Source organism: Dyadobacter ginsengisoli DSM 21015, from assembly GCF_059568735.1.
This window is the reverse complement of sequence record NZ_JCANTY010000012.1, coordinates 1-57,671: the sequence shown is the minus strand read 5'-3', so window position 1 is coordinate 57,671 and position 57,671 is coordinate 1. Positions and strand designations below refer to the sequence as shown.

Here is a 57,671-nt window from a genome sequence, read left to right as displayed (position 1 = left end):
ATCATGCTAAAAATGTCGGCACGGGAGGCCGAAGCAAAAGTTCTGCGTTCGCAACTCAATCCGCATTTTACATTCAATGCATTGAACAGCATACGGGCGCTGGTGTATGAAGACCCCAAGCGTGCACAACTCAGCATTACCCAGTTGTCGAACATACTCCGGAATTCGCTCCTGGCCGATCGGCGGAAGACCGTCGATTTGCAGGAAGAGTTAAGGACAGTAGAAGACTATCTTGAACTGGAAAAGGTACGGTACGAGGAGCGTCTCTGTTATAGCATAACCACCAATCCACAGGCCATCTACTGGCAGGTACCTCCCATGATGTTACAGACATTGGTCGAAAATGGTATCAAACATGGGGTAGCTAAACAAATGGGAGGTGGATTTATTGGGGTAAAATCAGAAATTGCCAATGAGTTGCTGGTCATTACGATCCACAACTCAGGCAACCTGGGTAGTACGGATGTTAATGTCAATAACCTGGGCAATACCGAGTCGGGCGGGGTAGGTTTGAAGAATACGGCAGAGCGACTGTCGATTTTATATGGAAAAGCGGCGACATTCCGGATCTTTCAGGAAAAGGAAAATGTGGTCTGCTCAGAGATAAAAATCCCGATGTTGTCGGAAGGGGTGATGATGGTAGGCGAGGGGGCCGAAAAAGCGAACTAAAAACCAAGATTAATATACTTTTATTATTTATTCCTAACTGATCCATCCGCCATGAGGACCTTAATTGTAGATGATGAGCGACTAGCACGCAACGAGTTGAAAAGACTGCTGGAACCATACACCAAGATAGAAATAGTAGGGGAGGCTGCCAATGCGGAAGAGGCTTTGAAACTTATTGAAGAGCAACAGCCCGAACTGCTTTTCCTGGATATCCAGATGCCAGGGAAAAATGGTTTTGAGTTGCTGTCTTCCATTGAAGGCAAGAGCCCGGAGGTGATTTTTACGACGGCCTACGACGAATACGCCATCAAAGCATTTGAATTCAATGCGCTGGATTATCTGCTGAAACCGATCGATACAGAGCGGCTGAAAGAGACGATCCATCGTATAGAAGAAAATCAGGCCCAACCCGAAACCCCCTCACAAAGCAACGAACGTGCTGAGAAAGTACTGGGCGAAAACGATCAGGTTTTTGTGAAGGATGGGGAAAAATGCTGGTTTGTGAAATTGGGAAAGATCAGGTTGTTCGAGTCGATGGGAAATTATGTCCGCCTGCATTTCGATGATCAGAAACCTTTGGTGTTAAAATCGCTTAATAATCTGGAAGAAAGACTCGATCCCAATACTTACTTCCGCGCCAACCGGAAACACATCATCAACCTCCATTGGATCGAGAAGATCGAGCCATGGTTTAGCGGGGGGCTTTTAGTGACATTACAGGGTGGGGACAAGATCGAAATCTCGCGCCGCCAGGCGATCCGTTTCAAAGAGCTGATGAGTTTGTAATAGTTTGTACCAACGTTATTAACAGAATTTGTATGTGGTGGAAACGTATTGCGGCATTGTTACTCGGAGTCTTGATGTTCTGGTCATGCAGTCAGACCGCAAAAGATACGGCCGGGAAAAGCGGGCTTTGGGAGGGTGAGGTAAAGAAAACCGAGTTTGGAAATTGCGATACGGTGACGAACAAGGGCGTAGCGGTATCGTTGAGCATTTGGGAACCCTCGGATTCCGGAGCGGCGGCGAAAAAAATGCGCGAGATCCTGACCGGGAAGACAATCAACAGGCTGAATTCGTACGCCGATTCGGCAAGTATCGCTGCACATCCCGAAGCGACCAGGAGTGTAAAGGCTGCCTTTGAAGTTTTTGAGAAAAATTACAACGATTTCAGAAAGGACTTCCCGGAAGCGCCGGGCTGCTGGCAGATAGAACTCAGCGGAGACACCGTGATGACAACCGCAAAAATACTATTTTATGAACTCGGGCATTATGCTTTTACCGGCGGTGCGCATCCCAATAGTTTTACTTCGTTTCATGCATTTGATGGTAAAACGGGCGAGGAAGTGGAAATGAAGGATTTTGTGGCCGATTCAGTTGCATTGCTGAAGGTAGTTGAAAAGAAATTCCGTGAAGTTGAGAAGCTGGCTCCGGAAGCTAATCTGGAAGAAGCCGGTTATTTTCTCTTGAACCACCGTTTTTTTGTTCCGGCAAATTACGTGTTTACACCACGGGGCGTACTCTTCTATTACAATCCTTATGAAATAGCAGCGTATGTGCGGGGCGCAATCGAATTTACCGTTCCCTACGAGGAGCTGAAAGATATAGTGAAAAAAGACGCGGTGTTTTGATTATAGTTCACCGGAGTCGAGAAAGCTGTAATATCCGTCGTCAGTGAAGATCATATGATCCAGAATGGGCAGGTCGAGCATTCGGCCTGCCTCTTTTATTTGTTCGGTGAGAAGCCGGTCTGCTAAGCTGGGTATGAGTTGACCCGAGGGATGATTGTGGACCAGTATCAATGAACTGGCCATATGATCGAGTGCCAGTTTGAAGATCATTTTAATATCGGTTGCCGTGCCCGATATGCCGCCCACACTTACCTGTATAGCACGCAAGAAGTAGTTGCCGCGGTTGAGTAGCAAAATCCAGAATTCTTCATGGGTTTTGTCCATCAGGTAAGGACGCATGGTCTCATACACCAGTGAGGATTGATTGATTTTCTGCTTTCGATAGGGGATGATTTCGCTTCGGCGCCGACCGAGTTCCAGCGCCGCAAGAATGGTAATAGCCTTGGCTTGTCCCATTCCCTTCATTTTAGTAAGATCCTTTACATTCAGCTTGGCGAGCTCATTGATGTTATTACCGACAGACGCCATGAGCATTTTGGCCAGGTCCACGGCCGTCATCTGCGGAGTACCTGCCCGGATCAGAATGGCCATAAGTTCGGAGTCCGAGCAGGATGATCTCCCTTTGTTTACAAATTTTTCACGGGGTTTATCGTCATCGTTCCAATTGATGATCACTTTCGGATTGTCACTCTTTTTTCTGGACATGCACAGGATTCATATGGCTCTGCATTCATATACGCCGAAAGTCCGTATTGGTAACGGTTATCACTGTCCCAGTTCTGTCAGTGCGGCGCGGGCTTTATTGTCAATGCTGTTTTTGTATTCGTGCTTTTTGAAAGACATGGCTTTTTTGAAATAATCGACAGCCTTCTGATTATCAGGTTTTTCCCTGCAAATGTATCCCATCTGCAGGGCCGAGGAGGCAGCGAAGGACGTCGCTCCGGGGGCACTCTGGCCTAGCTGAATGGCGCGTTCGAAAAATGCGACAGACTCATTGATACGGCTCAATTTTTGCTGGATTCTTGCCATTCGATAATTGAATTCTGCTTTTTCGTAAATAGTAGTAAATTTTTTTTCAGAAACGGTCTTCATTATATCCAGGGCCTTTTGCTGATAGCCGCCGTCAGCTGCATATCTGGCTTTGTACAGTACCTTCTGCTGAGGTCCGATCTTCCCCGCCAAGAATTCCCGGGCCATTCTTTGAGCGAATTGATCGGCCTCAATGATCGTGCTGCCCGATTGGGTAACCTTTTTGGCAAAACCGACGCAGTCCTCGTCGCGACCTGCCAGCCAGCGGCTCATGAACAATTTGAAATGGCTATCCTTGATGTAATTGAAACCGGAATACTGTCTTAGGAAGAGGGCGTAGTATTCAAACGATTCATCGTAAGAACCGTTTTGTAATGCGATCTCGCCACGCAGGTAGTTGAGAAACGGGAACGGCATATAGGAAGGACCGCTGGGTGCATCGGCGAGATAAGATGAAGCCTCGTCACTTTGGTTTTCCTTCATGAGTACAGTTGTGGCGAAGAAATGCAGGAGGAGGTTATCGGGTTGCTCCCGCGGCCATTGCCGAATATGACGCTGCTGTTCCGGACTGAGGCGCAATGTGTAAGCGTGCAGAAGCAGATCGATTAACTCGGCCTCCTGTCTGAAAAACGGCTCTTCGCGCTCCACTTTCCTAAGCTCCTGGATACCTTGGGCAATATTTCCGCGTAATCCGAGGAACTTGGCGATCCAGGTGTAATTTTCCGGAATCGAACCGATCAGCACGTGCAAAAGCCCGAGTGATTTGAGGGTCGGGACAAATGCCGGGAATTTTTTTCGGTTTTCTTCCAGCAGTTTATACGCTTTGATAATGTCCCAGGAACCACTCACTTCGTTCCCGAATTTCAATTTTGCAAATGCGGAATGCAGACGGATATCTGCCTGAAACAACCTTTTATAAGGCGATTTTTCAGATAGCTCACCTACCGCGGCCAGTCGTTTATCCTGCTGTTGGGAGAATAACTTGTAGCGGCTGCGGTCTTCTGAAATCAGCAGGTAGTGCAGGTCTGCATAGCTATCGAGATAGGATATGAATGGATTTTCGGGTTTTACGGCTCTTTCGTCGTTAATCAGATTGCGCGCTGCTGGTAACCGCAACTTTTGAATTTCAAAGTAGGCCTTTTGCAGTTTAGGGGAAAAAATAATGTCGTTTTGATTTTCCTCAGCCTGGACAGAAGAGCACGAAAAGAGTAGTATAAGAATGCTGGTAAACTGTCGAACTGCGCGCCACTTAAATTCCGGATTACTTCTTCCCATTATTAACCACATAAAAAAAGGTTGTCCGGATAAGACAACCTTTCAATTTACTACTAAATAATCTTAGCGACGCTGGTGAACAGGTTGTACGCTTTCCACGTCGGCGAGGATACGTCCGCAGTGCTCACAAACGATCAATTTCTTCCGCTCGCGAATATCCGCCTGGCGTTGGGGCGGAACGATGCTGAAACATCCTCCGCAAGCACCACGCGACACATGCACAACGGCAAGCCCGTTCAGGGAGTTATCGCGGATTTTCTGATATGATTTCAGTAAACGATCTTCAATTTTTTTGATATGCTTTTCTCTTTCGGCAATCAGAGCTTTTTCTTCCGACTCGCTTTCGCCGGTAATTACGGAAAGCTCGTTTTTCTTTGCTTTCAGGTCTTCATTTCTTTCGTTCAGAACGGATTCCGCACGATTAGCGTCTTCTTCGATGAGGCGGATACGGGCTTTGGCTTCGTTGATCTTCTTGTCAGCCAGTTGCATATCAAGTTCCTGCAATTCTATTTCTTTGGTGATGGCGTCATATTCGCGGTTATTGCGGACGTTCATCTGCTGATCTTTGTATTTCTTGATCAGTTTTTCACCTTCTTTCTGCGCATTTTTGAAATTGTCGATCTCCGAGTTCAGATTGGCAATTTCACTTTTGAATTTTCCTAAACGCGTTTCGAAGCCAATAATCTCGTCTTCCAGGTCCCTTACTTCTTCCGGAAGGTCCCCGCGGGTTTTTAGTATTTCGTCAAGGCTTGAATCGATTTCCTGAAGTTTCAGGAGAGCATCTAGTTTTTGTGCGATTGTGTTTTCCATGTATGTCTTTTATGGACTTGTTTCAATGCTTGAAATGTGAAGGTAGTCAGCCCCAGTTTGAACAGATGATCAGACAAACAACTTGGTAAAATCGCTTTTTAAACAAAGTACCGAACCGGATTGGTACTGACTTCTGACAAACAGAGTGCGAAATTACTAAATTTTCGTGATATATAGTTAAATAATAAATTTTTCGTAAAGACTTCACTTTCGTAATGCCCTATGTCACAGATCATAATGCGTCCTTCTGCGTCAAAAAATTCATGATACTTATAATCTGCTGTAATGTAAGCATCTGCACCTGCGCTGATGGCATTATGGAGCAAAAAGCTACCTGCACCGCCGCATACGGCGACACGCCGGATGGGTCTGCCGTCAGACTCTGTGTATTTAATCACCTTAGCTTCCATCCGCTCTTTTGAATAACGGAGGAAATCGTTGGGATCCATCGCTTCGGGTAGCTCTCCGACAGCGCCTGCACCTACTTCCTGAGTCTCATTTTCAAGTGCTGAAAGGTAGTAGGCAACTTCCTCATAGGGGTGGGTACTTTTAAGGGCATGCAATACATGGTCCTGTAAATGCGTCGGGAGCATTACCTCCACACGATGCTCTTTGACGGTTTCCAACTCTCCCCTTTCGCCAATGACAGGATGGGCACCTGCCCCCGGAAGAAATGTGCCGAATCCTTCGGCCCGGAAGCTGCATTGCTGGTAATCGCCTATTTTGCCTGCTCCTGCCTGGAATAATGCATCCGTTACCGGCTGGGTATGTTCGATAGGGCAGAAGAAGGTGAGTTTAGTGAGCAATTGCTTTTTAGGCGCGAGTATTTTTAGATTCTGTAACCCGAGCCGTTCAGCAATTTGCCAGTTCACGCCCCCGATGACGTGATCTAGATTAGTATGTGTGGCGTAGAGAGCGATGTCATTTTTAATGGCTTTGATCACTGTTCGTTCGACGTAATTCTTGCCGTTGAGCTTTTTGAGGCCTTTGAAGATGATCGGGTGGTGCGCCACAATCAGGTTGCATTGTTTCTCAATTGCTTCATCGACGACTTCTTCCGTTATGTCAAGGGTGAAAAGAATCCCTTTGACTGGTGTGTGGGGGGATCCGACTAACAGTCCTGCATTGTCATAATCTTCCTGGTATGACAGGGGAGCTATTGTTTCGAGCTCGGTTAAGATTGTCTTGATTAATGTCATAAAATTTTCTTCTGGTTCAACTATTTCATTTTCAGAATATTCTCGGAATGGGTGTGTTGATTTTACAAATAAAATAACTAAATTGGTGTTCCGGGTATTGCAATCGTAAATAATAGTGGTAGTTTTGCACCACGTTTTACGAAAGCGACTTGTGAAACGAACTGGTTTGGTAGTTCAGTTGGTTAGAATACATGCCTGTCACGCATGGGGTCGCGGGTTCGAGTCCCGTCCAGACCGCCAGTTTTTGAAGTTCTTTATTTAATGGTTTGGTAGTTCAGTTGGTTAGAATACATGCCTGTCACGCATGGGGTCGCGGGTTCGAGTCCCGTCCAGACCGCAGAAACTTTTGAGAAGTCCAAAAAAGCCACCTTTCGGGGTGGCTTTTTTGCGTTTATCCCCTTTGTTTTCATGCTATCCCTCAGTGGTACATTCGGGATAAAAATGCCCTGGTTTTATTATGTAGTTTTGGGTGGTTTGCTGTGTAGTGCCCCCTTTTACGTCGGTAGGTTTTTTCACACCGGCACTTTCATCATTCAAGTGTTTTTATATAACCCACTAAGCGGCTAAGCGCTTAAACACATCAAGAATGGAAATTCTTTTTTGGCGACATTCAACAGCTTCGCAAGAAAGGGATGGTACAGGTGCTATCTTTTGCGTACAACTGTGAATGATACCGGGGAGGAAATGGGATCTGCAGTTGCCGAGCGTATTGGGGAATTGCAATAAATGGAGGTAGTGTTTTTTCAGGCGTGTAGTTCGAGGTTTTAGACAAATCGGGTCGGGTATTGCGCCTATGACGTACTCACACCATCGCGCCAGAAAATCTTAAGCAGACCAGCTTTGATAAATTGGGATGTCTTTTATGAGAGTTTACGCCGCCTCCTGTTATACGTTGTTCTGTTAGTCAATTCCGGAAACAGTTTGGGATCCTGGCAGCGGAGCTTGCCAAACAACCAGTTTTCGGAACGGCTGTCAAGCTGATTTTCGCTGTGGAAGGGGCTATAATATGAATGTAATGAATTTAAAGAAGCTTTGGGTAATTCTTTAAACTTAACACAAATTACTATTCATTACTCGTCGTAGATTAGGTCTCTTCGCCAATCTATGTTGCTCTTGATAACTTTTGCAGGAATTCCGACTGCGATTGAATTGTTCGGAATGTTGCTTGTCACAACTGAATTTGTGCCTATCACACTATTGTTTCCAATACTACATCCTTTTAAGATTATTGAATGTGCTGCAATCCAGACGTGATTGCCAACTACAATATCCTTAGCCCAATTGGTTCTTTTCTTGGTACCATTATCAATAATACTGTGAGAATCACCGGTCCTGAACTCGATGCCATAAGCAAGCATACAGTCTTCGCCGATAATAATTTTTCTGTTCGGCTCCGTTGCGGCGAGATGCGCAGATTCAATAGTGGTATTTTGTCCAATTTGTATTTGACAGCCAGTATTGGCAAACCAGACACTCCCGCCTTTAAAATGACAATTCTCGCTAATGATCAACTGGTGATTATCTCCTCTCATCCTGATCGTCACATCAGACAAGATAGAACCCTGCATAATTTGGACTAAATTATTGTTGCCAACAATATCATATTTTACATCGAGCAAAACTCCTTTATTGCTGACAATGTTATTACTGCCGGAAATGTTGCTCCTGCGATCATAACGTTTCTGAATTTTTTTTTCCGACTAAGTGCAACAGGCGATTACTCTTGAGAATTTCTTTAATTCGCTGTTTCATACTGATGGGTTAATTATGAGATTGAACCAAAAGGGCAGCGAGTTCAATTGAGCATTTTTCCTACTAAGCATGCTGCATACAAATCTCAGCGTTTTCTTTGAATATTATTAGTGCTCTTGGGGTTTCTAAGCAAGAAATAATGAGAAGATGAGAGTTGGTACTCAATGGCTCAACAGCCACAGAATCTGAAGACAACAATTTTAGAGCTAGGCTCTCAGGGGCGCCGAGGTCACTATAAAATGGTGATAGGAAAGGCCTGAAATTGTCCATAAAAACAGTCGCGAGTGAAAAAACATGGGGAGACGAATTGTCTCTTGCGGTATAGCAAATCACTTTCGGTGGCAGTAGAAGAAGTCAAGTGCCTTTTAGACCTTTGAAGTGCAGGTTGTCTGAATATTACAATGGGGAATTTGGAGGGCTTTCGGGGGCCGTTCAGACCGCAGAAAGCTCGACGAAGCCCAGGCTTTCTGCGGTCTTAGCCAAGCCATTTAATCGCTGTGTTTGTTGGTAATTTTTTTCTAACCGATTGATAATTAGTTTTTTATTGGAATTTTTAAGTCAATAAGTTTAGGCCTTAAATTCAATAAAATGAAAATTATCTTTTGGGTTGCCGTCACGCTGGAGTCGGCGGGATTGGCGTATTTTATTCGTAAGGCGTGGCTGTTGTTCCGGGCAGATCAGCGGTATGTTTATCCAGAATACTACCGCCAGGTTTTTTACCCGATCCTGGTTTTGTTCTTGTTGATCATTGTGAGCCTGGCTGTCAAATATTATTTCCAGTCGGATAAGTCGGCTACATTAGTGGCTTTGCTGCCCGTCATAATGCTTGCCATTTTCCTGGTAGGAGTGATCATTACGGCAATACTCGCGGGTGGGAAATGGCATTAGTCAATGGTATGGTTTTCAGATTTATATAACCAAAATGAAAACCATGCTCAATCAACCATTTCAGGAATGTATCGATGCCTTGCCGATCATGTGCGCAGGCCTGTGACACTGCGCCACAGCGTGCGTGCGAGCGACGTGCGGGGATGGGCGCATTGTCGCATTTGTGCCGATGCTTGCCGGGAGTCTGTAGCAACTTGTGAAGAATGGCTACACCCGTCTAATACGGGCTCATAAAAAAACACGCAGGTTTCAAAATGAACCCGCGTGTCAAATTACACTTCATCAACAAACTAAAAACCAAATAAAACTAATACGAAAAAAATCGCTTGTCAAGTTTTTTTTGCTGTAGGAGGGGGATTCGAACCACCCACGGTGCGGTTAGCTACGGTACAAATACTGTTGGTGGTCCACCCCAGTCGACTTTCGTCGGCATTATGCCGCGTTTATCCCTTATTCACCACCCCCGAGACAGGAGGGCATGGCTGCCAATTTCATCACCCTACAATGTGACTAAATCCGAGTAAAGAGATGTTGCCACCTCCTTTTCTGAATTTTGGTTCTGCAAAACTAAAACTTCTGATCTAAATTATAAAATATTTTCATTTAAAATTGTCAAAATTTACAATTTTTTCATAATTTGGATTGTGTTGTTGCGAGAAATTCAAACATTTAACTCAAAATGCAAAAATATTCAGATATTGATAGCACCGATTTACGCATTCTGTCTTTGCTGATTGAGAATGCTGCGTTACCGTACACGGAAATTGGTAAGAGGGTCTTTGTTTCGGGTGGAACGGTCCATGTCAGGATGAAAAAACTCGAACAGATGGGCATCGTTAAAGGGTCCCAGCTGGTGATCGATCCAACCAAGTTGGGTTGGGATATTAGTGCATTTCTGGGGATTTATCTGGATAAAAGTTCGTTATATGAACAGGTAGCCACTGAATTGGAGGGGATTCCGGAAGTTGTCAATATTCATTATACTACGGGTATTTATAGCATCTTTTTGAAGATCGTGTGCAGAGATACCGGACACCTCAGAGAAATCTTGCATGATAAGATTCAGAAAGTAAACGGTATTCAGAGAACAGAAACTTTTATTTCCTTGGAAGAGCGTATTAATCGCTCCATTCCGCTTGCTGAAAGTTGAAAAGCATTATGAGATGGGATTGAAAAAAGAAAATGTTATATTTGTGTTGTATATATAAAAAACTTATATATATTTGCTATATAAAATTTTGACTTATGGAGAATAACGCAACAAGTAATGAGTACGTACGTGGTACACTAAAAACCATAGTTCTGAATTTGCTGGCTGAGCATGACCGGATGTATGGATACGAAATAACGCAGGAGGTGAAAGATCGGACAGGCGGAGCAATCGCTTTAACCTTTGGCGCACTGTATCCGGTCCTCCACAAACTGGAACAGGAGGGACTTCTTCTTACCGAATCCGTGGAAGTAGACGGCCGTCTCAGGAAATATTATTCGCTTACGCATCGTGGCAACGAAACTGCACGCACTAAAACCGATGACTTAGAGCGTTTTATAGACGCCGTCAGGCTGCTTTTGGCTCCTAGGAATCTGGCAACCGAATAAAAAAGTTACATGGCTAATCTATAACAGATCGATCTATGAAACGCCTTCAGGAAAATCGCATAGCGCAAATAAGCAAATATTTGCAGGCAAACAAGCTGGACCCGGAGCTACTTCCGGAGATACTTGATCACTTGGCCTGTGAAGCGGAAGAACTTCTTTGGGATGGTAAGTCATTCGAGCAGGTTTATCAGGATATGGTAACGACTGCCGATGCGCAAACTCTCCTGAATCTGAGTGTTGATCATCAAAATCTGTTAGCCATGGAAAAATCCCTGAATGACATCGTGTTTGAGAACCGCAACAAATCATACGGCGCGTATGACCTTAGGAAGGGTTATGGACAGACAATTCAAAGGTCGGTGGTTTTGGGTGTAGCGTTCTTTCTGTTGCTTGTAATGTTTCCGAAGCTTTATGCGCGGCTTGTTCCAGACCCTAAGCCGGACGATATAGCCTGGCTGGTCGAAGCAAATCCGGTGGATATTAAAATGGAGGAGCCTCCGAAGCTTCCTCCGGCAGAGGAAATTGCACCGGCACCGAAGACGGTACGATCGGTTACTCCGGAAGTACTTCCGGACAATAAAGTTGAAGTGGAAAACTTGCCCCCGGTGATCGAGGATCTGGAAACAGCACAGCCATCTACTACGACAAATGACGGAGTGGAGAATTTTAATGACATTGTCCCGCCCGTTGAAAATGTGCCGAATGCTAAATTAGATGTAGTCGGTGCTGAACCCAAGAAGGAGGAGACCTTCGTCACTGTGGAGCAGTCGCCACAATATAGTGGCGGCAATGAGGCTATGGCCGCTTTTCTTCGGAAAAACCTGAAATATCCCAGACCGGCATCACAGGCAGGAGTACAGGGAAAAGTGTATGTGCAGTTTACAGTAGGTTCTGATGGAAAAATAGAGAATGCGAACGCAATCAAGGGTATTGGGTTTGGTTGCGATGAAGAGGCTGTACGGGTTGTGAAAATGATGAAAGACTGGATGCCAGGCAAACAGGCTGGTGTTCCGGTACGTGTAAGATTTACTCTGCCGATCGCATTTCAACTGGACTGATCACTACCAAATTGCGTAGATGCCTCCCTGTTATTGAAGAAAATCCTCGCTTCGGCGGGGATTTTTTTGTTTTTTTGTAATTGTAAAACCAGGGCTTACGCATCGTGGTGCCCGCATTTCAGGAAAATAAGCATTTCATTACCAGTAATTAATGTACGCAATTGTTGATATCGAAACGACGGGGGGAGGGGGAACAGCGCGTATTACGGAAATTGCCGTGTTCAGGTATGATGGTTATGAGATAGTGGACTTCTTTCATTCGCTAATCAACCCTCAGGTATATATTCCACCGTTTATTACCCGTCTGACCGGCATAGACAATGAAATGGTGAGAGATGCACCGACATTTTATGATGTACAGGATTCTGTGCGGAAAATGACGCAGGATGCCTGGTTTGTAGCTCATAACGCCAAATTTGACTATGGCTTCATTAAACGGGAGTTTGGCGCATTGGACGAGTACTTTCAGCGGGATTTATTATGCACCGTTCAGTTGAGCCGAAAGATTTTTCCGGGACTTAAATCTTACAGTCTTGGTAACCTGTGCCAAAGTTTGGAAATAATAATAGAAAACCGTCACCGTGCGCATGGTGATGCGGAAGCGACAGTACGGCTCTTCGAAAAATTACTGCGTCATGATCGTCAGAACCTCATTCCCGTCGATCTTTTCCAGTAGTCTACAACCTTCAGGAATTTTTAGTGGAATGGTTTTTGATCGTTAGGATATTAGTTTCTAACCTAAATTGTTCCTTCTCATGAAAGCATACATCAATTTACTCGTCATCTTCCTCCTGTCGTTCAGTTTAATGAGCTGTGAAATCATCGGTGATATTTTTAAGACCGGTGTATGGACAGGCGTTATTCTGGTAGTAGGCATAATAGCCGTAGTGATTTGGTTGTTAGCCAAAGCCTTTGGTGGCGGTCAGCGATGATTGTTTTAGAAAAAGGTATTTTTTGAAACATAAAATTGCAGGTATGCTTGCTTCTGAAAATTCTCCGTTTCATCTTTGCACACCTTAAACGGGAGGCCTGCTGAGAAAGATTCAGAAGGTTTTTGATTGAAATCGGGGGATTAGCTCAGTTGGCTAGAGCGCTTGCATGGCATGCAAGAGGTCGTCGGTTCGAATCCGATATTCTCCACAGCCTGTGTTTTAACGAAAAAAGACCTTCCGTATTTGGAAGGTCTTTTTTCGTTAAAACAATTTCTTTCTTACCGTTTTTGCTTTCTACACCTTTCCGCTGTAAATCTGGTGGCACAAAAAAATCGTGGGTTATTTCTTAATAAACTTGTGACTTGTCGTCGTTCCATTTTTGCTGGTTACACGCGCCAGGTACAAGCCGGAAGGTAAATGTGATACCGAAATGCCATTTTGAAAATTCTGGGTTACGCGAAGCATCTTTCCTGATCCGTTATAAATCAATATTTCCTCAATACCCGCGGGGTCGGTATTGCGAAGCAGGAGCTTTTCTGTAACCGGATTCGGGAAAATAATGTCGTTGTCCCCGCCGATCCGGATCCCCTCGATAGCGGAGTATGCGAATGTCTGATCGATATCCACCATTTTCAGGCGGTAATAGTTGTGTCCGGGAGCGGGAGCATTGTCCTTAAATGTATAGATTTTAGCCGCTGAACGGTCACCACCTGCAAGCACTTTTCCGATATTCATCCAGGTTTTCCCGTTCTGGCTTCTCTCAATTTCAAAGTGGCTGCTATTACTTTCCGACGTCGTTGTCCATGTGAGCATTCCCGTGGCCCCTTCTGTTGAGGCTTTGAACTCAGTCAGGGTGACAGGCAGTGCTCCGCAACTTGTAGTAATTTCGCCAATGCTGTTACATCCGGGAGCGTTGCCGTAAACCATCGCCGCAAGCATCCCCGGCCTGAGTCTTACACCGGCGCAGATGAATTCTATCGCGCAGTTACTCAAAACCGAATTGTTAAACACATCGGTCCTGCCGGCCCCTGGAACTCCCGATAAGGCGCTGATGTCATTGAGATACTGATTGAAATCAATGCTGCCCCCTGATATGGTCTCTACATTTTCGAGCCCGGCCAGGCTTGAAAACTGCCCGGAAGTTATTTGAATATAGCCTATACTGCGCAGAGCTGTCATGCCGCTTAGGTTGGGTAAAGCATCATTGTAAGCAATGACCAATGATCCGGGTATATTTACAAGATTGGACACGCCGGAAAGGCTGGTTACAGAAGTGCTCCATAACTCCAGCGCCTGTATGGAAGTTAGGTTGCTAAGGCCATTCAGATTGGAGACTTCGCTTCCGTCCAGCCGGAGGCGGAGGCTCGTGGCTGACACACAAGCAGGATATGTGATTTTAAAGTTATCTACGGCAGCTTGGGTAGTATATGTTATTTCTCCGCTGGGGCATTGCGCGAAGGTCAGTCTGGCAACCAGAATGAACATAAGAGTACAGTAAAATTTTCGCATGGCCTGGATTGATTTTAATTGATTAAGTGGATGTTACCGTAAAAGACAGCGGAGTGTACAGTTTACTTAGTGGTGACAATTTTAAAAATAAAGACACATCAGTCCACTCTCTCAATTCCCAACACCCTCGCCTCAAACTGCTTTTCAATCCCAATCTCAATACCCTTTTCAAGCAAATCCTTTCCTGAATAAGTGCCTATTTCCTTCGAATCTTCCGGCGAGAATAGTCGATATTTGCTGTTTGGGTCGGCGAATGGAAATGGGAATGTGCGTCTATTTTCCACTGAGCCGTTCCTGAAAAAGAACAGCACCCCGCCCTGTTTACCTTTATTGAATTTGTAAACACCATCCCAATTACTCATAGTCGGCCGCTGGAAGATGTCGGAAACATAGGAGAAGCGGGTAAACTCGTATTTCTTATCCATCATTTTAAACCAATTGTTCCATTTCAGATACCAGGGTTTGAGTTCCTGGGGCAGTTTTCGCGTGTCGCCGACCAGGATGGGCTTCACAGAGGCGAGTGAAAGGAATGTGTATTTGGAATAGGGTGAGTCCATAAACTGGTTGCCGATCAGGTTTGTAGCGACAGGGATAGCCCGGCCGCGGTCGAAGGCCATTTGACGGATGTTGATCGGGCCGACGGGCGCGTCGTCGTCGTAGTTGGTCAGCCAATCGTAATCGGCGTGTTCGATCAGTGCATAGTCATTGATATAATACTCTCCCCAAACCTCATAAGTACAGTCGACCAGCAGGTCCGGGAAGGCTTTGTGCAGGTCGTCGAAGAGCTGCAATGCCTTTTCGTAAATCGCATAGTAGGAGCTTTCGCGATCCTTATATCCTTTGCCTTCGGATTTGTAATCGCCTTTTTTAGAATAATCCAGTACATAGGCGGAGTTGGCCATCGCGAGATCGAGCTTAATGTAGGCGAGGTTGTTTTCCCTAACGTGCCGCTTGATCTTTTCCAAAATATAATCGTAGTACCCCGAGGCTAATGACATGGTGACGCGTCCTTTCATTTCCTCATGCAGATAAGCCGGTTCGCCATTCTTGTCGTACAAAGCCCATTCGGGATGCTCCTTATATAATTTGCTGTTTTTGTCGACCGATGCGAGACCCATCCAAAGCCCCGCTTTCATGCCTCTTTTGCGGATGTGATCGGTGACAGGTTTCAGGCCGTTTGGAAAGCGCTGGGGATGCGGCTCCCAGTCGCCGTAGTTATTTTCCCAGCCGGCGTCCATAATGAAGAGGTCGGTACCGGTGCCTTCCAGGCCGTCGGCGAGCTGCTTTACAAGTGTATCATTAATGTTGGTATAAAATGGCCGCCAGGTGTTGTAGAATGTGAATGGAATTTCTTTCCGCTCGAAAAGTTTCACACCCAGGCGCGTACGTATAAAGTCTGCGAAATTTCCTTCAAAAGCATCTTCCCACTTTTGTGATTGGATGAGGCATATAAATGTTTTGGGGCTGGCAAACGTTTCGCCGGGCTCGATCCATTTTTTAAAAGGATAGTGGTCGTCCAAGCGGGTCATACCAATGGAGATCCGGTTATGATCGGTATATACCTCGGTTTTTTTCAGGATGCTCGGCGCCTCGTTGCCTAGTATGAAGCCTTCCTTGGCGTAGTTGTGATAAACAAATACCGCCGCATCGTGGTGATCACCGTGATAGGGCCGCCAGGCGAAGCGCGAGCCGTAGTTGGTGTAAAGTTCTGTCTGCTGTGACGAAATGGGTACGAGGTTCAATCTTTCCACATCCAGATCCGCAATGGCAATGGGTTTTGTACTTCGATTAGTGATTTTGAGTTGTTTCCTCACAACGGGCAGCTCGTCGTACACCTCATAGCTCAAATCCACTACAACACTTTCAGCCACTGTCCCGGACTTACCGGTGAGTTGTACCGTTACCTGCTGCGCGCCATCATCACGGCGGCGTAACGAGTGATTTGTCGCTTTGAAATGTCCGTTGGGGCCGTTGCTACTGACTGGCTCTCCATTAATGGTAAAATAAAACTCTTCTGAGCCAGGGCGGCTGTAATCTTTGTTCGTCAGAAGATGCTGGAAGCGTGATGTGTAAAAAGAATTATCACTGATCGTGAATTTTCTTTCCAGGAACCGGTTTTTAACAATAAGCGAATCTTGCGAAAATGCATTGCACGAAGCAAGGATCACCAGAACGGCGACCCGGATAAATTTGTAGTACATAGCAATGTGTATAGTTGTTATTGACTATTTAACTAACTATGAAATAACCATAGTAAGGGTGAATTTAATAAAATATTAAGAACAATTTAAATTTTAAACAGATTATCAATGAAGATGTAAGCTGGTCTTTGAAAAACCCTGATATTGCAGCTTCTTAATTCAAGACGTTTGATCTATGTCACAGAACTTATTCGATTTTGGGATGATTGGACTGGGCGTAATGGGCCGAAACCTGTTACTGAACATGGCCGATCATGGTTTCTCTGTTATCGGTTTCGATAAGGACGAAACCAAAAATTCTGCTTTGGAATCCAGTGCCACCCCGGGCACAACCGTTAAGGGCGTTTCAGAACTTGCCCAGATGATCCAGCTGTTGCAACGTCCCCGCAAGGTGATGATGCTGGTACCTGCCGGTCAGCCGGTCGACGATGTTATTGCATCCCTCTTACCTCTTCTTGAAAAAGGCGACGTGATCATCGACGGAGGAAACTCCCATTATACAGATACGCTCCGCCGCGTGAAGTACCTCCGTGAAAAGGACATTCATTTCATGGGTATTGGTGTTTCGGGTGGCGAACAAGGCGCGCGTACAGGCCCGAGCATTATGCCTGGCGGGGACAAGGAGGCTTATGCGCACGTACAGCCCATGCTGGAAGCGATCGCGGCGAAAGTGAATGGCGAGCCCTGCGTGGCTTACCTTGGAAAAGAAGGTGCCGGCCATTATGTCAAAATGGTGCATAACGGTATCGAATATGCGATCATGCAGCTCATCAGCGAATCGTACGCGATCCTGAAAAAGGCCGGTTTGAGCAACCAGCAACTACACGAAGTATTCAAAAGCTGGAATGAAGGTGACCTGCAATCGTTCCTGGTGGAGATTACTGCCGATATTTTCCTGCAAAAAGACGACAAGACCGATGCGCATCTCGTCGACGTGATCTCTGATAAAGCAGGTTCAAAAGGAACCGGCAAATGGACTTCCCAGGATTCCATGGAGCTGCCTGTGGCTGTTCCCGTGATCGATACGGCAGTGGCGATGCGTACGCTTTCCGGTTATAAGGATGAAAGACTTGTTGCTGCTGAACTTTACGGCGCGAGCAATGCTATTTTGGAAGAAACTCAGGTATTGATCCAGCAGGTTCATGATGCATTGTATTTTGCCACCATTCTGGCTTATGCACAAGGGCTTGCCATGCTGTTCCAGGCATCTAAAGACCTGCAAATGGAGATCCCGCTGACAGACGTAGTGAGCGTCTGGAGAGGCGGTTGCATTATTCGCTCGTCGTTACTCAGCGTATTTACAAATGCCTACAAGCAAACCCCGGAATTATCCAATATTCTGTTGAACCAAGAGGTAGCTGCATTGGTTAAGTCTGTGGAAGGTAACACGCGGTTGCTGATCGCATTTGCCGCCCAGTCGGGCATCCCGGCTGCTGCACTGATGTCGTCGCTGGCTTATTTCGACGCGTACAAAACAGCGTACATGCCGACCAACCTGATCCAGGCACAACGCGACTATTTCGGCGCGCATACCTACCAACGTACCGATATCCCAGGTACTTTCCATACAGAATGGGGTCAACAATAAATCAGAAATTTTATGCAAAGCAATAAACGTCCCCCTGCCTCGGTAGTCTTCATTTTCGGAGGAAGTGGGGACCTCAACTACCGGAAACTCACACCGGCTCTCTACAACTTGTTTCTGGACAATTGGATGCCCGATCAGTTTGCGATCGCCGGTATCGGTCGGAGTGCTTATTCCAATGAAAAATACCATGAGCATCTGCTCGACGGCGTAACGAAATTCTCGCGCCGGAAAGGTAAGCAAAATGGCCACTGGACTGAGTTCACCCAGCACGTTTCCTACCTGCAAATGGACGGGGATGACGCGGCAGCGTACCACAAGATCACCGATCTGGTCAAAGAAAAAGAAGAAGAATGGGGTGTTCATCCTAATGTGATATTTTACCTGGCCGTAGCGCCTCAGCTCGTGCCTTCGATTGCGCAGAAACTGGGTGCTTTGAAGATCTGCGGGGACAAAGGCACTACCCGCATTGTCGTTGAAAAACCTTTCGGCCATGATCTCGAAAGTGCTCACGAGCTGAACCTGTTGCTTTCAAGCATGTTCGCAGAGGAGCAGATCTTCCGTATCGACCACTATTTGGGTAAAGAAACCGTTCAGAACATCCTTGCGCTGCGTTTTGCCAATGCATTGTTCGAGCCGCTCTGGAACCGCAATTATATCGACCACATACAGATCACCGCTGCCGAAGCCGTAGGTCTGGAAGGCCGAGGTGGCTATTTCGAGCACGCGGGTGCATTGCGCGACATGGTGCAGAACCATATCTTGCAAATCCTCTGTATGATCGCGATGGAGCCGCCGGTGTCGTTCGATGCGAATGAGATCCGTAACAAGAAGGTCGATGTCTTGAATGCGATCCGCCGTATCGGCAAAGAGCAGGTGCACGATTTTGCCGTTCGCGGTCAATATTCAGGTGGCTGGAAAAAAGGCGAGAAGGTGGTCGGATACCGTCAGGAAGAAGGTGTGAATCCGCAATCGAATATCGATACTTTTGCGGCTGTGAAGTTTTATATCGACAACTGGCGCTGGCAAGGCGTGCCGTTCTATGTAAGGACCGGGAAGTACCTGAACCAGAAGGCGACTCATATTACATTGCATTTCAAACAGGCGCCGCATTATGCATTTCCACCTGAGTCTGCCGAAACCTGGCGTTCCAACCGTCTGACGATCAGCATTCAACCTAATATGGACATCAGCATCCGCTTCCAGGCCAAACGCCCGGGGCAAACGATGATGCTCGATCCGGTGGATATGACATTCGATTACGACGCAGTAGCAGGCGAGCACGCACCGGAGGCGTACGAAACATTGCTTTTGGATGTAATGGAAGGCGATGCAACATTGTTCATGCGTAACGACCAGGTCGATGCTGCGTGGCGTGTGATCATGCCGATCCTGGAAGCATGGGAAAACCGTCCGCCACAGGACTTCCCGAATTATGCGCCGGATTCATGGGGCCCGGATGCCGCCGATGCGCTCATCGCCCGCGACGGACATACCTGGCTTAACCTGCCACCGACCCCGTAAGCTATGGAGTTGCATATCGAGAAAGATACCAAAGCATTAAGCGCCAGCCTTGCTGAATGGATTAATAATTACATTCAGCAAGTGCTTGCAAAGCAGGACCGTTTCACATTCGTTCTTTCGGGTGGAAGCACGCCGAAGGCATTGTACGCATTACTGGCGGAATCGCCTTATAAAGAGTCGATTCCATGGAGGAAGCTGCATTTTTTCTGGGGCGACGAAAGGGCGGTGCCATTCGAGGATTCACGGAATAATGCCAAAATGTGCTACGATGAGTTACTGAATAAGGTGCCTGTAAAGGCCGAAAATATCCACATCATGCGTACGGACATTACGCCTGAGGAATCCGCTTTGGAATACGAAAAAATCATAAAAACCTATTTCGAAGGCTCTGAAACGACTTTCGACTTCGTATTGCTTGGAATGGGGGATGATGGTCACACGTTGTCGCTTTTCCCGGGGACGGAAGTGATCCACGAGCAGCATGTCCAGGCGACTTCGTTTTTCCTGCAAGCGCAGGACATGTACCGCATCACATTGACGGCCCCGGTCGTGAACAATGCGGCTTGTGTAGCTTTCCTGGCCGCAGGTGCGGGTAAAGCAGAAGTCTTGAAACAGGTTTTGAAAGGAGAGAAGAATGTGGACCTCTATCCGTCGCAGATCATCCAGCCTGAAAAAGGGCAATTGCATTGGTTTGTGGACGAGGCTGCCGCTGCGCTGCTTTAAGCTTACGATTTATATAAATGCTGAGAGGCGCGTCATTCCAACGGCGCGCCTCATGCTGTTTATGGGGTTTTTGAAGCGTTCAACAATACGCAGCACCATTGGATAAAAACAAGCGGCGCATCGACTGCTGCGTATTAATTTTACAGAAAACAAACCTCAATCACATGATACACATTCTGAAAATCGCTGCGGTGGTCGTCGTGATCACCTATGCATTGCGGCTGATCAATGCCCAGTCCGACCTCCTTGTTTTCGGTGGTCTGGCTATCATCGGATTGTCCTTCTACTTTCTCTATAATGTTTTGGGGCAAATCGTAAACCAATTGAAATCTAAATTATAATCGACATGAAAAGAAACATTATCATTGGTGTTTTGTGCTTTATCGTTTTCCTGGTCGCTATGGCGGCACAGCCGTTTACCTTTGAAAATATAGACGCTGGTAATGTCGGGATCCGGATCAACTTGTACGGAACCGACAAAGGCGTCGACAATATTACGATTGTGACGGGCCGTGTGTGGTACAACACCTGGACAACCAAGATCATCGAGTTTCCTACTTATACCCAAAGTGTTGATTATGATTCATTTGTAATTACGACTAAGGATGCCGCAGAATTCAAGGTTGATCCGAAGCTGAACTATCATATTAATCCTGAGAAGGTGCCCCAGATTTACCGCCAATACAGACGACCGTTAGGGGAAATCCAGCAGGGATTTATGAAAAATACCATTTATGATGCTTATCGGATCGTGGCTAACTCTTTCACCTCCGATAGCGTGATGTCAAATCGGGAGGTGTTTGAGGACCGCGTACAAAATGTTTTAACCAAAACACTGGGTAAGGATGGTTTTGTATATGACCAACTGACGTCGGCCATCACGCCACCGCCTTCGTTAAGGCAAATGATCGATGAAAAGAACACCTCCATCCAGGCTCGACTCAAAGCCGAAAACCAGGCCAAGCAGGCGGAAGCAGAGGCCAAAGTAATCATCGCACGCGCAGAAGGGCAGGCGAAGGCGACATTGATCAAAGCCCGCGCCGAAGCGGAAGCGAACCAGCTCCGCCAGAAAACCCTTACCCCATTGCTTATTCAGCAGGAATGGGTTGCTAAATGGAACGGTGTGCTGCCCACGACGAATGCCGGCGGCAGCACGAGTTTGATGCTGGGAATTAAATAGGAAGCGTCAGGAAGCCCCGGAGCAATTGTGCCGGGGTTACTTTTTTTCTTCCATCATCTTTTTGAGCATACTCCCCGGCATGCTGATGTAAGCTGAGCTATCGATTTTTGCATTAAATAGTTTGAACATATCCTTATCTGCGCTCAGCGCGCTACTGTCGCGGACCTCGATATCCGCCGTTCCGATGTGGTTCTTCTGATCCAGTTTGAGGTAGCCGTTTGCGCTCACCCTCGCTGTCAGATTATCGATGGAGCTGCCTGTCATGAGGAGACCGTCTCCCTTTTGTTGCACCATTAAATCTCCGAATTTATAGTTCTTTATTTTGCAGCGGATATTGTCCGAAATAATGCCCTTAAGTTCAGGCGCTGTCACGTAAAAGGAAGGAAGAGAACCAAATGCACCACCTCTTGGCCGATATCCCTGATTTCCTTCTGGTGTATACGTCAATATTAAGGTGTCACCCGAAACGTCCCATCGCAGGTATTTCGGCTGCGTAATCGTTCGGATCTCAGCAACGGGTCCTTGCCGGATTTCGGTTAACCCGACGTCCTTGCCTTGCATCCTGATGTAGTGAAAGGGTTTGATCTGGTGTTTTGAAAACCCATAGAACGGATCGTTCTTGTCGATTTTGTCAAATTGATTTTTCAGTACCAGGTTGGAACAGAGCGTGACCAAGAAAAATAAGGACACAGTTATGATAAGCAGGATGTTACTTGTTTTCATGGTTTTGGCATTACTTGGTTAACGGGTACATTTCTTCAATGAATTTCTGATAACGGCTTTGCAAGTCGTCTATTCCGATGTCGAGCAAATACATGGTCTTGAAGAAATCGGGTAGTTCGGTGGCCAGAAAGCGCTCTTTCCGATAGGCCAGTATTTTTTCATTCGCGTTTTCATCAGCCGAATAACCTATTCCGCGTTTATTGAAGATGATCTCTTTGTTTTGAAGAAAATCGTAGGTTCTCATGACGGTGTTGGGGTTAACCTCCATCATGGAGGCGAGGTCCCTCACCGAGGGGATACGTTCGCCAGGCGGCCATTTATGCAATAATATCTGCTCGCAGATGTAGTCGGCGATTTGCAGGTAAATGGCTTGTTTATCTTTAAATTCCATAAATAGATTGGTTAAATTTCCCTTTCCTTCATCTGAAAGTAAGCACACGTCCAGAGCATCAGGGCAATGAATACGCAAAACAACTGTAGTGCAGTAAACATGGCGGGAGGGAATGTCATGTGGTAAAACCCGGCGACGTATTCGGGAGGGGACACATCGTCTTTGGAGTAATACCATAACTTCCAGCCCGTAAGCGGAAAGGCTACGATTTTGGAGGGGTTTGATGCGAGCCTGGTCGCAAACATGAGATTCACCAATGTCGTCAGGCACGCCAATCCGATAAATATCGCAGCCGTTTTGATGTAAGAAGATTTCCTGAAGTAAATTGAACCGAGGAAAACTGCGCTTTGTATCCCAAAATAGGAATAGGTGGAGTACAGCATGAAATCTTCCGGAATATACCGGTATTTGTCGCTGTTGGCAGGAAGATTCTTATTGGCAATGTCAATGATCCAATAATGGAATTGCCAGAAAAAGATCAGGAAGAATAGCACAAAAACGAGGTTGATCAGCAGTGAACTAAGAAATTTCTCCACGCGGGAAGCTGGAAGCATTAATGCTGCTATGCCGGTGTCGGAAGCTGAATATTGGGAGAATGCATTGCTGGTATAGAGGCTGCCACCGAGAAGCAGAATCATGATCAGCGCAAAATAATGTAGCAGTTCCCGGAAATTGCCGTATTCATCGGATAATGCAACGGGCAGCATCATGATGAATAAGCAGAAGACCAGTACGAATGCCATCAGCAAGTAATTTTTGCTTTTTTCAGCCCAATCTAACCGTAACATCAGAGAAAAGCGGTGTATGTCGAATATCTGGTTCATATCGAAAGAAGTGAAGAAATGTGGACCGGGACGAGTGTGGGTAAAATATGCTTGAACAGGGCGTTCAGCACAATAAGCAGCAGTGTAATAATCATTTTCATGGCTAATAGGCAAATATTTGGCTGATGCGTTCAGGATTTTCGATCACCGCATTGAACAAATGTTCCAGATCGACGCGGCTCTCTTCTTGCAATGAGTTCTCAAAAACGGCCTTGTAACCGCGCAGGGAGGGCTCCGAATAAAGAACCCGGTCGTCGTACTCGATACTTGGCAAAAGGCCGAAATAAAGACGTTCAGAGACAGTTTCGAGGCTGTGCCGGATCAGGATTTTGCTGTCTTCCAGGATAATAATGGCATCAATAAGGTTATCGAGGTCGCGTACCTGGTGCGTAGAGATCAGAATCAGTCTGTCCTTGTCCAATGCCGAGGAAACCAGTTTGCGAAACTGGCTTTTGGAGGGAATATCGAGGCCATTGGTAGGCTCATCCATGATCAGTACGCGCGTGTTCGTGGCTAATGCAAATGCGATCAGTACTTTTTTCTTTTGACCATACGACATTCCGGTAAGCTTGTTGCCGCGCGGAATATCGAGCTCAGAAATGTAACCCTGGAATTGTTTTTCGTCAAATTTGGGATAAAAAGGCGCCAGCATTTCCAGGTATTTTTCGACGGTTACCGCGGGGAGGTAAATTTCTTCCGGAATAAAAAAGACATCCTGCAGGAAAGCCGGCTGCCGCTTCCGCGGCTCGTACCCGGCGACTTCAATCTGACCTTCCAGCGGAAATAATAATCCTACGATGTTTCGGAGCAGGCTCGATTTCCCGGCTCCGTTTTTGCCCAGCAACCCATAGATGTGGCCGGGTTCCAATTGCAGGTTAAGATTTTCAAAAAGTTTGTTGCGTTTACTATATCCAAAGGAGACGTGGTTCAGGCGGATCATAGTTTCATTGTTTTAGTGTTCTAGTTAAATAGTACACTGCAAATGTAAATGATCGTCCGAAATTCGCAAGGCTTGATGTAAGAATAATTTTAGGAAGAGGCTTTTAGCTGCGATTAAGCAGGTTTTGGTAATCGTCGCGGGTATCGATATCGAAGCTGCCAGCAGGGAAGGAATGTGGGATTACGTCGTCCGGAAAGTTTTTGAGTAGCTTTTTGGCGCCTTCCGCCCCGCCAAGTGCCAGGAGCTCATCAAAATAGACATTTGAAAATAACACCGGCGTTCCCAGGGTATTGTCATAACTACAGGCCACAATGCCGGAGCCCGTCTCTTCAAATTTCCGGATCATCTCCCTGAACAGTGTTGAGGATACGAATGGCTGGTCGCTTACGGCAAGAATTACCCCTTTAACTTCCGGATTCAAGTGGCGGAGCTTATGAACCCCGGCCTGAATGGAGGAAGACATCCCATCTTCCCAGCGCGCATTGAATGCGGCGTGATAGGGGAGCTGTTTGAGCTCTCTTTCAATTAATGCGGCATTTGAACCTGTCACAACGATCGTCTGATCGCCCGCTGTTTCTACGGCGGCTTCGGCAATATGCCGGATCAGACTTTTGCCCTGGTAGCGTAAAAGCTGTTTCGGCTCGCCCAGCCGGGAGGAACTGCCTGCTGCAAGAATGATAATGCCTAAGGATCCTGATTCCATGGTCGTTCAGGGGACAGGGGTTTGTACTGCACAGAGAAAGTCTTCTTTTTCGTCTCTGGTATAATCAACACGCTGCTCGGCCCGGTTGTGAATAGGCTCCAGTTTCTCCCGGAGCGACAATCCATACCGGCTGCCCAGCACTGCTTTGATTTCAGCGAGGACCGACAAGGCGATTTCTTCCGAAGTCTCGGCACCGATGTCGAGTCCCACCGGACCATATACTTTACTTTTTTGTTCGTCGGTAAGCAGCATTCCACCTGTTTCGAGTTCGGCGTACATCCGTTCCAGTTTTTTCCTCGGACCAAGAGCGCCCACATACCTGCACGGGTCGACTGCCAAAAGCTGTTTCAGTAAGGCGAGGTCATAATTGTAGTTATGGGTCATTAGCAGAAAGAAAGTACGCTCATCGGTGTTTACATGATTCAGAACGTCTTCCGCCCGCGACACAATCACTTTATGGGCTTTGGGAAACCGCTGCCGCGTGGCATGTCCGCTCCGGCCGTCCACGACCGTTATATCCCAACCCAATACGCTCGCCATTTCGGTCAGTGGGATGGTATCGTTGCCCGCACCGGCAATGATGAGGGATGGCGGAGTATTAAAATATTCGACAAAACCGGTAAGTTGTCTTCCACCTGTGTCAAATGTTTTGAAAAAAGAATCTTCCTGACGATACGCCGCCTGACTCTCTGCCCGGAGGATAGCGTACCACTCATTTCCTTCGCAGCTACACACGATTTCATCGTCGGCTTGTAGGTGCAGAAAACACGTACCGGGTTGTTCGCCTGTACGCGAATGCAGAGAGAATAAGGTAACCAGAACGGCATTTTGGCGCTTACTCTTAACCTTTTTCAGTAGCTCTATCGGATTTCCCGGTTCGTCTGTCCGGATGGGTTCGAAAAGAATATGTACTATCCCATTACAACCCAGCTGAACGCCCAGCGTCATGTCGTTTTCGTCGGTTGTGTCGTAAGTAACCAGTTTATTCTTTTGCTGGGAGATGGCCAGCAGTGCTTTTCGTAACGCGTCGCCTTCCAGACAGCCCCCGCTGATGGCTCCTGTAAGCTGTCCGTCGTCGGTGACGAGCATCCGTGCGCCTGGCCGTCTGTATGAGGAGCCCTCTACGTGCACGACCGTTGCGAGCGCCATGCGCTTTCCCGAGATCAGTGCCTGCTCATACGACCGGATGATGTCCGTGATTTCCTTCATGACGATGTTGTTTGACTATCTTCGAAATTACCGAAATAGCATGATTAACGTGCTCTTCGGTGGAAAATCTTCCAAAACTGAAACGAAAAGAGTTATGGATCCGAGTATCTGAAAATCCCATTGCTTTCAGAACGTAGCTGGGTTCGAGTGTGGCCGAAGTGCAGGCAGAACTTCGGGAAAAGGCAATGTCGCTCCCAGCTTCGAATATCAGCTTTTCTCCATCGATCTGGCCGAAAGAAATGTTGGTGCAATGCGGTAGGCGGCGGGCATCTTCGGCATTGATTTCGACATCCTGCAAGACGAGCAATTCTACTTCAAAGGCGTTCCGCAATGTGGCAAGCCGCTTGCTCTCGCGGGCCATTTCTGCATTGGCAATCTCACAGGCCCAGCCCAGCCCTACGATTCCTGGTACGTTCAGCGTGCCGCTACGCATATTGCGTTCATGGCCACCACCATCCATCTGGGCAATGAGGAACACCGCGGGATTCTTTTTCCTGACATACAATGCGCCGGTACCCTTGGGACCATACAGCTTGTGTGCACTTAGCGTCAACAGGTCAATACCGTCGGACTGAACGTTTACAGGTATTTTGCCAACGGCCTGTGTAGCGTCCGACATGAAAAGAATATGGTGCTTTTTGGCAATAGCGGCTATTTCGCGGATGGGCTGGATTACACCCGTTTCATTGTTGGCATACATCACCGAAATCAGGATCGTGTTTTCAGTGATTGCATTCTCCAGATCTTGTAAATCGATGAGGCCATTTGCATTGACAGGAAGATATGTAACCCTGCCGCCCGATTGCTCGATGTGCCGGCAGGTGTCCAGTACCGCTTTATGTTCGGTACAGGCGGTAATCAAATGCTTTTGTTCCTGGCCGGAATTTTGAAAAACGCCTTTGATCGCCAGGTTGATCGCCTCGGTAGCCCCGGATGTGAAAACGATCTCCTGGGGGTGTGCTCCGATCAGATCGGCAATTTGTTCCCGGGCGATGTCCACCGATTCTTCGGCCTCCCAGCCGTAGGAGTGCGTCCTGCTCGCTGCATTTCCGAATTTCTCCGAGAAATAAGGCAGCATTTCCTGTAAAACCCTCGGATCGACCGGGGTCGTTGCATTATTGTCCAGGTAAACCGGCAGTTTCAGGAGCATTGGTTTGGTCTTTCTTTTCCAAAAGCAAAATGCTTGCGGTTAGTTCAAATTAAACAAAAAACCATCTCATTTTAAACATGAGATGGTTTCCACAACTTAAACGAACAGGTTAACTATAATTATGAAGGTCGGTAGGACATGTTGCCCTTGGCTTGGGTGTGTGGCCCCAGGAACACCCGGGCATAAACGCGTATGACAGCCAGGCCGTTGAGAGTGAGGCTCGATGCGATCATGGTTGCTAAAATGATTTGATTTTGGTGAATGAAGCTGAAAATGAAGCCTTCGCCGAGAAATGTCGGTGTGACGGGAAAGCCGGATACTCCAAAGCAGCATAGCAAAAATATAAGCGCCAGACCCGGGTGCTTGAAGGAATGGCCGTGGAAATGATCAAGTCCGGTGTTGTTCTCCAGCGATTTCAATTTGCTGAGGACAACAGAACCGATCACGCCGGCAACCACTACACCGCCCAGATAGAGAAACGCCTGATCATAGCTGAAACGCTCATTGAATGAGATCGCCAGCGCAACCCAGAAATGGTTCATCATGACCAGCAGCCAGCTCGTCTGCGTTCTCAGGCGTTCTGTGAATGATTTCAGGACCATTATCAAACCAATCAGCGAGAACAGGAACGGAAGGCAGGCGCTTATATTTTGCGGGATAATTTCTTTTCGGATGAGGATGTATAGTCCGCCCAGATACAATGGCGCGAAAATCAGTACAGCTCTTTTATCACTCAGGAAGTTCAGGCGATCACCGAGTATTTTCAACGGATTCCACAGGTACCGGTCTACCAGGGTATCTAAGTTCCATGCTCTGAAGTTCAGCGTATAAAGCGTGTACCGGATTTTTTTGGGTAGGGAGATTTCAACCGACTTGAAGTGCGGTACAAAACGTTTGAATGGCTCGCGGACCAGATAACCGGTAGCCGATGGAGCTGCGAGCAACTGATAGGCCCGGAGGAATGCATTACCCGCGAAATGGAACAACGCCAGATTTTTGAAACCTGTGGCCACTTCGATGAACATGAGCCCCGTTTGTGCAATCGATGCATAAGCGATTTGCTGCTTAACCGACGATTGTGTTCGCGCAATACCGGTGGCGGTCACGGCGGTGGAAAGACCGATAAACGAGATCAGCATGCGCATGGGCAGCAGGTGCTCCCAAAACAGAATAGTTCGTAGTAGCAAAAAAACGCCCAGATGCACCGATAATGAGCCGTAAAAAATCGCGCTGGCAGAGGAGCCGCTTTCCATGGCGCGCGGTAACCATGCGGAAAAGGGCAACTGGGCCGACTTGACACAAGCCGTAAAAAGTAGCATTGCCGGAATAAGCAATGCGATGATACCCTGTGTTTTGGGCTGCTCGTGAACCGTCCCGTAGCTCCCGAGTTTCAGGAATGCAATTCCCCGCCATAGGTGGCGGCCCGACCACATGGCAAGGGTCAAGCCGACATCACCTATGCGATAAACAGAAAAAAAACGGATGGCATTTTTTACCGGGAGATACTGGTCCTTGTAAAAGGCGATCAGAAAGAATGATGCAATGGCCAGAATTTCACAGCCTAAAAACATAGTCTCGAAGTTGCCGGAGACAATCGTTAGGTTGTAACCCAGATAGAAAAGCAGAATGGCATTAAAAAGGCGCTTGTGGTCTTTTTCTCCGCGCATATCCCGGCAGCTGTATACTGCGGCAATGCAGGTCACTAACGCCCCGACTACCATATAGGCGGCCGCTATTTCATCAAATTGGAAATCAAGGGTAAACTCGAAGCCCTGAGAATGGAAAAGTGTAAAGATCCTCTGATCGGTGAATGGATGTCCATTCCAAAGCCAGAAGACCAGAAAGACGATTACGGCTGCTGTGTGAATGCTGAGGGTAACCAGCGCGACACGCACAATTGGATTCTCCCGGCGGCCAGGGACAGCCAGACTGACCAGAAAGCCAACGAGGGGGAGCAGAACCAAAAGTGATGCGAACGATATCATAAAAGCGGCAATCGGAAAAAGCTATCGACAGTTAACATAATCAGAAATGCGGCTTCACTGATCATCGACCGCCGATAGCTAATGTTTTTAGTGAAAGGAATAAATGGGCAGATTTTTGACATGATATTCGGCTATGCGCGTCAGATCACCGACGTTTCCCAAACTGGGCTGATAAGATTTGTAAGGGATCATTTCATTGTCTTTGAAAACGAACACCTCCCGTGTATCGGGATTGATAATCGCCAGGTGTACCCACTCATTGATGAACCATTCAAAAGCATCGGGGAGTTTTTGAATCATGTCCCGGACAGTCTCGGGAAAGTGTTCTACCACAAACAGCATCCGGATGGGATCGTGGTGTCCGACCATCTGACTGGATAAGCCCCGGCGCAGGTCACTTTCCATGCTGTTGGCGACACCCAAAAAACCCATGACATGGTGTAAAAGCCGCGACCCGGCGCCCAGTTTCTGGTTATCGACCCGCGAGAAGAAATACTCCAGATTGATACCAGCATGGACGGGCACTAATGCGTTCAGGATATTGGATAAAGAATCACCCAGCGGATCGATCTCATAATCATAGGAATTATGGACTGCACGGCGGCCGGGAGCGAGATTGCCGAGTGATGTGTGTCTGCCGATGACACACAATGCCTCGGTCGCAAGGTCAACCTCATGGTGAGGTTCAAATAGCAAGGCCGGCCCGGTTGTTGCCGGATGGTTGCCCGGATAGGCAGAATCGGACCGATGTGTTTTGATTTCGATAAGGACCTGGTCGTAATAGCTCCATTCCAGCGCTTCCTGCCATATCGACTGTATTTCACTCATTTCGTCCATGGGCACCGTTGCGAAGAGTTCTTCTGGCCGATCCCGGATTCGCGTCGACAATGAAGCCCAGGAGTCTTGGAAATGCGCATCCAGCGCATCGATTTCCATCAGCAATTCGAAAATGATCAAATCATGCATGGAGATTATACGGCGGTGAGGCAATGTTTCCGGCCGATCTTCGATTACCGAAACCATCCCTGACCAACCCGGATGAGCAAACTGCTGATCAAAAAGGTATTGATTAAAAAGCCCCTCGTCACCGACCACGACTTCGAGCAGGTCACCGATCGATGGTGCGGTGTAAAGCAGCAGATTTCTTGCACGGGGCGTTCTGAAAATACTTGCGAGACTATTTGCCTCCATTTCACGCATGGAAGCGAGAAAGCCATTTTCATGAACAGGAAACTTCCAGGCGGATATACCCTGATCAAGATAGCTGCAAAGAATTCTGAATAAAGTAGGATGGATAACCGGGTCGGGATTGATCCCATATTGTGTTTTCCAATGCGCCCTGAGCTTTCCGATTCTCGCTGTCTTGCCGACGGGGAATTTTTTCATCAGAACCTTATCTCTCCATTCCGAAGTGTGCAAAGGGCCTTTTCTTTCCAATATCACTTTTTCAAGTATCTCCGGATTGACCTTCCTCGCGTTGTAGAAGGACCGGTATTCTTCCGGTGAGAGCAGGGTACGGTAGCCAAATATTTCGGACGCATTGTGTAGCGCACTGTGAAATTTGTGTTGCTGAAATGCACGCAGCGGGTTGTGGTGGACCCAATCATTATGGGGACCCTGAGCTGGCAGGAAATGCTTCAGACTCCGCAATGCAGCATATTCGTCGAAGGTATTGTTCCGCGCTTTCATGGGCTTGGCTGCTGGCTTTTAAGTAATCGTTTCGGAAGCTGAAAACATCACGGACTGATTTTCCAATTTCTTGATTCAAAGGAGCTGAGCAGCAATTAAAACGCAATTAAAGGCAACTTAAAATCAGGTTAAAATTGGGTAAACAGCGCATTTTAGTGATTGATAGAAGAGGGATTCCGCGGGATTTATTAATCAAAGAATTGGGCGTTTAATGAAACTATTTATTTAATTTTGTGTTCTACTCTACAATATTAGTAGATTAAATATTTCAATCTTTAAACCTTCACCATTATGTCACTTCGATTAGGAGATATCGCACCGGATTTTGAAGCCAATACCACACAGGGGCCCATTAAATTCCATGAATGGCTGGGAGATAGCTGGGGATTGTTGTTCTCTCACCCCGCTGACTTTACTCCCGTTTGCACAACTGAACTGGGAAAAACAGCTCTTTTGAAAGGTGAATTTGAAAAGCGCAATGTGAAAGTCCTGGCTGTGAGTGTAGATGATCTGGATTCGCACAACCGTTGGATCCCGGATATCAATGAGGTTAACAATACCGAGGTTAACTTTCCGATCATCGCAGACGAAGGCCGCAAGGTAGCGCAGCTGTATGATATGATCCACCCTAATGCGAGCGAGAAGGCTACTGTGCGCTCCGTGTTCATTATCGGACCTGACAAAAAAGTAAAATTGACGATCACTTATCCTGCCTCCACAGGCCGTAACTTCAACGAGATCCTGCGTGTGGTGGATTCGCTGCAACTGACAGCCAACTATTCTGTGGCTACTCCCGCCGACTGGAATGATGGTGAGGATGTGATTGTGGTGCCTGCTGTGAGCACTGAGGATGCGCAGAAGAAATTTACCAAAGGGCTGAATATCGTAAAACCTTACCTGCGCTATACGCCACAGCCAAATAAGTAAGGTTTGGGTGGTCGGTTTACGCAGGAAAAAAGAATGCGGATGTCTTTACAGAGGCATCCGCATTCTTTTTGTTTTATCCTGTAATCAGTTTTCGTTTTCGATCACCTCTTCGGGGACGATCTTTTCCTCGCCGTAATAGATCATATGGCGTGCACCCTGGTAATAGTACCAGATGGATAGCGACATTGGAATGTGAGCGATGTCGTTGAAATTGAACCAGGGGCCAAAGCTGAATTTCAAGGCATGAAAGCCAGCGGCAATTGCTCCCATGAGTGTTGCAATGAAGATGTTTTTGCTGCCCGGATCTTTTTTCTTTTTATAGACATAAATCTCTATGAGGAAAAGCATGAGGAAAAGTCCATAGAAAGCATGGATTTCCACGATTACAAAGTTCAGGGTCATGAAAGTCAGGACAAAGAAGATTGTCAGTTCCACATAATTCAGCCACCCCAATATGAGGCCGTTGCGCCGGTGCAGTAATGGTTTGATGTGCCAGATAGCTGCCCGTTCGAACAAAGCCACAGCGATCATGCTGGCAAACCAGCCCGGTATTTTTCCGCGCATACCGGTCAGGTACAGAAATCCATGCCCGAGTATTCCGCCTATTGCCGTTGCGATTGCCATGAATAAGAAGAAGTACTGTATTTGCTTATACATCCGGTGCGCGCGCCCGAGTTTGTTCAGGTGAAAAAACGCGTAAATGCATACCGCGGTCATTACGAGACTGGACAGGACCGTAGAGGGTTCGAGAATCGTTATTCCGAATAACTGTATCTGATGTACTTTGCTGAAATCTATGGCAATATCATTCATGAATAGAAGAGTAAGTTAGAGCGTCGCAGGCGGTCCGGTTCTTATTTCCAACCCCAAAGTAACCTAAAATAGGGCACTAATCCGCAATGTACCCTTTCTTCATCAAAATTGTACCAGCCTGGAACGCTGCAAATCGGTTTCCCCAGCGGAGTGTGGTTCGATGCTTTAATACCCCGAAAATGCCTATTGGCAGATGAAATCGGGGGGACTATCTATTATCAAAAAATAAATACAAACTATGTTTTTCCTTTGTGTCGGGAATTGTATTTAACTGTGACAGAACCTAAGTCCCTCCTTGAATTAATTTATAGAAACCATGAAGAACCCATTGCTATCAGTAAACAGATTTGCCATTTTATCGCTGTTTTTGAGTATTGCCATAAGTAATTCTTTTGCACAGGCTCCTGCCCAGGGAAACACCAGGATTTCAGGAATTGTACAGGATTCAGCCGCCGCCAAAGGGGTTGAATTTGCAAGTATTGCATTATTCAATGTTGCTGATAACAAAGCCGTTGACGGTACCACCGCCGACGAAAATGGCAGGTTCTCGATTTCAAAAGTAGCGCCCGGCTCGTACCGCCTGCTGATTTCATTCATCGGCTTCCGGGACCGGGCGCTCGACGTGAAAGTGGAAAAGGGTAAGGATGTCGACCTGGGAGCCATTCAATTGGCATCCAGCGTTCAGAATTTGCAGGAGGTGACCATCACCGGCGAAAAGTCGCTTATCGAAGAGAAGGTCGACAGGCTGGTTTTCAATGCCGAAAAAGACATTACGTCCAAAGGTGGTGACGCATCCGATCTCCTGCGCAAGGTTCCAATGCTTTCGGTCGACCTCGATGGAAATGTCTCCTTGCGGGGGAGTTCCAATATCCGGGTGCTGATCAACAACAAGCCCTCTACCATTATCGCCAGTAACGTGGCAGATGCATTGAAGCAGATTCCTGCAGATATGATCAAATCGGTGGAAGTCATTACTTCCCCGTCAGCCAAATATGATGCAGAAGGCTCCGGCGGGATCATTAATATTATTACTAAAAAGAACAACCTGCAGGGACTCACCCTGAACATCGATTCAGGGGTCGGTAACAGAGGCTCCAACCTCGGGTTGAATGGCAGTTACCGCAAAGGCAAAATGGGTTTCACGCTGGGTGGTTTCGGACGTGCATTTTATAATAAAGCGACCTCGGTGCTTGACCAGACTACTTTTTCAGAAGGCAACTCCTACCTGACTAATCAAAGCTCGACAGCAAAGGACAGAGGATTGTTTGGTCAGTATTCGCTGGGTTGGGACTACGATCTGGGTAAGAATCAGGCGTTATCGGCCGGATTGCGTTATGGAACACGTAATTTTTTGCAGAAACAAGACCTCACCATCAGTCAGTTTCTGAACAGTACAAAGGATAATACGTCTCAAAGAAAAGTTGATCGTAAAGATTTGTCCGGTACGGTCGACTTCAATGTGGACTATATCCGCACATTTAAACCTCAGCAGGAATGGAGCATTTCCACACTGTATAGCCGTACGGGTTTGACCAATAACTTCAATACCGACTTGCTGAACCAATCGGGTGCCGTAAGCGGAAAGTTGAAAAATGAAAATAAAAATGAGAACTCCGAATTTACGCTTCAGACAGACTACCAAACGCCGATTGGTAAAAACCAGTTAATTGAATTTGGAGCAAAAGGTATTTTCAGAACCGTTGGGAGTGACTTCAAATATCTCACAGCCGGAGAGTCGGGAGATTTTACATTGAGTACTACCAACCCATCGGGCGCATTGAACTACAAGCAGAATGTTGCTGCGGGTTATGTTTCATATACTCTCACAACCAAAAACAAGTATACGATCAAAGCGGGGACGCGGTTTGAATACACGGGTATTTCCGCGGATTTAGGTGAAAATAAAGAGGTGTCGATCCCGAATTACGGGAACCTGGTGCCAAGCATCAATGTATCGAAGGCGCTTTCAGATAACACTACATTGAAAGCAGCTTATAATCGCCGTATCCAGCGCCCTGGCATCCAGCAGCTCAATCCGAATGTGAACCTGGCCAACCCACAAAGTATCAGCACCGGTAATCCGGCTTTAAGTCCCGAACTGACTGACAACTTTGAGCTCGCATTGAGCACCAATATCAAAAAGACGTACGTCAATGCTTCGGTATTCGCGCGGCAGACCAACAACTCGATCACGCAGGTAAGGATGGCGGTAGACACCTTGCAAGGTGCTATTGTAACAACCTATGAAAACATCGGAAGGCAACGCGCGTATGGTGCGAACATCTTCGCCAATGTGTACCTGACCCCGAAATGGACATTGAATGGTAGTGTCGATATCCTCCATTCTTATCTGGAAGGGCAAACGACGGGCCTGGACGGTACATCTGTACCTATCAGTAATTCGGGATTCAATTATGGAGGGCGCCTGATGTCGCAGTTATCGCTTCGTAACGGCTGGGGATTACAGGCATTTGGTTTCTATCGCGGTAAGGAAATACAGCTTCAGGGAACGCGTACAGGTTTCTACCTATATTCATTAGGGTTCAAAAAAGACTTCGCCAACAAGAAGGGCAGCATTGGTTTCGGAGCTGAGAACTTCCTGACAAAGGGTGTGAAGTTTACATCGGACCTCAATTCGCCACAGTTTGTTCAAACCGGATCTACTCAGCTTTACAACCGGAACTTTAAGGTCACGTTCAGCTATTCGATCGGTAAGATGAGTTTCGATACTCCCAAAAGAAAAACCAAGTCGGTTAACAATACGGATGTTGTAGGAGGCGGCGGACAGAACTAGATTGACTGATGCCGCAACGGCGCGGAGGCGATTTGCCTCTGCGCTTTTTTTATATGTACCTTGGAAAGCAGATATGAATTCAAACACTTTTTCGTTACTATAAAAAGATATTTTTGTATTTTGTAAATACATTGATACCTTGGGAAACTAATTATTCAGCCCATGAAGTGGTCATTTGTAATTCAGCAGAAGTTAAAGGCTGCTATGTTGTTGGGAGGGATCATGGCATTGATCATTGGAGGTACGATGCTGTCGCGCTATAATGTTGAGGGTATTGATCAGTCGTTTTCATCCATTTATCGCGATCGTCTGATCCCTGCGACGACCATCATTTACCTCACGGAAAATCTCTATCGCAAACGGTTGTCTCTGGAAAATTACCTTTTTTCCGAATCTCAGGAGTCGCCTGCCCGTATAAAGGCACAATTGCGTGCGTACGACAGGAGTATCGACTCACTGGTCCGCTTGTTTGAAAAAACTTACCTTGTGGATGAAGAAGCGAAGAGCTTGAATGTACTGAAAACGCAGATCAGGAAGTATACCCTGCTTGAAAGTCAGGTACTGAGCTTGTGTGCTTCGGGTTCTTTTGTGAATGCCAGGCAAGTCTTCTCTGCGGCCGGGGGAGCAACTTTTGACAGCACGATCCTTAATTTAAATGAACTGGCTGGTATTCAGTCCAGCATCGGTAAGGATCTGGTCAAATCATCAAAGGTCAATGTGGCTAGTTTCGGCATTATTTCCTTTTTGCAGATCGCGCTGGCTATCATTACAGGCCTGATCGCCATCGTGCTGATCAGGAACTCGCAAATCGTTCAGAAACCTCGTGTGAACAGAGATAAGAGTCAATATTTTAACCTAAACTGATAAAGGAACGCTCAAAAAATAAAAGGTCGGGGATTCCCGACCTTTTATTTTTGCGTATGGAGTCTTATTGACCGACTTTACGTCCTTTCAAAGTTTCTCTCGAATTTTTCACCTGTTTCAAAAGATCTTTCTTTACAAACAGTCGGGTACCGTTGCCGCTTTGCAGGTCGAAACTGCGCTCCTTGTAATCAAATTTGTTGTTGGGAAGCACATCCAGAAAATAGTTTTGCCCGCTCAGGTTGAACTTCATCCCTTTTGTATCCTGCTGGGTATCATCCCATGACACGTGGATTGTTCCGTTACCAGAGCTCAATGATACACCCGGAGTAAATGGCAGCACGTTGATGGTCTGGATACTCTTTCCGTTGCTCATCGTAATCTGACCTTCGGGATTGACTTTAATGTCGTTCGGGTCTGTCACCTCACGACGGATATTGATGGACTTGTCGTTGAAGAACTGAACTTTGGTAAGAGGAATATTGGCAGCTTCCAGGTCGTGGCGCAGGTCTTCAGTAAAAACGGTATAGTTTGAAAGAGGGACGGAGTTCATCGTGGTGCAGGCCGAAAACCCGCTGAAAAAGAATACTCCAACAAAAAGTTTTTTAAACAGATTCATATCAAAAATTGGTGTTCAGCCGAACAGGTTTGGTGATTTTAGTTGAGTTGTTTACCGGCGCAATATTAAGCAAAAAGCGTTTCAGTTACCAATTGATTGATCATCCCGGCCGGTCGGGAAAGTCTTACTGACAATGTGGCAGCTCCCGTACATTTGGATTGATATTGGAACGCATATTTCTGGCGCGTATTGCAAAGCGGAAATACATTCTTTAAATATAAAACAAACAACAATATAACTATGGAATCAGTGATTCAGGAAAAGGGGAATTTGAGCATTCACACCGAGAACATCTTTCCGATTATCAAGAAATTCCTTTATTCGGACCACGAAATCTTTTTAAGAGAGCTAGTCTCCAACGCGGTTGACGCATCACAAAAAATCAAAAAGCTGGCTTCCTATGGCGAGTTCAACGGAGAGCTGGGTGATCTCAAAGTTGTGGTCAAACTTGACAAGGATGCCAAAACGATTACGATCAGTGACAATGGTATCGGGATGACCGCCGATGAGATCAAGAAGTATATTAATCAGATCGCATTTTCCGGAGCTACTGAATTTGTAGAGAAATATAAGGACAAAGGAGAAGACGGAAAAGGGGACAAAGGCATTATCGGCCATTTTGGACTTGGTTTTTACTCGGCATATATGGTTGCCGAGAATGTCGAAATCATTACCAGATCTTATAAAGAGGGGGCTGAGGCGGTACGTTGGCAGTGCGACGGCTCTACGGAATTCGAATTGTCGCAGGCAGAGAAGGCTGAACGGGGATCGGACATCATTCTGCACATTGCTGCCGATTCGGAGGAATTTCTGGATGAGCACCGTCTCCGCGGCATTCTTGAAAAATATGGCAAATTCCTGCCTGTCCCAATCGAATTCGAAGATAAGATTATCAACAATCCAAGCCCGATCTGGACCAAGAGCCCATCAGATTTGACGGACGAGGATTATCTGACCTTCTACAAAGAGCTTTATCCATTCGGTGAAGACCCGCTTTTCTGGATCCACTTGAATGTCGACTATCCGTTTAACCTGACGGGTGTTTTGTATTTCCCCAAACTACGCAACGATTTTCAGGGACAGCGAGAAAAAATTCAGCTGTACAGCCGCCAGGTGTTTATCACAGATGAAGTTAAGGATATCGTTCCCGACTTTCTGCAACTGCTTCACGGCGTGATCGACTCTCCGGATATTCCTTTGAATGTATCCAGAAGCTATTTACAGGCCGATGGCAACGTGAAGAAAATCAATGGGTACATTACCCGTAAGGTGGCCGATAAGCTTTCCGAGATCTTCAAAAATGACCGTGAGGGGTTCGAGAAGAAATTTGACGACATCGGTCTTTTCGTAAAATACGGAATTATCAGTGACGATAAGTTCTACGAAAAGGCGAAGGATTTCTGTCTGGTTAAAAATACGGAAGGCAAGTTCTTCACATTCGAGGAGTACCGCGAGTATATTAAGGAAAACCAGACTGACAAGAACGAAACACTGGTTTGGCTGTACACAACCGATGAAAAAAAGCAGGATGCATTCATTCAGTCGGCAGGAAAGCGCAGCTATGATGTGCTGGTTTTGAGTACCGTGATCGATTCTCATTTTATCAATGCGTTGGAGCAGAAGCTCGAAAAAATCAGCATCAAACGTGTGGATTCGGACACTTTGGATAAGCTGGTGGAAAAAGATCTGAAACTGGAAAGTATTCTTTCGTCGGACGACCAGGAAAAGGCGAAGAAAATTTTTGAGGGAGTAACAGAAGGTAAAACTGCACATATCCAGGTGGAAGCGATGCCGGTTGACGAGTTGCCTGTGGTAATTACTTTCCCTGAATTTATGCGTCGTATGACTGATATGCAGGCTTCTTCAGGACAGCGTTCGATGTTTGGCGATATGCCGCTGATGTATACGGTATCACTGAACTCCAATCACCCGGTAATCGGCAGAATTCTTGAGACAGAGAGTGAGGATGATCAGAAATCGCTTGCCAAGCAGGTGTATGATCTGGCATTGCTGTCGCAGGGCATGCTTTCCGGTACTGACCTGACCCAATTTATCCGGAGAACGGTAGGTAGCCTGTAAGAAGTGTTGTTCAAAAACAGAGAAAGCCGCTTTTAAAGCGGCTTTCTCTGTTTAATGCTTTCCGGATATGAGTTTGATTTTCAGTTTTTCCAGTTCTTCCCACTTCTGGTCTTTGGCCAGAGCGGCCTGATCGGGCCAGCTGGACGGGTCGTGAAGCTGAAACCGCGGGCCTGCTTTTTTCAGGATACTGGCGATGCGCAGCACAGAAGTTTCCATCAGTTGTTCAAATGTATGGATGCCTTCCCGATTCAAGATTTCCTCGATCTTAGGACCTATTCCCTCAATTACCTTGAAGTCGTCAGGTGCGTGATCCGGGCTGATTTTTGGATAGACAGTTTTCGAAGCGTTGGTTGCAATGGGGTAATCCACAGTATTATTCGTTAAAGTCCGGTATTGAGCAAGTTCAAATTTCTTTTCCTCGATTAATACCTGCAAGTTATGGATTCTTCGTTTGATAATCACTTTTGCGAAAACCCATCCTAATACGGTCGCACTGATCAGTAGCAGTGTTATTTCTCCTGCCGCCACGGGTAAGCTGTCAAAATCGATGGAGATGGCAGGGAAATTCATTGTTTCGAGTGATAGTATTCGAGTTCGCGATCGATCCTGTTCAATTTATAGCGCAAGTCCCTGGTCTTTTTAATCTCATATATATTGCCCAGAATAAAACCTATCGATAACGCTACCGTCAGCATGATGGCGTGTTGGCTGAAATGGGTCAGTTCAATGTGATGGGTAGGAAATCCCAAATCTTTCAGGGAAATATGGAACTGTCCTGTTTGAGCAGGCATTTCGGGTAGCAGGGTTTGGGAATCGAATAACACATCGCAATATTGTTTGATCTTGCAGATGTGCCAGTACACAGAACCTATTATCCAGAATCCCAGGAAGGTCCACCAGAGCGCCTTGTTATTGAACATGAGAACGTGTGTTTGACGGTGGGAAGTTGGGTTTGTTGTCTAAAAATAACGTTCCGCCAGACAAGATGCAATAGGGAAGGTTGGCTCATGAAAAAGCCCGGAACATTTGGCCGGGCTTTTTTACTTATCGGTTCATGGAGATCAGGAACTCTTCGTTGTTCCTTGTCCCTTTCATATGTTCCAGCAGGAAGTCCATCGATTCCATGGCGTTCATGTCTGACATGTGCTTGCGAAGAATCCATACTTTTTTCAGGGTTTCCTTATCCAGCAGCAGGTCTTCACGACGCGTTCCGGATGCCATTACATCAATAGCAGGGAAAACACGCTTGTTGGACAGCTTTCTATCCAGTTGTAATTCCATGTTACCGGTACCTTTGAATTCTTCGAAGATCACCTCATCCATTTTTGAACCGGTGTCTATCAACGCAGTGGCAATAATGGTCAGAGAACCGCCATTTTCGACATTACGCGCAGCTCCGAAAAAGCGTTTGGGTTTGTGCAATGCATTGGCATCCACACCACCGGAAAGTATCTTGCCGGATGATGGAACCACGGTATTGTAAGCGCGTGCAAGACGCGTTATGGAATCCAGCAGGATTACCACATCGTGACCGCATTCAACCATCCTTTTTGCTTTTTCAAGGACAATGCTGGCAACTTTCACGTGGCGGTCTGCCTGTTCGTCGAACGTCGAGGCAATCACTTCCGCACGCACGCTCCGCTGCATATCCGTTACCTCTTCAGGGCGTTCGTCTATCAGCAGGATCAGCAGGAATACTTCGGGGTGGTTACGGGTAATTGCGTTTGCAATTTCTTTGAGCAGGACTGTCTTACCAGTTTTAGGCTGCGCTACGATCATTCCGCGCTGACCTTTTCCGATAGGTGCGAAAAGGTCGAGGATCCGGGTCGAATACTGATCCGGACGAGAGCTCAGTTTAAGACATTCCTCAGGGAAAAGCGGAGTAAGGTATTCAAACGGAATCCTGTCCCTGATTTCTTCTGTAGTTTTACCATTGACGGTTTCTACTCTTAAAAGCGCAAAATATTTCTCTCCTTCTTTCGGCGGACGGATCTGCCCTTTTACAGTGTCACCGGTTTTGAGGCCGAACAGTTTGATTTGCGAAGGTGATACATAAATATCATCCGGGCTGGCAAGGTAATTATAATCTGCTGAGCGCAGGAATCCATATCCTCCGTCCTGCATGATTTCAAGTACCCCTTCGTTGACGATCAGGCCATCGAATTCCCGTACATAATTGTTGTAGTTGCGTTTGATTTTGGAAGAAGGGTCCTCACGTGGTTGCTGAGGCTGCGCCTGACGCTCCTGTACCTCATTCTGCGGACGTGCGGGGCGTTCTTCACGGGTCGGAGTTTCGGAATCCTGTTCATCAGCGGTGGTTTTTTCCTCCTGAATCTCAGCAACGATTTCCGGTTCAGCAACGGATTCCTGCGGTTCCGCAGCTTCTTCTCTCCCCAGATCGTTGAGCGTATCGTTGTCCTCGTCGATTTCCAGGGAAGTATCTATATTTTTGGGCCGTTCTTCCGTCCGCTTGGGAAACTCTGCACGGGCAGGGGTGTCGAACAACGGAGCAGGTGAAGCAACAAGCTGGATATTATCTTTTTTATTCCTGGCCGGACGGTTGTTCCCACCTTTGTTGACTGCTACGGGTGTCGGCTCAACGGGCCTTCTGGCACGTTTTTTCTTGGCTTCCGAGGGTTCAAGAGAGGAGGTTTCCGCTAATGCAATCTCCGCCAGAGCGGGCTCAGCAACAGGCGCAGCTGTTTGCTGCAGGGATACGATCCGGTTGATCAGTTCTTTTTTGGGAAGTTTGGCATGATCGGGTATTCCCAGAGCACCCGCTATTTCTCGTAGCTCTGATAAAAGCTTAATGTTTAAATCATCAATTGTAGGCATACAGAAAATGGAAAGTAAAGGGTCACTTTACCAATTGGACAATAAGGTTGTGAATTTAAATTGAATATAAACCGGACGATATGTCCCGAAGGTCACGTGATGGTCATTGATATGGTGATAAGCATTTGTTGTAGAAGCCCGCGCGAAAGACTTTACTAACTGCAAAACTTTGATGGATCAAATCTGAAAAATTGCAACTGACACAAAAGAAGTATGGACAATAAATCTGCAAGATTTTTTAATCTCGATAACGTGGGATTGGAAGTTACCGCGAGATGGATTTTGGATTTATAAGTCGATACTGACTTAGATGGACGAAGGTAATCATATCTGGTTTAATTTCCAAATGTTTAACGTAAAAACCGTGCCAAACGTATTTTGTCAGTTTGTTTGCGCCAAAAAAAGTGATAGAACCATTGTATCAATGACTTAAAGCCAGGTGGCGGCCCGCAATACGGTTAGTTTTTGTGACCGGAAAATCGGAATTTTGAAAGAACTATGAATATTGTTGTTGATTCCGGGAATACCTACTCGAAAATCGGATGGTTCGATGGGGAAAAACTTATACGCTATACGACGCATCTGGAATTCCCGGAACTGATCCGGAATATCAGAGAAACCGAGCCTGCCTGTCTGCTTTACTCGTCGGTCAGCCGAACCCGCGAGGAATTTCAAGAGGCACTAGGTGAGTCGCTGAATATTATTGCGCTGACTCCTGATACACCGCTTCCCATCGGTAAGAATTATGATACACCACAAACACTGGGTGCCGACCGCATCGCTGCGGCCGCGGGAGCAAACCACCTTTATCCGTCTGAGGATTTGCTGGTGATTGATATGGGGACCTGCATTACCTATGACCTTATCGACTGCAATGCGGTGTTTCAGGGGGGCTTAATTTCTCCCGGTGTGCGGATGCGATTTAACGCAATGCATACGTTTACTAAAAGACTTCCCCTTTTCGAACCTGAGCAAGGACCGGATTTGATCGGAAAAAGTACCCGGCAGGCTATGCAAAGTGGCGTTATGAATGGTACTCTTGCTGAAATTGAAGGAATTATTGAACGATACCGACACAAATACCCCTCTTTGCGCGTAGTATTATGTGGTGGGGATGCGGCTTTTTTTGAAAGTAGCCTGAAACCACCCATCTTTGCGGTGCCGGAACTGGTTTTAATAGGATTGAACAGAATTTTAATATATAATGTCTCTTTACAGTAGAATAGGAATAATCACGCTTGCCATTACACTCGGTTGGAGTTGTACAGCTCTTACAACAAAGCTGAAAGCACAAGGATTGGGCAATTCTCCGTATTCATCCCTGGGAATGGGAGAGTTTTACGGAGATGCATATTCCGACAATACTGGAATGGGAGGGGCCGGGGTAAGCACCGGAGGAGGGTTTCAGGTCAACAATCTGAATCCTGCACTCTGGGTACGAAACCGTTTCACAACCCTCGATGTGGGCCTGGTCGGGCAATATAAAGATATCAGATCGGGAAACCGTAATCAGGGCAACGCCGGGGGAAACCTGGCCTACTTGTCGCTATCGTTTCCGGTATCGACGAAGTGGGTGATTGGTATTAACTTAAAGCCTTACAGTTTTATCGACTATCAAAATAGCTTCACAAGAACTGTAACCGGATCGCAAGCTATCGCGGAATATACCGTTTCGGGTAAAGGCGGTGTTAACAAAGCATCGTTGACCAACTCTTTCCAGATCGGCAGATATGTAAGTCTTGGTTTGGAAAGCAGCTATTTCTTCGGAAACGTACGCAGATCGTCGGATGTCTCTCTCCTCGTCAGCAACCTTCCAGCCGATTATGTAGTAAGTCTGAACGACCGCAACACTTATTCAGATATTGCATTCAGGGCAGGAGCGGCAGCACGGATTCCTTTGAAAAAAGACAACAAACTGAACCTGAACCTGGGAGGAACATACAGTTTCAGCACTTCGATTAATGCAACAAAGACGACCTCGTTTGAGCTGACGCAAGGTTCTTACCCCGTCGCGCTCCCCGATACGCTCGAAAATAACCTGGCTGGCTCCATGAAAGTACCAGAGCAATTTCAGGTAGGAGCAAGTCTGGAATGGCCGCTCAAAATGGTCCTGTCGGTCGATTACAGTCATCAAACCTGGTCCAAATACCGGAACTTTGATAAGTCCAGCGACAACCTGAATGATGTAAACCGTATTCATGTTGGTTTGGAATATCTTCCTCGCTTTACATCATTGAACTATTTTGACCTGGTTCGGTACCGGATCGGGTTTAGTCACGGTAAAACCCCATACACGGTCGATAAGGTAGACATCAATGATACCAATGTGAGCCTCGGATTTACGTTTCCTATGGGGCGCGGTTATTCGAATTTCCTTTCTGTGGCATTGGTAGGCGGGCAGCGCGGTACCAATTCAGGTGGAGCGATCCGCGAACGTTACGGGCGTGTGGTGCTTGGGATCACATTGTTGGAAAAGTGGTTCCAGAAACAGAAGATCGATTGATATTCAGATCGTATGACCAACGATAATATCCATATGAGATCGAGAAAAGGAGATAATAGAAATTTATCTCCTTTTTGCATTCTAGCGATGGTGATGCTGCTACTTTGGTCTTGTGAGACAAAAAAAGACAAGATTGGTGCCGTATATAACGGCCCGTTTGAAATTGTAAACAATCTGGGAGTAAAATACAGCGAGCAAGGAAAAATGAAGGTGTTTGTAAAAACCCCTCAGTCGCTGACCTATCAGAACGAGACACGGGTTTTCCCGGATTCCATCAATATCAGCTTCTTCGATACCTTGGGAACGGTCGTTACTACATTGCGATCAGATTCCGGAAGATATGACCGTAATGCCGATGTGTACATTGTGAAAGGGAATGTCCGGGTGGTTAAGTCCGAAACACATGAGATACTGACAACCTCCGAATTGAGCTGGAGTCCGGGCACGCGCAAGGTTTTTACCGATAAACCGTTGGCGGTCATCAACAAGCGTACATCTGAGATAACCAACGCGATTGGTATGGATGCCGAGCAGGATTTCAGCCGGATCAAATTCCGGAAGGCTACTGGTATCTACAAATTTACCGGCCCCTAGTCGACTTTGCAGCCACTCAGCGCCCGGTGTACAAAGTCGATTGGTGTGTAGGTGCTGTCTTTGCCCCATTTCATTGATACGAAGCTGACGATTTCGGCAATCTCTATTTCCGTAAGCTTGGGGTTTGCGGGCATTGGACGATTGAATTGTTTTCCGTTGACGATGATCGTATCACGCATTCCGTTCAGGATAATGCATGCCATACGCGCTTTGTCAGCTACGACCGAAGATCCGGCAATGGGAGGGTATAGGGCCGACATCCCTTTCCCGTCAGTTTGATGGCAGTTAGAACAATGCGTAATGTACAACTGCTGGCCCTCTACAAAATATTGTTCACTTTTTAATTCCTCAGAACTCTGACAAGAAACGACAATGAATGCTGTGAAAGCCACGATAACAGCTTTCACAGCGTGTGGGATTAGGGATACCTTCATTTTTTGTACTCAGCCAGCAGCCGCTCTATATCGTTGAGCAATTTCTTTGTCCCTTCTTCAGTGGTTCCGTCATACATTCCTCTGACGTGTTTGTCCTTGTCCACTAAAATGAACGCTCCACTGTGGATATAACCTCCCTGCACAGTTGTATCTTCCTTCGCTGTGGACATATAATTCTTTTGCCCGATTTCGTAAATTCTTTGCTTATCACCAGTCAGGAACTGCCACTGGGTACCATCTACACCCAGGTCCTTGGCAAATTTGTTCAGTACCTCGGGCGTATCATGCTCGGGATCGATCGAGTGCGACAGGATCATTACGTCAGGATTTCCCTTGTAGGCCTGGTATACCTTCGCCATTTGTCGCTTCATGACCGGGCATATGGTAGGACAGGTTGTGAAAAAGAAATCAGTGATGTAGATTTTATTTTCCACGGCCTTTTCGGTAACGGTGTCGCCGTATTGATTGACAAATGCAAACGGAGGAATCTTATTATAGATGGTATCTACTATTTCCTTACCGTCAACAGTTTTTTTTACCCAGTCACGCTCTCCCAGGATAGGTAACTTTTTGTCTCCATTATCGCAGGCTGTCAAGGCCGCAATGCAAGTGGAAACAAATAGTGAGCTCAACAGAATAGATTTGAAATTCGAGTTCATAAATGGATTATTCTAAAAACGTCTTAGCCTCCTGAATCGCTTTCAGGGTGGCCTGCTTCACGAGGAGAATCTTATCTTTTTCTTTTTCAAAATATTGAATGGCAGCCTGAGGTTCCAATTTTTTGGCTGAATCACCACGATACTCGTGCATCCAGTCCATCATCAACTTGTCCGATTCCGTGAGCTTCTGGTTAAGATCAACGGCTTTTATCCGCTGCTCTGCCAACGTATTGCTGCTGACACCGACATTCTGAAGACTGTCGATGCCTTGTATTTTTTTAGAAAGCTCCGTTTTAAGGCTCATGATATCCCCGCCTTTGGGCATTACCTCGTCGTGAATGGCCAATACTTCGGTTTCAAGATTTGAGAGCTTTTCCTGGTCTTTATCCTTACCGCATGCAATGCAAAGCATGAGGATTGCTGATAGGAGGGTAAAATGCTTCATAGTTGTGAACAGGGTTAAATTGAGTAGTATCTTTTGGCTAGTCCTTCAATATCATTTCACGTGCATTATGAAGGACTGCTTCCGAAGGATTGTGTCCGCCGATCATCTGTGCGATTTCCTGAACACGTTCGTCGATTGTAAGTTTTTTGATCCTGCTGACGGTTTTGTCAGACGAGTGGTCTTTGTAAACAAAATAATGAGCATCTCCGCTGCTGGCGATCTGGTGCAGGTGGGTGATGGCAATAATCTGGTGATTGACAGCCATATTTTGCATCATTTTCCCCATTTTCTTGGCAATTTCTCCCGACACACCCGTATCAATTTCGTCAAAAATGATCGTGGGAAGTTTTCTTTTGTCTGCAAGAATATATTTGATCACCATCATGAGGCGGGAAAATTCACCCCCGGAAGCCACCAGTCTCAATTCCTGCGGTACAATGCCTTTGTTGCCGCTAAACAGAAATGTAACCGAATCGATCCCGGTAGGGGAGGGAGCTATTTCAACAATCTGAATACTTAACGACGCATTGGGTATTCCGAGTTCAGCCAGACGGTCGAGAATTAATTTTTCAATCGCCTTTGTCACCTTTTGGCGCTTGTCTGACAGACTTTTAGCCGTGGCGAGCATTTTCTCTTTGGTCTGAACAAGCTTCTTTTCCGCGGAAGCAAGATCCTCATCCAGGTTCATGACCGCGTTCAGTTTGGTCTGAAGCTGCTCCTCTAAGGCCAGGAGTTCGCCAATAGCCGACACCTGGTGCTTTTTAAGCAGGGAATAGATCAGGTCGAGACGCTCCTGAACAATCTCCGTTCTGTTTGAATCGAGTTCTACATTGCCATTTACCTGATCAATTTCGTCGGCAAGATCTCTCAGCTCGATAAGTGCGCTTTGGGCTCGCTGTCGCAGAATATCGTAGTCAGTAACGAGTCTTGATGCCTGGGTAAGGGACGCTACCGTGTTTTTTAGGAGATCCAGTACTGAATTTTCAGGATTGTCGAGATAGGCATGGGCGAGTTGCAATTTTTCCTTAATCTCAACGGCATTTTCGAGGATAGTGAGCTCTTGCTCCAGTTTCTCCTGTTCCTCCGCTTTTAAAGCCGCATTGTTCAGTTCCTGAAAGAGGAATTGATCGTAGTCAAACTCCTTACGTAACTGGTGCGCTCTTCTTTTTAGTTCTTCCAGTGTTTTTGCAGCTTCGCGGTAGGCGTTAAAATCGCCTTGATAAGATTTGAGCAATCCTCCGTTTTCTGCAAATGAATCGACTACCTGCAACTGAAATTCATTATTTCCTAGCAGAATCGAATCATGTTGCGAATGGATATCCAGCATTTGCGTTCCGATTTTTCGCAGGGTGTCCAGATTGACGGGCGTATCGTTGATGAATGCCCTCGATTTGCCGGCAGCAGAAATTTCACGGCGGATAATGCATTCGTCGGAAAAATCCAGATTCTCATCCTCAAAATTGGGCGCAAGATCGTAGCCCTTCAGGTTGAAACTACCTTCGATGACACATTTTTCGTTGGCGTCATACAATGACTTTGCGTCGGCCCGGTTACCCAGGAGAAGGCCAATCGCCCCCAGCATGATGGATTTCCCTGCTCCTGTCTCACCGGTAATGATGTTCAGACCTGGATCTGGCGACATTTCAAGGTGCTTTATCAGCGCGTAGTTTTTGATAAGTAAATTAGAGAGCATATCTAATTCAGGCAGCAGATTACCGGAGATATTGTAATCGGGCTGGAATGAAGGGAATCATGGTTTGTCTCCGATACGAATATAGTTATGATCTTCCCAATTAGGAAATCTGGCGACAGGCAATCCGATTATTGTATGACTGATTGGCTATTTCGAAGCGGAATTTTGAACGTCGTCGTATACAATCTCATAAACATCTCTGAATTTCACGAGATGCAAATGATCACGGGTGTCTTTCAGTGTGAAATGATCGCTGCTAATGGAGTTCACTTTGCCAAAAAGAGTATTCCCGTCAGACAGCACGGCGTTAATGGAAAATTTTTGTAATCCGCTCATCGCGGTAATCAGTTCGGCGGGTTTTATACGTATTAATCGTTTACTCATTCAATTTGGTGATGCAGCTACATGGATAGCCGTTGATAAAGTTGTGTTTTCGAAGGGTCCAGATTGACCAGCAAAGAATATGCCTGTGCTCTTTCTCCCGGTAAACCCTCGATCATTATCTTATAAAGTTCGTCTGATTTTACGTCAAAGAACGAATTGATGACTACACTGGCTGGTCGTAACTGATTTACTTCTTTCACAGTGGTCAGAAATTCCAGGACCTTACTCCGGGTTTCTGCGGGGTTTTGGGTGGCAACATCAAGGCCCTGCCGGTAATACTTGTAAATGCCTTCCCTGAACGGCGTGAATTGCTGGCTCATCAGGTTTTCAATCAGCCAGTACCTGTTTTTTGAATCTCCATTTGAATCCCATCCCTTTTTGTTCGGGGACGAGTTTCGTGCCTGGTTAACCAGATTGAATGCTTTCTGAACGTAGGGTGAACCGCCCATTTTACTGAAAGAATCGTAGTCAAAGATCAATGCAATGTTTGCATAGAATGCGAGAATATAGGGGAGCTCCTCCGTATAGCTGTTTTCGTTGAAATAAAGCTGCGTGCTGGGAAGATATGTAAATGTGAAATTCTTATCGACATAGGTGAAAAGGACCGTCTCATAAACGGAATTATAAACGGGTCTGGATATGATCAGCTGGGCATTTCCCTCATAGCTCCCCTGGGCCAGGGACCGGGTGAGGTTTACATTCAATTTGCATTTGATCTTTTCCTCTTTATTGAACTGATCATTGGTCCAGCGGGTGTTGTTGAGAAAGTCGCTCATATACGTTTGTAACTGGCTCATCGACTGAGGGTCAGTCTTTTGTTGGGCCACCAGTTGCTCGTAATTGACATTCACTGTGAATTGAAATTCCTGCGCACAGACGTGTTGCGCCGCGACCGCAAACAGGAGAGAGGCGGTCAGGTTCAGTATTTGTTTTATGCTTCGCTCCATCTGGCTAGTATAATATTGAGGATGTCTTGCGCGACTTCCGTCTTTGATTTGAGGTCGAAATGTTGAACGTTTCCGTCTTTTCCAATAACGGTTATTTTGTTGGTATCGTGTGCAAAACCCGCGCCTGAATCATTGAGTGAGTTCAAAACGACATAGTCAAAATTTTTCCGCTGCAGTTTATCGCGGGCATGGACCAGTTCATTTTCTGTTTCCAACGCAAAGCCGATGACGATTTGACCGTTTTTTTTTTGTATTCCAAGCTTTCCGGCTATATCGGTTGTTTTCGAAAGGTCCAGGGACATGGTTTCTCCCTGTTTTTTGATCTTTTGCTCAGCTACGTGAGTGGGCGTATAGTCCGCAACGGCAGCTGCGAATATAATCAGATCACTTTGGTCGAAAAGCTCCCTGGTTGTTTCGTACATCTGGTGCGCACTTTCTACATCGACCTTCCGGATACCCTGCTGAGAATGTGTTATGTGCGTGGGCCCGCTAACGAGCGTTACCCGGGCACCCGCGGCAGCGAATGCATCGGCTATTGCATAACCCATTTTACCTGACGACCGGTTGCTGATAAAGCGCACCGGATCGATAGGCTCAACCGTGGGGCCGGCTGTGATCAATACTCTTTTGGATACTGCCAGTGGGTTTTTCGCTAAATGAGAACCGAGTGCCTCAATAATCGTCTCGGGTTCGGCGAGCCGCCCATCACCGATCAGTCCGCTGGCGAGTTCGCCATATTCGGGTGCGATAAAGTGGTTTCCGTAGCTGACAAGTGTGTCTATATTCCTTTTAGTGGAAGGATGTGCGACCATGTCGACGTCCATTGCTGGTGCAAAAAAAACCGGACATCTCGCTGAAAGATATATGGCTGTAAGAAGGTCATCACAATGGCCAGTCGCACATTTCGAGATTGTTTTCGCGGTTGCCGGGGCGATGATCATCAAGTCGGCCCAAAGTCCGAGCGCTACGTGATTATTCCATTCTCCCGTCTCGTTCTTTGTGAATGATGATAAAACAGGATTTTTGGAAAGTGTCGAGAGGGTTAATGGCGTAATAAAGTCTCTGGCCGATTCGGTCATGACAACCCGGACATGGGCTTCGGCCTTAACGAGGAGCCTTACCAGTAATGCCGATTTGTAGGCAGCTATGCTCCCTGAGACTCCTAACAGTATCTTTTTGCCTTTGAGATTCAATTTACAGAGGTTTCGGTGTTCAAAGAGGCAGAATAGGATTCTTACCGAGCATAAAGTTACAGAGATAAAGCAAATGGCAAATCCTTTCTGCGGCGAAATAAAAAGCCAGCCATCAATCTCGATTAATGGCTGGCTTTTACAGAAATACCTTAGTACTATTCCTCGGTTGTTTCGCGGTAGCTGTGGTAGGTCTTTCCCTCGATAAATTCATCGATTGATATGCTTCCTGCTTTGGGCATGCGCTCGTAGAATTTTGAGATTTCGATCTGCTCTCTGTTTTCGAACACTTCTTCCAGGTTATCAACTCCCGAAGCGAATTCTGCAAGCTTGTTATTAAGCTCTTCCTTCATCTTGCTGGATATCTGGCGCGCTCTTTTGGAAATGACAGACACGGATTCATACAGGTTACCTGTTACTGCCGCTATCTTATCTGTATCACGGGTAATGATCGATGGATTCGTTGCCATGTTGGTCTGATATAGTTAAAGTTTTAAAACAATGTTATAATGCCCTATTGTCCTTTGGGTTCACTGACAACGGGGGTTGTTACTTTGGTTGGTTTGTTGGCCGGATCAGGTTGCGTTTCTTTTAGCTTTTGCCTTTCAGCTTCGGCTTTCGCGATGATCTCTATCTGTTCCTGGCTGTTGTCGAACATTTTTTCGGCATCCCGGTTGTATTTGCCCGTCGGGTACTTATCAACAAGCTCCTGATAGAACTTCACAACATCCTGAAAACGTTCCTTTTGTTTATCGACAAAGCTATTTGCCGCCAGGTTGTATTGCGATTCGACTTTCAGGAAAGCGAGTTCCTCATTGTATTTGGAGTCAGGGAAATCTTTACGAAAATTCTCAATCGAAATAACCGCAGATTTGAGTGACATTGGATTGAAGTCGCTGATTTTATGATACAAGCGCGCACGCTCATATGCCTTTCGTTCCAGCTTGGAGCGTAATTCCAGGATGTATTTCGTACATTCTTCACGGAAAGGGCTGTCAGGATAAGTATTGATGAAATCCTGCATGGCTGAAATGGCCGTGAATGTGCTCGTCTGATCCAGGTTGAAAGGGGACGAATCCTTGTACAGCGAAAACGCATGCATGTACAGGGATTCCTGCGCATAGTCGCTCCGTGCGTAAGTGTCGTAAAATTTCTTGAAGAGAAACTGACTGGTATTGTACTGGCCCTGATGGTATTGCGTGTAGGCGTAGTAGAATTGAGCCAACTCAGATTCCGTGCTACCCTTCAGTAAGGGAATCAATTCTTCAAACAGCAAGCCCGAGCGGTAAAAATCCCCTTTTTTATAGTAGGCCATAGCAGCATCGTATTTCTGCTGATCGGTACCTGTTTTCTGTAACTTGGAGAACTTACTGCAGGAAGTGACAACAAGGATTGCAATGAATAGCAAGAAATAGCTTGCCGGACTGTTTTTTCGCATATTAACTGCAAAGGTAATAAAAAAAGCTACATCATCCCTAACGAATGCGTAGCTGATATAGTGTTAAAAGTTAGCTTATTGCTGATGGCGTACAAGCATTTTTTTTGTAGCCACCTTTTTACCGTCTACCGAAAGTTGGTAGAAGTAGAGGCCGGTAGGCATATCCCTCGTGTTTACCCTCAATTTCCGATCATTCTTGTTGAGAGTAAATTCTGCCATTTGGGAACCCAGCACATTATAGAAAGTCAGCTTTGCATCCCGGAGGCCAGTTGAAATACTAAAATCGAGCTCCGCGTATTCGCTGGCAGGATTAGGGTAAACATTGGAGACTGAAATTTTGTCATTGACAAACAGAAGCTCCTCAGCTTTGGTTTGTGCCTCTACGGCCGGAGATTTTCTCTCACCTGTTTTCTCTACGGGTTCTGCTACGAGCAAACTGTTGTCATTAGTACCTGCGGCGGAAAAGAGGAAAGATGTGTAGAATCTATTCAGCGCTTTTGGATTTTGCAAAGTCAATGGCTGGTAGTTGATGCCATTGGAAAAATTCGAAAATTTGATATTCTGTGTAGCGGGGGCCTTCTTCTTGCCGACCATGTTCAGACGACTTCCCCCCGACACGCTTTGGGCCTGTAACCCCTGGAAGATCAGGGTCAAGGCTAATGTTATATATAAAAAATGTATAGTTCTTTTCATAGCTTCAAAATCGGAAACTTTTGACTAATGCGTTATGTATTTTAGCTTAAAAGTCCGTTACAAAAATATAGAGAAATAATTGCATATTCAAAATATATTGTACGAACGGATAACTTTATTTTTCTACCAAAAAATCATGCCGGGTGACTCCATCTGGCTCTTCCGGCCAAAAAACTACTTCTCTTTCCACATTGCCTTCTCTTTGGTCGGCTTTTCGGCTATCCGCCAATTAAAGCCGTCGAGTTGTCGTTCCGCGGGTTTTATTTTGGAGGGTGGGATGAGTTTTCCATCCGGCTTCCCGATGAATGCAATACGCTGAACTCTGTTGTCTTCAAATAGCAAGTTCATTCGCCCGCATTCGACCCTGTTGAGACCGATACTTTTCTGCTTATCGTCTATCGCATAATAAGCGCTCTCTCCGTTTCCATCTACAAGTACCTGTTTCAGCTTGTTCCCGGTTTGGAAGTACGCGTTGATCGTCCGTCCCTTGACCTGGTTAAACTGTTTAACCAGCGTGTCTTCCGTGATTACAAACGATTTGCCTTTCAACAGCATCCTGTTGATTTCATTGCTGACCAGAAATGCGGTAATGGAATCCGCCTCCATCTGATAATGCTGGTCACTCCACAAAATTGGCTTTCGGAAAAACCGAATGACAGAATCGGCAGTATTGTAGGTGATCGAGTCGCATTTTCCCTGGAAGTCGGATTTGTAAATAAACACATTGCGGTCTCCGATGAGTTTTCGGGTGCTATCACGCGCATTCTCGTAAGAATACAATGTATCCGCCCGGATGTAGAGCGTGTCCTCGGAAACAACGTTTCTGACGTAGGCATGCCCGAATATTTTTGAGTATCCCTTTGTCTTCCAGTAGTAACCTTCGTCGCCGTTGAGAACGGTCCGGTCCTTTTTTGCTACGATCACTACGTTTCCTTTTCCCTTTCCGTCATTGCTCTTCCCGTCCACTACCAATGAGTCTGCGGTAAGCGTATACGTCTCATTGTCCACAGTGGTCCGGGTATGAAATGCAGATTGGGTCGATTCCGTATTGTACTGTCCCTTGGTGCCTACCACAGTGCCGTCTTTGTTTACAATTTTGGTCTTCCCGTTGAAAAAAGACCACTTCGTGATCGAATTATAGAGTAAAGTGTCTGTTGTGAGTGTGTACTTTTTGTTGACCAGCTTTACACTTTTGTAGTAGGTAAATTCTTTGGTCGCCGTGTTGTAGAAACCTTCCTTGCTGGTCAGTACATTTTCCTCATCCACCGTTTTGCCAGGCTGTTTGTAATAGGCAATTCCATTGGCCATGTCATATTCGATCTTACGGGTCGTCAGCGTTCGTTTGCTGTCTTTCAGGACAGTTTTTTTTCCACTAACAATGGCCATCCGGGTATTGCCGTAATAGTACAGTGTATCCCCCGTGACAGTGACCGTGTCTCCCTGAACAATTTTAACATTACCAAAAGCTTCTATCATATTACTGTTGATATGCTGGATGGCAAGGTTACTGTACAGGAGGGCGCCTTTATGTTTGAAAATACCATTGGTAACCCTTCTGGAATCATCGCCATTTTGATTGATAATTTCCAGTTCATCGGATTTGAGGAGCTCAACCAGATCTTCACTTTGGGACGGCTGCGACTGCGGCAACGCCTTCTGTGCGAAGAGATAAGGTGAAAAAATCAGTATGGCAAAGAACGTTAGATGAAATATACTTCTTTCGATATTGATGACGCCGAAAAGTTTAAAAGGGTTGCAGATTACAGTACAATTTTTTTTCTCCATATCGCTTTTCTTTCTCTTACCTTTGAATAAAGACCCCGATTTTGACGGTCCATGGAAGAGATCAGTCTATTCTTGTTTATTCAAAAGTACATCAAATACGCCTGTCAGGTTCATGTTGGATTCTTTTTTAACTTTTATTAACCAACACACGCCGGAACTGAAAGAGCAGCCCACCCTGCTTGCAGTGAGTGGCGGAATCGACTCTGTGGTAATGGCACATCTCTTTCACAGAGTGGGGTTGAAGGCTGGGATTGCACATTGCAATTTTGGCCTGAGAGGGGAGGAGTCCGATGGGGACGAAGCGTTTGTGAGGGAGTTGGCGGACCGTTACGGGTTCCCTTTTTTCTTGACGCATCCGGATATCCAAAGCGTAGTAGCTTCGGAGACGATATCCACCCAAATGGCAGCACGGGACTTGCGTTATGAATGGTTTGAAAAGATTAGGGAGGAGTTTGGCTATTATTGGATTGCAACGGCACATCACGCCAACGACTCGCTAGAAACGCTGTTGCTCAACCTGACGAGAGGCACGGGATTACCAGGACTTCACGGGATCATGCCCGTTAGCCAGAGATTGATCCGGCCGTTGATTATGACCAACAGGGCTGATATCAGAAAGTATGCCTCGGACAACGGTCTTTCATGGCGTGAAGACCGGTCGAACAGCGCTGATGACTATGCCAGAAACAAAATCCGGCATTATGTCATTCCAGTACTCCAACAACTGAACCCCTCGCTGGAAGCAACTTTTATGCACACTTCTGAGCGACTGAGGGCTGCTAATTTGCTTTTAAACGAGTACCTGGATAAATGGAAGTCTGATGTAACAGAAGTACAGCGGGATGCTATGCGGATACCGATCCGGTCCCTGCGGGAGGAAACTGAACCGGCATACCGGCTGCTGAGCATTTTACAGCGATATGGATTTTCTTACACACAGGTCAAGGGCATCATGAAGGCGCTTGCGGGGATACCGGGAAAGAAATTTTACTCAGCAACTCACATTCTTCTTATCGATCGGGATGATCTCATTCTGACTCGGGAATTTGACCGACCTGTGCAAAGTGAGACGCTTGTGGAGGCCAGTGACGAGGCGTTTGAATGGGGGGCATTCAGGTTTGCAATGTCCAAACATAAAGTAGGGGAGGCTATATCGTGGGACGCCAATAACATCGCATTGGATGCGGATCAACTGGTCTTTCCCCTGAAAGTCAGAAAATGGAAACAAGGAGACGAGTTTTATCCTTTGGGGATGCATGGCAAGCGAAAAAAGGTAAGCGACTTACTAGTGGATAAAAAATTAAACCTTTTTGAAAAGGAAGCTGTGTGTGTGTTGCTGAATGGTAGCGGAGATATCGTCTGGGTGGTAGGAATCCGTGCGGACGAGCGATTCCGATTGCTGGAAACTGCAAAAAATATTGTGGTTATATCGGGACATAAATATTTGTAGTACAGGATAAAAAGCGGCGCTATCAAGCAAAGCTGACGGGATTATGAAGAAAATTTGAGTGCAGATATTGCGCTTGTCGATATTAGTTGTACCTTTGCACCATGTTTCGCATACGGCGATACGAATAGAGAGATGGCAGAGTGGTCGATTGCGACGGTCTTGAAAACCGTTGACTGTAACAGGTCCGGGGGTTCGAATCCCTCTCTCTCTGCAGGACATGATGTCAAAACATTCAAAAACCCCGTTTAAACGCTTTAAACGGGGTTTTTGCGTTTTTCGGGTTTACCAAAAAATGCAAGAAATCCCAATGAAAATGTAGGGTATCATGGAAGTGGTAAAACTTAATAAAAACTTCCATAGCATATCGACTAACTGGCTGATCAAAAGATGTTTACACACTAAATATCTTTACTTTCAAGTGTAACAATTCGATTTTTGTTCATCTTAAACATTTTTACTATGTTAGAAACAAGCTTCGGGTTGATTTTCTTTTTGAAAAAGCCCAAACCAGAATTAGCGGATGGAATGCGCTATCTCTACTGCCGGGTCACGGTTAACGGCGTTCCCAAGGACATCTCTACAAAACGCATTTGGCATCCGTCCAAGTGGAGCGTCAGCGGTGGTCGGGCGACAGGAAACAAGGAGGACACCAAGACATTGAACGCCTACCTCGATACACTGACCTCCAAAATTTACGAGGCAAAGCGATCCCTGATTGAGGCAAATAAGGAAGTAACCTCAGAAGCGATCAAGAATATTCTTCTCGGCAGAACGGAACGCGGCAAAACTATCCTTCCCATCTTTCGAGAGCACAACGATCAAATCGCCGCTTTAATCGGAGCTGATTTTGCGCCAGGCACATTGGAGCGCTATGAGACCTGCATGAAACACACCCGTGATTTCATCAAATGGAAGTACCAGGCAGACGACTTTGAGATCAGGAAGCTGGACTACGAATTCATATCACAATATGAATACGCCTACCAATACGTCGAAGAAACAGGACTACTTTCAGGCGTACCATCCGCGCTCGAAAAATATTTTGACTACGAAGCCTTCGCCAGAGACTTGTTTTTAGAAGGGTACAGTGAATATGAAGGTCATGTTTTTGCAGATTACTGATTATGAGATTGAGTGCGATAACTGATGATTTCAAGTTGTCGCACTCAATCACTAGATCATTTTATGCAAGATGTCTTATAGTTGAGTTTTCTGTTCGCGAATTGCAAACAGAGTCTGGCCCGTTTCATTCGGAAATTTTGTGAACACAGATGGATCAATTTGAAATGTATTGCCTGACGATTTCTTCGAAAAGTAGCGTCAGTTATAGAATGCGAATATTCTTCTATTTCA

General features: G+C 46.2%; 55 protein-coding genes and 4 tRNA genes (1 of these 59 running past the window's edge). 27 read left to right on the top strand and 32 right to left on the bottom strand.

What is annotated here, in order from left to right:
- The 3 genes in view from BP71_RS33940 to BP71_RS33930 are tightly spaced (at most 51 nt apart) and all read left to right on the top strand, a layout consistent with a single transcriptional unit that may run on beyond the window.
- Positions 1-669, top strand: the 3' portion of a protein-coding gene (locus tag BP71_RS33940; RefSeq protein WP_496386119.1) for a sensor histidine kinase. 429 nt of this gene lie to the left of the window's left edge; only the last 669 of its 1,098 coding nucleotides appear in the window; its start codon lies beyond the left edge, outside the window; the stop codon is at positions 667-669.
- Positions 670-720: 51 nt separating this feature from the next.
- A complete protein-coding gene (locus tag BP71_RS33935) occupies positions 721-1,455 on the top strand; it encodes a LytR/AlgR family response regulator transcription factor (RefSeq protein WP_496386118.1) in 735 nt (244 codons plus the stop codon).
- A 32-nt stretch (positions 1,456-1,487) separates the two neighbouring features.
- On the top strand, positions 1,488-2,297 hold the full coding sequence (locus BP71_RS33930; protein ID WP_496386116.1) for a DUF3298 and DUF4163 domain-containing protein: 810 nt from the start codon (positions 1,488-1,490) through the stop codon (positions 2,295-2,297).
- On the opposite strand, the gene radC is transcribed toward BP71_RS33930, so the two are convergent.
- From radC to BP71_RS33910, 4 genes are all read right to left on the bottom strand, one after another.
- The gene (gene radC / locus BP71_RS33925; RefSeq protein WP_496386115.1) at positions 2,298-3,002 is read right to left on the bottom strand and encodes a RadC family protein; all 705 of its coding nucleotides are present in this window, start codon (positions 3,000-3,002) and stop codon (positions 2,298-2,300) included.
- A 60-nt stretch (positions 3,003-3,062) separates the two neighbouring features.
- Positions 3,063-4,613: a tetratricopeptide repeat protein gene (locus BP71_RS33920; protein ID WP_496386114.1), complete on the bottom strand. Its 1,551-nt coding sequence runs from the start codon at positions 4,611-4,613 to the stop codon at positions 3,063-3,065.
- A gap of 51 nt (positions 4,614-4,664) precedes the next feature.
- Positions 4,665-5,411, bottom strand: a complete 747-nt coding sequence (locus tag BP71_RS33915) for a zinc ribbon domain-containing protein (protein ID WP_496386113.1) — start codon at positions 5,409-5,411, stop codon at positions 4,665-4,667.
- 98 nt (positions 5,412-5,509) lie between these two features.
- Positions 5,510-6,610 (bottom strand): Nif3-like dinuclear metal center hexameric protein, encoded by a 1,101-nt coding sequence (locus tag BP71_RS33910; protein ID WP_496386112.1) that lies wholly within the window; start codon positions 6,608-6,610, stop codon positions 5,510-5,512.
- Between the two features lie 163 nt (positions 6,611-6,773).
- Here BP71_RS33910 and BP71_RS33905 point away from each other — a divergent pair.
- Positions 6,774-6,850: transfer RNA gene (locus BP71_RS33905), tRNA-Asp, on the top strand.
- Positions 6,851-6,873: 23 nt separating this feature from the next.
- A tRNA-Asp gene (locus BP71_RS33900) sits at positions 6,874-6,947 on the top strand.
- A 733-nt stretch (positions 6,948-7,680) separates the two neighbouring features.
- On the opposite strand, the gene BP71_RS33895 is transcribed toward BP71_RS33900, so the two are convergent.
- Complete coding sequence (locus BP71_RS33895) at positions 7,681-8,229, bottom strand: acyltransferase (protein WP_496386110.1); 549 nt, start codon at positions 8,227-8,229, stop codon at positions 7,681-7,683.
- 721 nt (positions 8,230-8,950) lie between these two features.
- Here BP71_RS33895 and BP71_RS33890 point away from each other — a divergent pair.
- The 7 genes from BP71_RS33890 to BP71_RS33860 all read left to right on the top strand — a co-directional run bounded on the left by BP71_RS33890 (position 8,951) and on the right by BP71_RS33860 (position 13,047).
- A complete protein-coding gene (locus BP71_RS33890; RefSeq protein ID WP_496386108.1) occupies positions 8,951-9,250 on the top strand; it encodes a hypothetical protein in 300 nt (99 codons plus the stop codon).
- A gap of 679 nt (positions 9,251-9,929) precedes the next feature.
- The gene (locus BP71_RS33885; RefSeq protein ID WP_250775182.1) at positions 9,930-10,400 is read left to right on the top strand and encodes an Lrp/AsnC ligand binding domain-containing protein; all 471 of its coding nucleotides are present in this window, start codon (positions 9,930-9,932) and stop codon (positions 10,398-10,400) included.
- 95 nt (positions 10,401-10,495) lie between these two features.
- Positions 10,496-10,849: a PadR family transcriptional regulator gene (locus BP71_RS33880; RefSeq protein WP_496386107.1), complete on the top strand. Its 354-nt coding sequence runs from the start codon at positions 10,496-10,498 to the stop codon at positions 10,847-10,849.
- 35 nt (positions 10,850-10,884) lie between these two features.
- Positions 10,885-11,907: a TonB family protein gene (locus BP71_RS33875; RefSeq protein ID WP_496386106.1), complete on the top strand. Its 1,023-nt coding sequence runs from the start codon at positions 10,885-10,887 to the stop codon at positions 11,905-11,907.
- A 151-nt stretch (positions 11,908-12,058) separates the two neighbouring features.
- Positions 12,059-12,583 carry a 3'-5' exonuclease gene (locus BP71_RS33870; RefSeq protein WP_496386105.1) on the top strand — a complete coding sequence of 175 codons (525 nt, stop codon included), beginning with the start codon at positions 12,059-12,061 and terminating at the stop codon, positions 12,581-12,583.
- Between the two features lie 79 nt (positions 12,584-12,662).
- On the top strand, positions 12,663-12,839 hold the full coding sequence (locus tag BP71_RS33865) for a hypothetical protein (RefSeq protein ID WP_496386103.1): 177 nt from the start codon (positions 12,663-12,665) through the stop codon (positions 12,837-12,839).
- Positions 12,840-12,973: 134 nt separating this feature from the next.
- Positions 12,974-13,047: transfer RNA gene (locus BP71_RS33860), tRNA-Ala, on the top strand.
- Between the two features lie 131 nt (positions 13,048-13,178).
- On the opposite strand, the gene BP71_RS33855 is transcribed toward BP71_RS33860, so the two are convergent.
- Positions 13,179-14,324: a T9SS type A sorting domain-containing protein gene (locus BP71_RS33855; RefSeq protein WP_496386102.1), complete on the bottom strand. Its 1,146-nt coding sequence runs from the start codon at positions 14,322-14,324 to the stop codon at positions 13,179-13,181.
- Positions 14,325-14,446: 122 nt separating this feature from the next.
- The gene (locus BP71_RS33850) at positions 14,447-16,549 is read right to left on the bottom strand and encodes a glycoside hydrolase family 36 protein (RefSeq protein WP_496386101.1); all 2,103 of its coding nucleotides are present in this window, start codon (positions 16,547-16,549) and stop codon (positions 14,447-14,449) included.
- Between the two features lie 175 nt (positions 16,550-16,724).
- On the opposite strand from BP71_RS33850, the gene gnd reads away from it, so the two are divergent.
- The 5 genes from gnd to BP71_RS33825 all read left to right on the top strand — a co-directional run bounded on the left by gnd (position 16,725) and on the right by BP71_RS33825 (position 21,561).
- On the top strand, positions 16,725-18,137 hold the full coding sequence (gene gnd / locus BP71_RS33845) for an NADP-dependent phosphogluconate dehydrogenase (protein ID WP_496386100.1): 1,413 nt from the start codon (positions 16,725-16,727) through the stop codon (positions 18,135-18,137).
- A 12-nt stretch (positions 18,138-18,149) separates the two neighbouring features.
- Positions 18,150-19,658, top strand: coding sequence for a glucose-6-phosphate dehydrogenase (gene zwf, locus BP71_RS33840; RefSeq protein ID WP_496386099.1), 1,509 nt, complete (start codon positions 18,150-18,152; stop codon positions 19,656-19,658).
- 3 nt (positions 19,659-19,661) lie between these two features.
- The gene (pgl, locus tag BP71_RS33835; RefSeq protein WP_496386098.1) at positions 19,662-20,381 is read left to right on the top strand and encodes a 6-phosphogluconolactonase; all 720 of its coding nucleotides are present in this window, start codon (positions 19,662-19,664) and stop codon (positions 20,379-20,381) included.
- Between the two features lie 164 nt (positions 20,382-20,545).
- A complete protein-coding gene (locus BP71_RS33830; protein ID WP_496386097.1) occupies positions 20,546-20,722 on the top strand; it encodes a hypothetical protein in 177 nt (58 codons plus the stop codon).
- A 5-nt stretch (positions 20,723-20,727) separates the two neighbouring features.
- Positions 20,728-21,561 (top strand): SPFH domain-containing protein, encoded by an 834-nt coding sequence (locus tag BP71_RS33825; protein WP_496386096.1) that lies wholly within the window; start codon positions 20,728-20,730, stop codon positions 21,559-21,561.
- Between the two features lie 36 nt (positions 21,562-21,597).
- Here BP71_RS33825 and BP71_RS33820 read toward each other — a convergent pair whose 3' ends face one another.
- The 9 genes from BP71_RS33820 to BP71_RS33780 form a co-directional block, all read right to left on the bottom strand.
- Positions 21,598-22,284, bottom strand: a complete 687-nt coding sequence (locus tag BP71_RS33820) for a hypothetical protein (RefSeq protein ID WP_496386095.1) — start codon at positions 22,282-22,284, stop codon at positions 21,598-21,600.
- Positions 22,285-22,294: 10 nt separating this feature from the next.
- On the bottom strand, positions 22,295-22,675 hold the full coding sequence (locus BP71_RS33815; RefSeq protein ID WP_496386094.1) for a GntR family transcriptional regulator: 381 nt from the start codon (positions 22,673-22,675) through the stop codon (positions 22,295-22,297).
- 11 nt (positions 22,676-22,686) lie between these two features.
- Positions 22,687-23,418 (bottom strand): hypothetical protein, encoded by a 732-nt coding sequence (locus BP71_RS33810; protein WP_496386093.1) that lies wholly within the window; start codon positions 23,416-23,418, stop codon positions 22,687-22,689.
- Positions 23,419-23,602: 184 nt separating this feature from the next.
- Positions 23,603-24,439, bottom strand: coding sequence for an ABC transporter ATP-binding protein (locus BP71_RS33805; protein ID WP_496386092.1), 837 nt, complete (start codon positions 24,437-24,439; stop codon positions 23,603-23,605).
- A gap of 103 nt (positions 24,440-24,542) precedes the next feature.
- On the bottom strand, positions 24,543-25,142 hold the full coding sequence (locus BP71_RS33800; RefSeq protein ID WP_496386091.1) for a nucleotidyltransferase family protein: 600 nt from the start codon (positions 25,140-25,142) through the stop codon (positions 24,543-24,545).
- 6 nt (positions 25,143-25,148) lie between these two features.
- The gene (locus BP71_RS33795; RefSeq protein WP_496386090.1) at positions 25,149-26,351 is read right to left on the bottom strand and encodes an XdhC family protein; all 1,203 of its coding nucleotides are present in this window, start codon (positions 26,349-26,351) and stop codon (positions 25,149-25,151) included.
- Complete coding sequence (locus BP71_RS33790) at positions 26,317-27,495, bottom strand: cysteine desulfurase family protein (RefSeq protein ID WP_496386293.1); 1,179 nt, start codon at positions 27,493-27,495, stop codon at positions 26,317-26,319. The genes BP71_RS33795 and BP71_RS33790 overlap by 35 nt, the downstream gene beginning before the upstream one ends.
- A 125-nt stretch (positions 27,496-27,620) precedes the next feature.
- Positions 27,621-29,486: a proton-conducting transporter transmembrane domain-containing protein gene (locus tag BP71_RS33785; protein WP_496386089.1), complete on the bottom strand. Its 1,866-nt coding sequence runs from the start codon at positions 29,484-29,486 to the stop codon at positions 27,621-27,623.
- Positions 29,487-29,573: 87 nt separating this feature from the next.
- Complete coding sequence (locus BP71_RS33780; protein ID WP_496386088.1) at positions 29,574-31,175, bottom strand: putative inorganic carbon transporter subunit DabA; 1,602 nt, start codon at positions 31,173-31,175, stop codon at positions 29,574-29,576.
- Between the two features lie 291 nt (positions 31,176-31,466).
- Here BP71_RS33780 and BP71_RS33775 point away from each other — a divergent pair, with 291 nt between their 5' ends.
- The gene (locus tag BP71_RS33775; protein WP_496386087.1) at positions 31,467-32,102 is read left to right on the top strand and encodes a peroxiredoxin; all 636 of its coding nucleotides are present in this window, start codon (positions 31,467-31,469) and stop codon (positions 32,100-32,102) included.
- Between the two features lie 84 nt (positions 32,103-32,186).
- Here BP71_RS33775 and BP71_RS33770 read toward each other — a convergent pair whose 3' ends face one another.
- On the bottom strand, positions 32,187-32,915 hold the full coding sequence (locus tag BP71_RS33770; RefSeq protein WP_496386086.1) for a DUF6962 family protein: 729 nt from the start codon (positions 32,913-32,915) through the stop codon (positions 32,187-32,189).
- 307 nt (positions 32,916-33,222) lie between these two features.
- Between BP71_RS33770 and BP71_RS33765 the strand changes: the two genes are divergently transcribed.
- Positions 33,223-35,709 (top strand): TonB-dependent receptor, encoded by a 2,487-nt coding sequence (locus BP71_RS33765; RefSeq protein WP_496386292.1) that lies wholly within the window; start codon positions 33,223-33,225, stop codon positions 35,707-35,709.
- Between the two features lie 162 nt (positions 35,710-35,871).
- Positions 35,872-36,573, top strand: a complete 702-nt coding sequence (locus BP71_RS33760; RefSeq protein WP_496386085.1) for an MCP four helix bundle domain-containing protein — start codon at positions 35,872-35,874, stop codon at positions 36,571-36,573.
- Positions 36,574-36,637: 64 nt separating this feature from the next.
- On the opposite strand, the gene BP71_RS33755 is transcribed toward BP71_RS33760, so the two are convergent.
- A complete protein-coding gene (locus tag BP71_RS33755) occupies positions 36,638-37,189 on the bottom strand; it encodes a hypothetical protein (protein WP_496386084.1) in 552 nt (183 codons plus the stop codon).
- 240 nt (positions 37,190-37,429) lie between these two features.
- On the opposite strand from BP71_RS33755, the gene htpG reads away from it, so the two are divergent.
- Entirely contained in the window at positions 37,430-39,268 is a 1,839-nt protein-coding gene (htpG, locus tag BP71_RS33750) for a molecular chaperone HtpG (protein WP_496386083.1), read from the top strand.
- A 51-nt stretch (positions 39,269-39,319) separates the two neighbouring features.
- On the opposite strand, the gene BP71_RS33745 is transcribed toward htpG, so the two are convergent.
- From BP71_RS33745 to rho, 3 genes are all read right to left on the bottom strand, one after another.
- On the bottom strand, positions 39,320-39,838 hold the full coding sequence (locus BP71_RS33745) for a helix-hairpin-helix domain-containing protein (RefSeq protein WP_496386082.1): 519 nt from the start codon (positions 39,836-39,838) through the stop codon (positions 39,320-39,322).
- Positions 39,835-40,188, bottom strand: a complete 354-nt coding sequence (locus tag BP71_RS33740; protein ID WP_496386081.1) for a hypothetical protein — start codon at positions 40,186-40,188, stop codon at positions 39,835-39,837. Before BP71_RS33740 ends, BP71_RS33745 begins: the two co-directional genes overlap by 4 nt.
- A 124-nt stretch (positions 40,189-40,312) precedes the next feature.
- On the bottom strand, positions 40,313-42,103 hold the full coding sequence (gene rho, locus BP71_RS33735; RefSeq protein ID WP_496386080.1) for a transcription termination factor Rho: 1,791 nt from the start codon (positions 42,101-42,103) through the stop codon (positions 40,313-40,315).
- Between the two features lie 498 nt (positions 42,104-42,601).
- Between rho and BP71_RS33730 the strand changes: the two genes are divergently transcribed.
- From BP71_RS33730 to lptC, 3 genes are read left to right on the top strand one after another with little or no spacing between them, the layout of a single operon-like run.
- Positions 42,602-43,324, top strand: a complete 723-nt coding sequence (locus BP71_RS33730) for a type III pantothenate kinase (protein WP_496386079.1) — start codon at positions 42,602-42,604, stop codon at positions 43,322-43,324.
- Positions 43,308-44,606 (top strand): BamG family beta-barrel-assembly machinery protein, encoded by a 1,299-nt coding sequence (gene bamG / locus BP71_RS33725; RefSeq protein ID WP_496386078.1) that lies wholly within the window; start codon positions 43,308-43,310, stop codon positions 44,604-44,606. The genes BP71_RS33730 and bamG overlap by 17 nt, the downstream gene beginning before the upstream one ends.
- A 33-nt stretch (positions 44,607-44,639) precedes the next feature.
- Positions 44,640-45,200 carry an LPS export ABC transporter periplasmic protein LptC gene (gene lptC, locus BP71_RS33720; protein ID WP_496386077.1) on the top strand — a complete coding sequence of 187 codons (561 nt, stop codon included), beginning with the start codon at positions 44,640-44,642 and terminating at the stop codon, positions 45,198-45,200.
- Here the strand turns inward: lptC and BP71_RS33715 are convergent.
- The 11 genes from BP71_RS33715 to BP71_RS33665 form a co-directional block, all read right to left on the bottom strand.
- Positions 45,197-45,607: a c-type cytochrome gene (locus BP71_RS33715; protein WP_496386076.1), complete on the bottom strand. Its 411-nt coding sequence runs from the start codon at positions 45,605-45,607 to the stop codon at positions 45,197-45,199. The two genes, lptC and BP71_RS33715, sit on opposite strands and share 4 nt — an antisense overlap.
- A gap of 23 nt (positions 45,608-45,630) precedes the next feature.
- Complete coding sequence (locus BP71_RS33710; RefSeq protein ID WP_496386075.1) at positions 45,631-46,293, bottom strand: SCO family protein; 663 nt, start codon at positions 46,291-46,293, stop codon at positions 45,631-45,633.
- 7 nt (positions 46,294-46,300) lie between these two features.
- Complete coding sequence (locus BP71_RS33705; protein ID WP_496386074.1) at positions 46,301-46,738, bottom strand: viral A-type inclusion protein; 438 nt, start codon at positions 46,736-46,738, stop codon at positions 46,301-46,303.
- Positions 46,739-46,775: 37 nt separating this feature from the next.
- On the bottom strand, positions 46,776-48,431 hold the full coding sequence (gene recN, locus BP71_RS33700) for a DNA repair protein RecN (RefSeq protein ID WP_496386073.1): 1,656 nt from the start codon (positions 48,429-48,431) through the stop codon (positions 46,776-46,778).
- Positions 48,432-48,578: 147 nt separating this feature from the next.
- Positions 48,579-48,815 carry a hypothetical protein gene (locus tag BP71_RS33695; RefSeq protein WP_496386072.1) on the bottom strand — a complete coding sequence of 79 codons (237 nt, stop codon included), beginning with the start codon at positions 48,813-48,815 and terminating at the stop codon, positions 48,579-48,581.
- A gap of 17 nt (positions 48,816-48,832) precedes the next feature.
- Positions 48,833-49,762 (bottom strand): type IX secretion system protein PorD, encoded by a 930-nt coding sequence (gene porD, locus BP71_RS33690; protein ID WP_496386071.1) that lies wholly within the window; start codon positions 49,760-49,762, stop codon positions 48,833-48,835.
- Positions 49,747-50,955, bottom strand: coding sequence for a bifunctional phosphopantothenoylcysteine decarboxylase/phosphopantothenate--cysteine ligase CoaBC (gene coaBC / locus BP71_RS33685; protein ID WP_496386070.1), 1,209 nt, complete (start codon positions 50,953-50,955; stop codon positions 49,747-49,749). Before coaBC ends, porD begins: the two co-directional genes overlap by 16 nt.
- A 155-nt stretch (positions 50,956-51,110) precedes the next feature.
- Positions 51,111-51,422: a DNA-directed RNA polymerase subunit omega gene (locus BP71_RS33680; protein ID WP_295933423.1), complete on the bottom strand. Its 312-nt coding sequence runs from the start codon at positions 51,420-51,422 to the stop codon at positions 51,111-51,113.
- Between the two features lie 44 nt (positions 51,423-51,466).
- Positions 51,467-52,390: an outer membrane protein assembly factor BamD gene (locus BP71_RS33675; RefSeq protein ID WP_496386068.1), complete on the bottom strand. Its 924-nt coding sequence runs from the start codon at positions 52,388-52,390 to the stop codon at positions 51,467-51,469.
- A gap of 75 nt (positions 52,391-52,465) precedes the next feature.
- Entirely contained in the window at positions 52,466-53,083 is a 618-nt protein-coding gene (locus BP71_RS33670; RefSeq protein WP_496386067.1) for a T9SS type A sorting domain-containing protein, read from the bottom strand.
- 174 nt (positions 53,084-53,257) lie between these two features.
- The gene (locus BP71_RS33665) at positions 53,258-54,868 is read right to left on the bottom strand and encodes an OstA-like protein (protein ID WP_496386066.1); all 1,611 of its coding nucleotides are present in this window, start codon (positions 54,866-54,868) and stop codon (positions 53,258-53,260) included.
- Positions 54,869-54,980: 112 nt separating this feature from the next.
- On the opposite strand from BP71_RS33665, the gene tilS reads away from it, so the two are divergent.
- From tilS to BP71_RS33650, 3 genes are all read left to right on the top strand, one after another.
- Positions 54,981-56,318 carry a tRNA lysidine(34) synthetase TilS gene (gene tilS / locus BP71_RS33660; protein WP_496386065.1) on the top strand — a complete coding sequence of 446 codons (1,338 nt, stop codon included), beginning with the start codon at positions 54,981-54,983 and terminating at the stop codon, positions 56,316-56,318.
- 126 nt (positions 56,319-56,444) lie between these two features.
- Positions 56,445-56,529, top strand: a tRNA-Ser gene (locus tag BP71_RS33655).
- Between the two features lie 248 nt (positions 56,530-56,777).
- Positions 56,778-57,440 (top strand): antirestriction protein ArdA, encoded by a 663-nt coding sequence (locus BP71_RS33650; RefSeq protein ID WP_496386063.1) that lies wholly within the window; start codon positions 56,778-56,780, stop codon positions 57,438-57,440.
- Positions 57,441-57,671 lie beyond the last annotated feature (231 nt).

Excerpts from the sequence above, each read along its gene's own strand:
- BP71_RS33935 (WP_496386118.1), top strand. The coding sequence starts at position 721 with ATGAGGACCTTAATTGTAGATGATGAGCGACTAGCACGCAACGAGTTG.
- BP71_RS33930 (WP_496386116.1), top strand. The coding sequence starts at position 1,488 with ATGTGGTGGAAACGTATTGCGGCATTGTTACTCGGAGTCTTGATGTTC.
- radC (WP_496386115.1), bottom strand. The coding sequence starts at position 3,002 with ATGTCCAGAAAAAAGAGTGACAATCCGAAAGTGATCATCAATTGGAAC.
- BP71_RS33920 (WP_496386114.1), bottom strand. The coding sequence starts at position 4,613 with ATGTGGTTAATAATGGGAAGAAGTAATCCGGAATTTAAGTGGCGCGCA.
- BP71_RS33915 (WP_496386113.1), bottom strand. The coding sequence starts at position 5,411 with ATGGAAAACACAATCGCACAAAAACTAGATGCTCTCCTGAAACTTCAG.
- BP71_RS33910 (WP_496386112.1), bottom strand. The coding sequence starts at position 6,610 with ATGACATTAATCAAGACAATCTTAACCGAGCTCGAAACAATAGCTCCC.
- BP71_RS33890 (WP_496386108.1), top strand. The coding sequence starts at position 8,951 with ATGAAAATTATCTTTTGGGTTGCCGTCACGCTGGAGTCGGCGGGATTG.
- BP71_RS33885 (WP_250775182.1), top strand. The coding sequence starts at position 9,930 with ATGCAAAAATATTCAGATATTGATAGCACCGATTTACGCATTCTGTCT.
- BP71_RS33880 (WP_496386107.1), top strand. The coding sequence starts at position 10,496 with ATGGAGAATAACGCAACAAGTAATGAGTACGTACGTGGTACACTAAAA.
- BP71_RS33875 (WP_496386106.1), top strand. The coding sequence starts at position 10,885 with ATGAAACGCCTTCAGGAAAATCGCATAGCGCAAATAAGCAAATATTTG.
- BP71_RS33870 (WP_496386105.1), top strand. The coding sequence starts at position 12,059 with ATGTACGCAATTGTTGATATCGAAACGACGGGGGGAGGGGGAACAGCG.
- BP71_RS33865 (WP_496386103.1), top strand. The coding sequence starts at position 12,663 with ATGAAAGCATACATCAATTTACTCGTCATCTTCCTCCTGTCGTTCAGT.
- BP71_RS33855 (WP_496386102.1), bottom strand. The coding sequence starts at position 14,324 with ATGTTCATTCTGGTTGCCAGACTGACCTTCGCGCAATGCCCCAGCGGA.
- BP71_RS33850 (WP_496386101.1), bottom strand. The coding sequence starts at position 16,549 with ATGTACTACAAATTTATCCGGGTCGCCGTTCTGGTGATCCTTGCTTCG.
- gnd (WP_496386100.1), top strand. The coding sequence starts at position 16,725 with ATGTCACAGAACTTATTCGATTTTGGGATGATTGGACTGGGCGTAATG.
- zwf (WP_496386099.1), top strand. The coding sequence starts at position 18,150 with ATGCAAAGCAATAAACGTCCCCCTGCCTCGGTAGTCTTCATTTTCGGA.
- pgl (WP_496386098.1), top strand. The coding sequence starts at position 19,662 with ATGGAGTTGCATATCGAGAAAGATACCAAAGCATTAAGCGCCAGCCTT.
- BP71_RS33830 (WP_496386097.1), top strand. The coding sequence starts at position 20,546 with ATGATACACATTCTGAAAATCGCTGCGGTGGTCGTCGTGATCACCTAT.
- BP71_RS33825 (WP_496386096.1), top strand. The coding sequence starts at position 20,728 with ATGAAAAGAAACATTATCATTGGTGTTTTGTGCTTTATCGTTTTCCTG.
- BP71_RS33820 (WP_496386095.1), bottom strand. The coding sequence starts at position 22,284 with ATGAAAACAAGTAACATCCTGCTTATCATAACTGTGTCCTTATTTTTC.
- BP71_RS33815 (WP_496386094.1), bottom strand. The coding sequence starts at position 22,675 with ATGGAATTTAAAGATAAACAAGCCATTTACCTGCAAATCGCCGACTAC.
- BP71_RS33810 (WP_496386093.1), bottom strand. The coding sequence starts at position 23,418 with ATGGCATTCGTACTGGTCTTCTGCTTATTCATCATGATGCTGCCCGTT.
- BP71_RS33805 (WP_496386092.1), bottom strand. The coding sequence starts at position 24,439 with ATGATCCGCCTGAACCACGTCTCCTTTGGATATAGTAAACGCAACAAA.
- BP71_RS33800 (WP_496386091.1), bottom strand. The coding sequence starts at position 25,142 with ATGGAATCAGGATCCTTAGGCATTATCATTCTTGCAGCAGGCAGTTCC.
- BP71_RS33795 (WP_496386090.1), bottom strand. The coding sequence starts at position 26,351 with ATGAAGGAAATCACGGACATCATCCGGTCGTATGAGCAGGCACTGATC.
- BP71_RS33785 (WP_496386089.1), bottom strand. The coding sequence starts at position 29,486 with ATGATATCGTTCGCATCACTTTTGGTTCTGCTCCCCCTCGTTGGCTTT.
- BP71_RS33780 (WP_496386088.1), bottom strand. The coding sequence starts at position 31,175 with ATGAAAGCGCGGAACAATACCTTCGACGAATATGCTGCATTGCGGAGT.
- BP71_RS33775 (WP_496386087.1), top strand. The coding sequence starts at position 31,467 with ATGTCACTTCGATTAGGAGATATCGCACCGGATTTTGAAGCCAATACC.
- BP71_RS33770 (WP_496386086.1), bottom strand. The coding sequence starts at position 32,915 with ATGAATGATATTGCCATAGATTTCAGCAAAGTACATCAGATACAGTTA.
- BP71_RS33760 (WP_496386085.1), top strand. The coding sequence starts at position 35,872 with ATGAAGTGGTCATTTGTAATTCAGCAGAAGTTAAAGGCTGCTATGTTG.
- BP71_RS33755 (WP_496386084.1), bottom strand. The coding sequence starts at position 37,189 with ATGAATCTGTTTAAAAAACTTTTTGTTGGAGTATTCTTTTTCAGCGGG.
- htpG (WP_496386083.1), top strand. The coding sequence starts at position 37,430 with ATGGAATCAGTGATTCAGGAAAAGGGGAATTTGAGCATTCACACCGAG.
- BP71_RS33745 (WP_496386082.1), bottom strand. The coding sequence starts at position 39,838 with ATGAATTTCCCTGCCATCTCCATCGATTTTGACAGCTTACCCGTGGCG.
- BP71_RS33740 (WP_496386081.1), bottom strand. The coding sequence starts at position 40,188 with ATGTTCAATAACAAGGCGCTCTGGTGGACCTTCCTGGGATTCTGGATA.
- rho (WP_496386080.1), bottom strand. The coding sequence starts at position 42,103 with ATGCCTACAATTGATGATTTAAACATTAAGCTTTTATCAGAGCTACGA.
- BP71_RS33730 (WP_496386079.1), top strand. The coding sequence starts at position 42,602 with ATGAATATTGTTGTTGATTCCGGGAATACCTACTCGAAAATCGGATGG.
- bamG (WP_496386078.1), top strand. The coding sequence starts at position 43,308 with ATGTCTCTTTACAGTAGAATAGGAATAATCACGCTTGCCATTACACTC.
- lptC (WP_496386077.1), top strand. The coding sequence starts at position 44,640 with ATGAGATCGAGAAAAGGAGATAATAGAAATTTATCTCCTTTTTGCATT.
- BP71_RS33710 (WP_496386075.1), bottom strand. The coding sequence starts at position 46,293 with ATGAACTCGAATTTCAAATCTATTCTGTTGAGCTCACTATTTGTTTCC.
- BP71_RS33705 (WP_496386074.1), bottom strand. The coding sequence starts at position 46,738 with ATGAAGCATTTTACCCTCCTATCAGCAATCCTCATGCTTTGCATTGCA.
- recN (WP_496386073.1), bottom strand. The coding sequence starts at position 48,431 with ATGCTCTCTAATTTACTTATCAAAAACTACGCGCTGATAAAGCACCTT.
- BP71_RS33695 (WP_496386072.1), bottom strand. The coding sequence starts at position 48,815 with ATGAGTAAACGATTAATACGTATAAAACCCGCCGAACTGATTACCGCG.
- porD (WP_496386071.1), bottom strand. The coding sequence starts at position 49,762 with ATGGAGCGAAGCATAAAACAAATACTGAACCTGACCGCCTCTCTCCTG.
- BP71_RS33680 (WP_295933423.1), bottom strand. The coding sequence starts at position 51,422 with ATGGCAACGAATCCATCGATCATTACCCGTGATACAGATAAGATAGCG.
- BP71_RS33675 (WP_496386068.1), bottom strand. The coding sequence starts at position 52,390 with ATGCGAAAAAACAGTCCGGCAAGCTATTTCTTGCTATTCATTGCAATC.
- BP71_RS33670 (WP_496386067.1), bottom strand. The coding sequence starts at position 53,083 with ATGAAAAGAACTATACATTTTTTATATATAACATTAGCCTTGACCCTG.
- BP71_RS33665 (WP_496386066.1), bottom strand. The coding sequence starts at position 54,868 with ATGGAGAAAAAAAATTGTACTGTAATCTGCAACCCTTTTAAACTTTTC.
- tilS (WP_496386065.1), top strand. The coding sequence starts at position 54,981 with ATGTTGGATTCTTTTTTAACTTTTATTAACCAACACACGCCGGAACTG.
- BP71_RS33650 (WP_496386063.1), top strand. The coding sequence starts at position 56,778 with ATGTTAGAAACAAGCTTCGGGTTGATTTTCTTTTTGAAAAAGCCCAAA.